Raw genomic sequence first — 54,105 nt, 5'->3', positions numbered from 1 at the left:
TCTTTCGCGATCTGGGCGAGGGTGACGCCCGCTTCGCGGGCGCGGGCCACGCGCACGACATCGTCACGGAACTCCTGGGGGTAGGGCTTGGGCACGGTGATCATCCTTCCAGGCCAACCGGTGCGGTCAGCCAGGTTTGGTGTCACCTATCCGTTCAGCAGTCCCATTTGATCTACGTGTCCGGTCAGTACAGCTGGTTGCGCACACACATGCGCGGGCTCGGGAAGTTCGTGGCGCATCTCGGAGACTCATGGCAAGGTCCGAGCATGACTCGAGAGAGCGTGCGGCCACCTGCCGTGGTCCGCCCGGCAAGCACCGACGACGCCGACGCGATCACCGCCGTATTCCTGGCCTCCCGCGCAGCGGCGATGCCGTACCTGACCCGCCTGCATGACGATGACGAAACCCGCTGGTGGCTCACCCACGTCGTCATGCCCGAGTGTCAGGTCTGGGTCGCTCAGGAACTCGACGCGCCGCAGCTTCTCGGGTTCGTCGCAGTCAAGGACGACGTTCTCGAGCACCTCTACCTGTCCCCGGAGCATCGCCGACGCGGAATCGGCAGCCAGTTGCCCGAGCAGGCCTACCGGGCGAGCCCGGACCGGCTGACCCTGCGGGTCTTCACGCGAAACACCGACGCGCGCGCCTTCTACGAGCGGCACGGCTTCCAGCCCCTGGACGAGAACGACGGCAGCCGCAACGAAGAGAACGAGCCGGACATGACCTACGGCTGGACGCGGTACCGCTAACGAGACAGACCGGCGGCCGCACCTGTCCAGCGCGATGGTGGATGGGGCACCAGAAGGGTTGGCGCGATAGGCGACCAAGTGCGCTAGGCACCGCGAGTGAAGGGGATCTGCTCAGCATCCTGTCGATCCCGCGGGAGGTGAACCAGCACGACGTCTCAGCTCGTGAAGCGGAGGGGTCAGGTACAGGGTTGGCCCACACACAGCAAACACTGGCCAGTAACCCATGCGCTGAGAACTGTTCTCACGGCCCCCCTGTGATCCCGCGCGATTCTGAATACCGACCGCGTCAAGACGCGCAGGGAGAACCGTTCTCAGTGACGAATTGATTCACTACGACGCTCGTATCGTGAGATCCAACGGTCCTAGAGGGCCGAACATTGCGCAAGTCGGTCATACGTGCAATGTTCGCTGCATCTCGACAAATATCCCCAGATGCGCGGTTCCGATCAGAAGTTCTGGCCGCCCATGTCCTTGAAGCGCGACAGGTGGCCCTGGAAGGCGACGGTGATGTCCTTCGTTGCGCCGGCACGGTGCTTGGCGACGATGATGTCGGCCTCGCCGGGGCGCTGCGAGTCCTTGTCGAAGTAGTCGTCTCGGTGGAGCAGGATGACCATGTCGGCGTCCTGCTCGATCGAACCCGATTCACGCAGGTCCGACATCTGTGGACGCTTGTCGGTGCGCTGCTCCGGGCCACGGTTCAGCTGCGAAATCGCGATGACCGGAACCTCGAGCTCCTTCGCGAGCAGCTTGAGCGCACGTGAGAACTCCGACACCTCCTGCTGACGCGACTCGACGCGCTTGCCCGAACTCATGAGCTGCAGGTAATCGATCGCCAAGATCTTCAGGTTGTGCCGCTGCTTGAGGCGGCGCGCCTTCGCCCGAATCTCCATGAGCGACATGTTCGGCGAATCGTCGATGAACAGCGGCGCCTCGTTGATGCGCCCCATCGTCGTGGCGATCTTGACCCACTCGTCGTCGGTCATCGTGCCCTTGCGCATGTTCTGCATCTGGATACCCGCCTCGGCGGCCAGGATGCGCATGGTGATCTCCGTGCGCCCCATTTCCAGGGAGAAGAAGGCCGCGCAGTGCCCGTGCTGGATGGCCGCGTTGCGGATGAAGTCCATGCCCAGCGTGGACTTACCCATCGCCGGTCGCGCCGCGATGACGATCATCTGGCCCGCGTGCAGACCGTTCGTCAGTTCGTCGAAGTCGGCGAAGCCCGTGAGGATGCCGGCCGCCTGCCCGCCACCCTGAATCTGCTCGATCTCGTCGACCGTCAGCTCCAGCACGTCACCGAGCTGGACGTAGTCCTCACCGCCACGCTTGTCGGCGACCGCATAAACTTCTGCCTGCGCCGCGTTGACGATGTCCTCGACATCCCCGCCGTCATCGCCGTAGCCCATCTGCACGATGCGCGTACCCGCGTCGACGAGGCGACGCAGCACCGCTCGCTCCGCGACGATCTGCGCGTAGTACCCGGCGTTCGCCGCGGTCGGCACGCTCGAGATGAGCTGGTGCAGGTACGCCTGCCCACCGATGCGCCCGAGTTCGCCGCGCTTCGTCAGCTCGTCGGCGACGGTGATGGCGTCCACCGGCTCGCCGCGCCCGTACAGGTCGGTGATGGCGTCGAAGACGACCTCGTGCGCCGGACGGTAGAAGTCGACGCCCTTGACCTCTGCAATGACGTCGGCGATGGCGTCCTTGCTCAGCATCATGCCGCCGATGACGCTCTGCTCGGCCTGCAGATCCTGCGGCGGCAGCTTGCCGGGCGGCATCGCGTCGCCGGGTGCGTCGAACTCCGGCGGCGCCTCGTACGGCTCCAACTCGGCCATGCCGCCACTCCTCATCCCGGCGCGAACTCGCCGCGTCGCACTGCCCGTCGGTGCCACCTCGAGCGGCACAGAAGGCACCATCTCACTCAGCACCGACAACCGTACGGAGCAACCCCGTCCGTTCACCAACCGGCCTGTGGACAACGTTGTGCACAACGTGTTGGAAACGCCGTCCACCCCTGTGGGAAACACGGGCACAAGCCTGTGGACGAAACGAACCGACCCTCACGAAAACCCCGTCATGACGGCGCATTCTTCGTCCCCAGTCTGGGGACGAAAATTTCTTCCGTCCTGTGCGACAAGAAATATTGCCGTCCACAGGCGTTGGGATCGTTCACCGTACGATCAACAGCCGTTCGGGCCCCGTCCGCCCGACCTGGCTGGGCGAAATCACGACGTGAAATCGGCCTACGGGACGCGAAGGCGACGTGGTGGCGCCCCGGCTCGCGATGGTGCTCGCCGACGAACCCCGGACGCCGACCCGCGAAGCGAGCCTGCGTCCTTCGGCGACGAGCGGTTGGGGGCTGACGAACCGAGACGCCACCCTCACCAAATCAAGAAACCGACCGTGCAGCACGCTTCGACACGCAACCACCCGGCACAGACCGAAATCCGAGGCGACGCCGCCGCGCTCGGAGCACCGGGTCGGAGCTGGCCACCGGTAAAGCCCCGGCGGCCTTCGTCACCCCTTGAAGGACTCCACCGGTGGAACCGCCCGCAGACGGAACCAGCGCTGCGCGGCTTGCCGGGACGAGTCCGTCAACACCGTCCACCCACCTGCGTCCACGCCGCGGTGACGTGCCAGCGCGTCCAGCCCGTCCCGCACGAGCCACACGACCACAGAATCCGCACCCCGCACGGCAACGGTGTCCTCCACCGCCTGCGGTTAAAGGTCAAGCCAGGCTGCCAGCGCCTGCTCGCTCACCCCGAGCACCTCGACGTGACGACGCAACTGCTCACCGGTGACTTCACGTTCACGACTGTTCAACGACACGCCCCGACCCCTACGCTCGCGAACGCCGCCGGGCGCCTCTCCCAGTCGGAAGAGGCGCCCGTCGGTGAGCACACGGCGGGTCAGCCGTTGCGCGACATCGCGAGTGTGCCGGGCACGTACGACGTACCGAGCTCCTTCGACTCCGCGATCTTGATGCTCACGAAGTTGCGTCCGTCCACGATGCCCCAGTGCAGGTGCGGGCCGGTGGAGTTGCCCGTGTTGCCCGAGCGAGCGATCTGCTGACCCTGGACGACACGCTGACCGGGAACGACGTTCATGGACGACAGGTGCGCGTACTCCATCGCGTGACCGGAGGCGTCGCGGATGAGGATGGTGTTGCCGCCGCCGGTGTTGTACTCCGCCATGATGACGACGCCGGAGGCCGACGCGACGACGGGCGTCCCTGCGGGCACCGCGAAGTCAACGTGGTGCTTGTCGTTCCACTTGTAGTGGCTGGCCGAGCCGTACGGACCCTGCGAGATCGGCGCCGCGTAACCGCTCGGGAACGGCAGTTCGTAGGGGGCGTTCGGGCTCACGAGCGTCGGACGAGCAGCCTTGCGGGCCACCTTCTTCGACGAGCTCTTGGGCGTGCTCTTCTTGGCGGAAGCAGCATCCGTCTTGGCGAGCGCGTAGGTCGTGCGGACGCCGACAATGCCGTCGACGGCGAGGCCCTTGTCGGTCTGGAACGCCTTGACGGCGGTGAGCGTCTTCGGGCCGAAGACACCGTCGGCCGTGATGCCGAGCTTCTTCTGCACCGCGCGCACGACGGCGCCCTCGTCGCCGATGTTGACGACCGAGTCCTTCGAACCCGGCTTCGAGGCGGGCTTCGTCGACGTGGCGTTGAGAACGGACCAGGTCTTCGATCCGACGACACCGTCGGCGGAAAGGTTGTTGGCGCGCTGGAAGTCCTTGACCGCGGCGGTCGTGATGGGGCCGTAGATGCCGTCACGCACGAGCGCAGGCGGGCCTGGACCTGCGTCACGTCACCACCGCGAGCGCCGAACGCCACCGTCTTGGGGGTGTTACCGGCAGCTGCCTCGGCGGCCTTGTCGCCTTCGACGGCGAGAGCGGGGGCCGCCATGAGGGCTGCCGCACCGGTCGGAAGGGCCGCACTCACACCGAGCGCGACGGCGGAACGACCACTGCGCGCAGCTGCGGCACCGACACGAGCCGAGTCGAGGTAGCCGGCATGCGAGGAGAGATGCTTGGGCACGTACTTCGTCATGGCTTCTGCACTCCGTGAGTTCGTGGAGCGCACGGGCGAAGCCGACAACGCGCTCACAGGGATCTGAGGCCACGCTGAATGCGTGACATGACCGAGGATGCCCCACCGAATGAGCGCTTCAAAGCACGGAAAAAATTACACGCGTGTCGTTCAGAGCCGCCGTGATCTGCCCGTGATGACGGGAAATTCGGGCGAGTTGTCCGAGTTTTCGGGCAGCATGAATCGAACATCCTTTCGCTCTTCGAAAAAATGTTCGACAGAAAATTTCTTCTTCAAATTTGTCCACGATGTGGGACGGCGCTCAGCTCGTCGACCGTGTCAGCTTCCCCACTGCCGGTACCGAACCGATCCGAGCGCCATCCCCGTCACACCGCGGAGGCTTTTGGTGATCCCTACTTGATGACGCGTGCGTACCCCGACGGCGATCCGTAGACCTTGCGCATCGCAACCGGAACGCCCGGCTGCGACGAGTCGATCATCATGCCGTTCCCCACGTAGATACCGATGTGGTACGCCGGGTAACCCCAGAAGACGAGGTCACCGGGCTGCGGGTTGGAGACACGCGGGAAGTACGCCTGCTGCTGGGCCGCGGTACGCGGCATGTAGTAGCCGAAGTTCTTGAACACGTAGCTCGTCAGGCCGGAGCAGTCGAAGCCGGCAGGCGACGAACCGCCCCACACGTACGGCGTTCCCGTGAACGTCTGGGCGAAGGCGATGACCTGCGCCGCGGTACCCGTGGCCGGAGTACTCGGCACGGACGGCGTCGACACCGGCGGCGTCGGCTGCGGAGCGTTCGGGCCGACGCATCCGAGCTTCGTCCACGTGCGCGGGCCGACGATGCCGTCCGCGTACAGACCGGTTGCGCGCTGGAAGGCGAGCACCTTGGCCTTCGTGTTGGCACCGAACCAACCGTCCGTGGGCAGGCCGAGACGGTCCTGCAGCACCTTGACGAGCTGGCCCGAGTTGCCCATGCGCAACGTCGTCGACGTCGGCGAGCAGGCGGGGGTCGTGGTCGTCGGCACCGTGGGCGTCGTCGCGCCCGTGGTGGGCGTCGTCGGGCGCGTCGGTGTCGTCGGACGCGTCGGCGTGACGGCCGAGCCGCCTACCTTGGCCCAGGTGCGCGCTCCCACGATGCCGTCCGGCACGAGGCCGTTGGCGCGCTGGAACGTCTTGACCGCGCTCAGCGTGGCCGGACCGAAGATGCCGTCGGCGGTGACACCGACGCGGGCCTGAACGATCTTGACGGCGGCGCCGCGCGAGCCGTACGAGAGCGTCGGGCGGGGGGTGGAGGCGGAGCCGTTGGTGGTGTCGTCACCGGGCGCGGCGAGCGCCGGCGCGGCCGCCATCAGCGTGCCACCCGTCGGAATGGCGAGCGCAACACCGGCGCCGACGGCTTGCTTGACCGTCAGGCGCGGCAGCGCGGAGGTAGCGCGTTGGCGCCGCCTCATGTGCAAGGGAGCGTGGGTACTCAAATGAGCAGCCTTCCTAGGTGAAGTCGTCACGACGTGCACACCCCCGACGTCTCGGACGTCGGGTGCGTGCGCACGTCACTGCCACACCCCTGCCAGCCCCCGCTCACAAAGGTGCTCGTTTACTGTGCCTGACCGGACCCTGTGAAGAAAGTGAAAGTTGCCGACACGCAGAGGTGGATGCTTGACTCGTCGAGCAGGATGCGCGTAAAAGCACCGCGCTGTGAATCACCTAATCGTGCGTGGTTCTGCAGAATTTCGGCCCGTATCAGATACAGGTCGAACGTCATGGAAGGCGCGCCGACACACCGCGAAAAAATGTGTGGTGCATCTCGCATCGTGAGACGTTAGGAGCCGTGTGACGCACCCCATCGCTCGACTCGCGGTGCCTGCGTTCTTCACCCTGATCGCAGAGCCCCTGTTTCTCCTCACCGATTCGGTCGTCGTGGGGCGCCTTGGAACGTCGGCGCTCGCCGCGCTCGGAGCCGCGAGCGCGATCCTCCTCACCGCCACCGGCATCTTCGTCTTCCTCGCCTATGCGACGACCGCCGTCGTGGCACGACACCTCGGCCGCGGCCACCAGGACGACGCCGTCCAGGCCGGCCTCGACGGTGTCTGGTTGGCCCTCGCTCTCGGCCTGCCGCTGTCCGCCGTCACCGCAGTCCTCGCCCGTCCCGCAGCACGCGCCATGAGTGGCTCGGGTGGGGCTGACGTGGTCGACCAAGCCACGACCTACCTCCAGATCAGCTCCGTCGGCATCCCGGCCATGCTCATCGCCCTCGCGGCACAGGGCCTTCTCCGGGGCCTCCAGGACACGAAGACGCCTCTGTGGGTGACCGGCATCGGTTTTGCGGTCAACGCCGCTCTCAACGCCTTTCTCGTCCTCGTGGTCGGCTGGGGGCTGGCCGGTGCCGCCGCGGGAACGGTGGTTGCACAGTGGCTCATGGCCCTGGCGCTACTCGTCTCCATCGTGCGCCGCACCCGCCACCTCGACCTGCGTCCCCATCCCGCCCGCGTCCTGACGGCTGCCCGCTTCGGCGCGCCGCTGCTCGTGCGCACGGTGGCGCTGCGCGCCGTCCTGCTGCTGACGACGGCGGCGGCCGGCGCGTTCGGTGCCACGACGCTGGCCGCGCACCAGGTCGCGATGACGATCTTCACCTTCCTCACCTTCGCCCTCGATGCCATTGCCATCGCCGCGCAGGCACTCATCGGGGAGTCGCTCGGGCGCGGCGACCACGACGAGACGCGCGAGCTCTCGGCCGTCATCACCCGCTGGGGCTGGTACAGCGGTGCCGCAGCGGGCCTGCTGACACTCGCCGCCGCGTGGCCCCTGCCCCACCTGTTCTCCGACGACCCCTCGGTGTTGCGCGCGACCACGGGCGCCCTGGTCGTCATCGCCCTCGTCCAACCGGTCGCGGGGGTCCTCTTCGTCCTCGACGGCGTCCTCATGGGGGCCGGAGACGGCCCATTCCTCGCCAAGGCACAGGTCGCCCTCCTGCTCGCCTACCTCCCGGTCCTGGGCGTGCTCATGCTCGCCGACGAGTGGCTGGAGGGGCTGGACGTCGCGGCGCCGCTGACCGCTCTGTGGGTCTGCTACTCGCTCTACCTGACGGCTCGCTGCGTCGTGCTGGATCGTCGCCGCCGCGTGGACGCGTGGATGGAACTGGCTGTTCCGTGACCGAATCGACATGCCGAAGTCGACAGAACGACGCTTGCCTGCACGTACCCTGAGAGCCACACCACAGAAGTTCGGGAGGCCAGATGGCTCGTGTCGGAAAGCATCATGAAACCCCCAAGGGGTGCACTCGACGAGGCGTCGTCCTGGGCGCCGGTGGCGCCGGCGCGGCTCTCGCGCTGCCGAGTCTCGTCGGCGCAGCTGAGGCCTCTGCCACCACCGTGGGCCTTCGCGACAAGATCTACGCCATCGATGCGGCGACGACCGGAACCCTGTCGGTCGCCGTCTACGATCGCCGCTCCGGCCGGTTCTGGCAGTACAGCGCGGGAGTGCGCAACGAATGCGCCAGCATCGTCAAGGTGCTCATCCTCGCCACGGTGTGTGACCGTGCTCAGCGCCTCGGGCGCGCCCTGACGGCGTGGGAGAAGTCGCAGGCGAGCATCATGATCCGCTACAGCGACAACAACGCTGCGACGAACCTGTGGAAGAGCGTCGGCGGCGCGCCGGCCGTTCAGGCCATGGCCACGAAGCTGCGCATGTACCAGACGGTGACGAACAAGGCCTGGGGCCTGACGACGACGTCCGCCTACGACCAGATGGTGCTCATGGACGAGATCTTCTGGTTCGGTCGGGTGCTCAACAGCACCAACCGCGGCTACATCAGCACGCTCATGGGTCAGGTGACCTCCGGCCAGCGCTGGGGTGTCGGCACGTACGGCACCTCCCAGGTCAAGAACGGGTGGCTGCCCTACAACGGTCAGTGGCGCATCAACAGCGTCGGCCACGTCGGTGGCTACGGACGCAACCACACGCTCGCCATCCTGCAGCGCACCCCCACGATGGCCATCGGTACGAGCGTGGCCAACCGCGTCGCGAAGACGATGTGGGATCACCTCGCGACGCCACTGTGACAGTCCTCGAAGTGTGACGGCGAAGGCCCCGTGGACATCCGAGGAGGATGTGCCGGAGCCTTCGCCATGCGTCCGCCAGATCGAACGTCGTCGAGGACAGTTCTGCCCACGACATGCAGAAGCTCCCACCCTCGCCAGGAGGGTGGGAGCTTCTGCGTGGTCTACGCGAACGCGTCAGGCGCGCGCGACGTTCAGCTTGACCGTCGCCTGAACCTCCGGGTGGAGGCGGACGAGGACGCTGTGGTCGCCGAGCGAGCGGATCGGGGTGGTGATCTCGATCTTGCGCTTGTCGACGGAGCCGGCGCCGGCTTCCTTGATGGCGTCGGCGATCTCGTGCGTGGTCACGGCGCCGAAGAGGCGACCGTTCTCACCGGAGCGCGCCTTCAGCGTCACCTTGGCGTTCTCGAGGTTGCCCTTGATGGACTGAGCCTCTTCGAGCGTCTTGACGGCGCGGGACTCGCGAGCCTTCTGGATGGAGTCGACCTGCTTCTGGCCGCCCTTCGTCCATTCGGTGGCGAGGTTGTTCGGCAGGAGGTAGTTGCGGGCGAAGCCGGGCTTGACGTCGACGACGTCACCGGCCGTGCCGAGCTTGGAAACCTCGTGCGTCAGGATGACCTTCATGATGGTGTTCCTTTCCGCCTGATCAGCGAGCCGAGCTCGAGTACGGCAGCAGGGCCATCTCGCGGGCGTTCTTGACGGCGTTGGCGATGAGGCGCTGCTCCTGGACGGAGACGCCCGTGACGCGACGCGCACGGATCTTGCCGCGGTCGGAGATGAACTTGCGCAGCAGGGCTGCGTCCTTGTAGTCGATGTTCTCGACCTTCGCCGCCTTCAGCGGGTTGGCCTTCTTCTTGGGCTTACGCACAACGGGCTTTGCCATCGTGGTGCTCTCCTTCTATGAGAGCCCGAGTGGGTGACTCGGGATAGCGAGTGTCTTGTTTCGCCTCGGCCGTCGGCCGGTGCGAGGTGGGTCGTGACGAATCACGACCGGTGTGAGGAGGAGCCGATCAGAACGGGGGCTCGTCGTAGGACGGGCCGGTGGACCAGCCACCATTGCCGTCCTGCTGACCGCCGGCGTTGCCCTGACCACCCTGCTGGCCGCCGGTGCTGCCACCGGTTGCCCACGGGTCGTCGTTGGGGCTGCCACCGAAGTTGCCGCCCTGCTGGCCGCCACCGAAACCACCACCGTTGCCGCCCTGCTGGCCGCCGAAGTTGCCCTGGGAGACGTTGCCGCCCCCCTGGCCTCCTCCGAAGCCGCCGCCGGGGCCGCCGGAGCGCTGGGTCTTGTTGACCTTCGCCGTGGCGTAACGCAGCGAGGGGCCGATCTCGTCGACCTCGAGCTCGGTCGTCGTGCGCTTCTCGCCTTCCTTCGTCTCGTACGAACGAGACTTCAGTCGGCCGGTGACGACGACGCGAGTGCCGCGCTGCAGGGACTCGGAGACGTTCTCCGCCGCTTCGCGCCAGATGGAGCAACGCATGAAGAGGGTCTCGCCGTCCTTCCACTCGTTCGACTGACGGTCGAACTGGCGGGGGGTCGAGGCCACGGTGAAGTTGGCGACCGCTGCCCCGTTCGGCGTGTACCGAAGCTCGGGGTCGGCGGTGAGGTTGCCGATCACGGTGATGTTGACGTCGCCTGCAGCCATGGGTGGTTCCTCCTACTTAAGTGTGGGGAGTTCTCAGGCGTCCTTGCGCAGGATCTTGGTGCGCAGGATGGACTCGTTGAGGCCCAGCTGGCGGTCAAGCTCTGCGGCGGTGGCCGGGGTGGACGTGAAGTCGACCACGACGTAGATGCCTTCGGACTTCTTCTTGATGTCGTACGCCATGCGACGACGGCCCCAGGTGTCGACGTTGTCGACGGTGCCACCGTCCTTCGTGACGACGGTGAGGAACTTCTCCAGCGAGGGCTGGACCGTACGCTCGTCGAGCTCGCCGTCGAGGATGATCATCATCTCGTAGTGACGCATGCGGTAACCCACCTCCTTTGGTCTAAAGCGGTCACGGTCTCTCCGTGACAGGAGGGTTGCAGCGTTGCTCGCCCTCACCGCCTCCTGGCCCGATCGTGCTCGTCGTGAGCGCTTTCGAAAAGAAAGTGGCGTCCACGGGTTGTGGACAAGAGGGCGTAAGCCTCTCAAGACTACCCGTTGCCGTCACGACGGACGAAATCTGTGGACGACTGCCCATGAGTCGGTGCGTCGGCTCGGGCGGCGATCACTTCGCCCGGCGGGCGGGGCCGGCCACGGAGTCGATGCAGGCTCGCACGAGGAAGAGAACGGCGATGAGCCGCACGGCGACGAAGACCGCGAACCACTCCTGCGGCAGCGCCTTGGCCGAGTTCGAGGAACGCGCGATGAAACCCCACACGACGACGAAGTAGGCGAACTCTGCTCCCGCCCACGCGAGGTGGTCGCGCCAACGAATCGCGCACAGGGCGACGAGCGGAAGCACCCACAGAGCAGCCTGCACCGGCAGCGCCCGCGAGGTGAGCATGACGACGACGAGCATGAGCAGCGCGACGGCCGCGGGCGTCATCGTCTCGTCGCGGCTCGCGAGAAGCCAGCCGAGACCGATGGCGAGGATCCAGCCGATGACAGCGAGCGCCGTCAGGGACGTGGGCGAGAGGGTGAAGCCGGCGAACGAGAAGATCTGCCACAACGAGCCGTACGACGCGCCCTGAGCCTTCCACGTCGTGAAGGACGCGAACGGGTTGGCCCCGGAGATCAGCATGAGACCCCCGACGACGGCGAACGTCACGGCTGCGCCGAGAGCGACGCCGGCCAGATCGCGGGTGCGCCGACGAGCCAGAGCCACGAGGATGACGGCGAGCAACACGGTGCCCAGCGCGGGCCTGGTGAGAAGCGCTGCGGCGAGCAACCCGCCACTCAGCGCCGCCCGGTTGCGGCTCCAGGCCCACAGCCCGGCCGCAACGAGCAGCACGGCGAACGCGTCGAACGAGATGAGAGCCGTCGTGATGAGGACGGGCGAGAGGGCAACGTGCGCAGCAGCCCACGGTCCCTTCGGCAGCGACGCCGCGGTGAAGCAGACGGCGAGGGCGATGAGCAGGGCGATGAGCGCTGCGCCCCAGGCGAACATGCCCTGCTGCTGACGCAGCTGCGAACCACCGGGCACGAGGATCCTCACAATCCAGGTGATGGCCGCGGTCAGCGGTGGCTGCCCCGCACTCCCCGGTGACGACCACGGCGTGCTGCCTGCGTCACCCGCAACGGCCACGGGGAGATCCGAGTAACAGGCGCGCCACAACGATCCGGGCGTGGCCCAGCCCGTCGAGACACAGTGGTTCTTCTGGAGCACGCCAAGCGCGACGAAGACCGAGCTGAGCGCAGACAGAACCGCCGCAGCGGGCCGCCATCCGCGCACCCCCGGCACGGCGTGACGCCCGAGCGGGCCTCCGATGACGTGCGAAGCCGCTGCGACGACGGAGTCGGTGCTCGAGGGCATCGCGGCGCGCCGCGGCACACGCTGAGGACGCATGCTCTGCCTCTGCGCACCTGAACCCATGGGCCCAACCCTAGAGCGTGGCCGCTAGGTCACGGAGCCGAGGTGAGGGAACCACTCGGTGTCGGCGTCGGGCTCGGCGGAGAACTCGACGTTGGCCGCGGCGTCGACGGCCTGGGACGCGACGTACTCGAGGAACTACTCGGGGACGAACTCGACGAACTGGGCAGCTTGCTGGAGCTGCTCGAGGACGACTCCGGGGAGTCGCTCGTCTCCGGCGAGGGCGACGACTTCGAGGACGTGCTGCGCTCCGGGTAGGGCGTCGGTGCCGTTGACGGGGGCACGTAGGTGCTGCTCGGCAGAGGATCCTGGGTCTGCGGCTTGTCCTGGTTGTAGTACGAGCGCTCCGGCAGCTTCGTGACCTCCTGGCCCTCGAGCGCGGCCTTCATGAAGTCGACCCACACCTTGCGCGGAAGGCCGGCACCGTAGACGTCTGCCGGCGGGATTCCGGGCAGGTTCTGCATGGGCTTCGCCGTGCGTCCGTCCTCGCTGTAGTACATGCCGACGGACGTGGTGAGCTGGCCCGGCGTGAAGCCGTTGAACCAGATGTACTTGTTGCCCGTCGCGGTACCCGTCTTCGCGGCCAACGGACGGTTCAGCTGGTACTGCGTGCCGGCGGCCGTTCCGTAGACGCCGGTCTTGCCCAGAGCCCACGTGACGTCGTCGGCGATGCCCTTGTCATAGGCCTGCTCGCCCTCGACCTTCACGTCGTAGCTGTAGCTCTCGTCGTACGTGCGCACCTTCGAGATGAGGTAGCGGTCGTAGCGCTTTCCGCCGGAGTTGAGCGTGTTGTAGCCCGTGGCCTGGTCGACGACGCGGCTGTCACCGGTACCGAGGACGTTGAGGATCTCCTTGGTGTCGTTCATGCCACCGAGGGTCTTGGGCATGCCCGAATCCTGTGCGGCCTTGAGGGTCTTCTCCGGGCCGATGTCCTGGTTGAGCCGCACGAACGCCGTGTTGATCGAGTACGCGAGCATGTTCGTGATCGGCTGGAAGCCGTACGACTTGTTGTGGTCGTTCTGCACGAACGAGTTCGGCCCGAGCCGCATGTAGTTGTTGCCGTTGTACCGCGTGTCGATGGTCTTGCCGTCGCGCAGCGCAGCGATGGCTGCGTAGAGCTTCATCGTCGAGGCACTCTGCAGCATCGAGCGGTCGGCGTCGGAGTAGGGCGCCTTGACGGGGTCGTAGTCGGCTCCGCCGTACATGGCGACGACGGCACCGTTGTTCGCCTTCTCCGCGACGAGACCCGTGTGCAACTTGCCCTGCAACACGACAGGCGTGTGGGCCTCGACGGCGCGGACGGCGGCGTCCTGGGTGCGCTTGTCGATCGTCGTCGTGATGCGCAGACCGCCACGGTCGATGTCGGTGGTCGAGAGCTTGAGCTTGCGCGACAGCTCCTGACGCACCGATGCGACGACGTACCCCTCGGGTCCGTCGGCGTACTTGACGGGCTCACGCTTGTAGAACGTGGGCATCGTCGCCTTGGAGCGTTCCGCCTCCGAGAGCCACCCCATGCTCACCATGCCGTTGAGCGTGTACGCCATACGCGCGTTGGCGCGCTTCTCGGAGTTGGGACCGACCGTCGGATCCATGTTCTCCGGGTTGTTGACCACCGACGCGAGGAAGGCGCCCTCGACCGGCGTCAGCTTCGAGACGTCCTTGTGGAAGTAGGACTTGGCCGCAGCCTGGACGCCGTACGCGCCACGTCCGAAGTAGACGTTGTTGAGGTAGGCCTCCAGGATCTGGTTCTTGCTCATCTCCTGGTCGACCTTGAGGCTGATGACGACCTCTTTGACCTTGCGGGTAATCGTCTTGTCCTGGGTGAGGAAGTAGTTCTTGACGTACTGCTGCGTCAGGGTCGAACCACCCTGACTGCCGCTTCCCTCACCCTTGAAGTTGTTGATGAACGCTCGGGCGATGCCCTTCGGTGAGATGCCTCGGTTCGAATAGAAGCTGCGGTCCTCCGCAGCGATGAAGGCGCGCTGGACGTGCTCGGGCACCTTCTCGATGGCAACGGGATCGCGGTTCGTCGTGGTGAAACGACCCATCTCCGTCTTGCCGTCGGCGTAGTAGACGACAGAGACGGACTGGGTGGCCTGCGCGTTGGCCTTGGGAATGTCGATGGCCATGTAGAGAACGACGAAAGCCAGGACGGCGAGCAGGAACAGGCTGGCGAAGCCGATGAGAGCACCGCGCAGGATGCGCACCGGCATCGAGCGCTTGGACGCCTTGGCGCGGCGGGAGGCGATCCACCCGGCCGCAGCGCTCTTCGAGGAACCCTTCGAAGGAGCCTGCGGCTTCCTGCCTCCGGCGGCGGGGCGACCACCCGCGTTACCGCGCCCCTGGCCCGACTCATTGACCACGTACTTGCCTCGCTTCGTGCGGCGCGAGCCTCGGAGCACGCGCGGATATTACCTTCCAGGGTACCGACTGTCTCCGACATCGCCTTCCCACCGATTCGAAACCCGCACCTCCCGACAGCCGTCGGTCGTTTCTGTTTGGATTCCCCCATGAGCCGCAAGTCACTGCAGCGAGCGAACGCGACGTACGCGTCCCGTCACCCTCGTACCGTGCGGCGCACCGACGAAACGGTGCGCCGCATCCGCGCGATCGTCGACGACGCCGGCATCAACTACCTGTCGGTGACGGGTCGCGCGAAATCTCCTGCGTCCTTCTCCGCCAAGGTGGTTCGCCGCGCGGAGCAGCTGGGTCACACCGATTTCGACCCGCTCGTCGAGATCACCGACCAGGTGGGCGTGCGCATCGTGACGTACACGCTCAGCGACATCGAGCCGGTCGCCCAGTTGCTCGGCGACCACTACACCGTCCTCGAGGATCGCGACATGGGACGCGAAACCGCGAGCGAGGGACGGTTCGGGTACGCGAGTCGTCACATGCTGATCTCGACCGACACCGACGCGACGGGGTACGAGGCGTCGAAGTGCGTCTCGGTGCAGTTGCGCACGGTGCTGCAGCACGCGTGGGCCGAGTTCGAGCACGACGCGCGGTACAAGGGTGAGGTGCCGAGCGAGCACGCTTCGGAGCTGGACCGCCGCTTCACACTGGCGGCAGGGCTCATCGAGTTGGCCGACCGGGAGTTCTCGGTCATCCGCGACACCTTGGCGTCGGGGGTGCGTGAGCGCGACTTCGACGATGCCGGTGGGCGCATCGACCCGCGCGAGCTCGCGTCGTTCCTCGCAGGCCGCTACGCCGATTCGCGCTTCTCCCGCGTCGATCACTACGTCGACACGGCCGACTTGCTGACGGAACTCGGCGTCGAGTCGATCCACGACCTGCGCGTGGAGTTGCAGGGTGTCTCGTCCGAGCGGGTGTCCCGTGCGATGGGCTACAGCTTCCCGCCCGGTGCGGTGCGCCGGCTCGAGGACGACCTGCTGGCTCGGTTCCGGGAGCGCTTCGTCGAGCTGCCGGGCAACGCCGAGCGTCAGGATTCGCTGCGCGGCCGCCTGCAGCGCCTCGGCAACCTGTCGTAGGGACGGTGTCAAGGCCCCCGACGCATCCGGTGCAGTTATCTCGATCTGGCGGCGATATATCGCGGCCAGATCGACACAAGTGCACCGGCTAGAGGCGCGCCACGCACCTCAGCCGACTACCGAGCAGCCCCCGGCCAGGTCACGAAGCCGAGACACTCCCCCTCAACAGCACCACGCTGAAAGCGGACTCCGCACCGACGACGAACCCCGTCAGACCTCCGAGCTTGCGAGGAGGCCTGACGGGGTTCGTCGGAGCGTGCGGCCCGAAGCCCTGTCGCACCGAGCTGGCTCACTGACGACGCGAGCCTGCGAGCGCCGTCAGTGAGCCAGCCGGAAGACGGGGCAAGGGAGAATCAAAACGTCTTGGCGTCGATCACGAACCGGTACTTCACGTCGGATCGGACGACGCGGTCGTAGGCCTCGTTGATGGTGTCGGCGTTGATGAGTTCGATTTCGGCGGTGACGTCGTGCTCGGCGCAGAAGTCGATCATCTCCTGCGTTTCGCGGATGCCGCCGATGTTGGAGCCGGTGACGGACTTGCGGCCGAGGATGACGTTGGCCGCGTTGAACTCGAGGTTGTCCATGGGCAGGCCGAGCATGACGAGGGCGCCGTGGGGGCGCAGCGCGGCGAGGTAGTGGCGCACGTTGATGGGTGCGGACACGGTGTTGAGGATGACATCGAATTCGCCGCGACGCTTCTTGACGGCGTCGGGGTCTTCGGCCGTCGCGATCCAGTCGGTGGCGCCGTAGCGGCGTCCGTCCTCTTCCTTGGAGCGGGTCTGGGAGATGACGGTGACGTCGGCGCCCATGGCCTTGGCGAGCTTGACGGCGACGTGGCCGAGCCCGCCCATCCCGACGACGGCGACCTTGGAGCCTTCCTTGACGCCCCAGGTGCGAAGCGGCGAGTAGGTGGTGATGCCGGCGCACAGCAGCGGGGTGGCGGCTGCGGCGTCGAGGCTTTCGGGGATGTGGATGGCGAAGGCTTCGGAGACGACGATCTGCGTCGAGTAGCCGCCGGCGGTGGGCGTGCCGTCGAAGCGGTCGATGCCGTTGTAGGTGCCGACGGAGTTCGGGCAGTTGTTCTCCTCGCCGGCGAGGCACCACTCGCACTCGCGGCAGGAGTCGACGAGGCAGCCGACGCCGGCGCGCTCGCCGACGGTGAACTTCGTGACGTCGGAGCCGACCTCGGTGACGCGACCGATGATCTCGTGGCCGGCCACCATCGGGAAGGTGATCTCCCCCCACTCCTCGCGCACGGTGTGGATGTCGGAGTGGCAGATTCCCGCGAACTCGATTTCGATGCGGACGTCGTCGGGACGCAGGTCTCGGCGCTCGACGGTGCCCTTCTCGAGGGGGGCGTCGGCGGCAACGGCCTGGTAGCAGGCAACGGTGTTCGTCATGCTTGCTACGCTACGCCGACCGGGGGTGAGAAGCATTCCCATCAGCGGTGCGTGTTCCTCGCGCGGTCAGGCGTGGGGTTCCGGCCGGAAGTCCCGACGTCGGGAGTTTTGCAGCCCCGTGGGAGGGGATCAGCGGCAGAACTCCCGACGTCGGGAGTTCTACTCGTTCAGAGGGGAACAGAGGCCTTGGAGGCGCTCGGCGATGTCGGCAAGCTCGCGCAGGTGCCCCTCGGCGACGTCGAGGATGAGTCGATACCTGTCGTCGTCGGTTCCTTGGAGATGCTGACCGTTGAAGGCAAGGAACAACCACACCGCACCGAGCGACGAACGCTTGTTTCCGTCGACCAGCGCGTGGTTCGTCACGAGGGAGTGCAAGAGCGCAGCGGCCTTCGAGAACAGGCCGGGGTAGACGTCTTCACCGAAGACAATGGCCCGCGGTCGATTCAACGCTGAGTCCACCAGCCCCCAGTCGCGGATCTGAGGCACGGCTTCGAGAGCTACCTCGCTGGCGGCGAGGAAGTCGTCCATCGAGAGGAAGCGAAAGCCGCTCACGAGTCGCGCAGACGGTCGAGCACGGCACGGTTCTCGCGGGAGAACTGCTCCAGCAAACGATCGCGCTGCTCGCGACGACGCAAGGAGTACTCCTCGACCGCCCGCACAGCGGCGGCCTGCATCGAGAGACCGTCCTGGTCCGCGGCAGCACGAAGAGCCTCGGTCTGTTCATCGGTCAACCGCAGTGTCATAGCCATGTCCTGATGGTATCGCCGTGATACCACGCTGAGAAGAGTGCGCCGCCATGGCCGCTTCAACGGAAGGATTCCGCTTGCACGCAAGCACGGGGCTTGGGCGCCGGAAGGGAGGATCTCACACCTTCTGGCGGTTGAGAGGGGTGGTCAGCGCTCGTGCCGCTTGCGGACCGTCAGCGCGGCCAGTGGTTCAGTCGATTCACAGCCATCTGCCATGCCCCCAAGCCCTGGGAAAGCAGGTCCGGTCGTCACCGGCTCGCCCTGGCCCCGGAACTCGCTTCCTGCGGGAGTGCTGCCGACCACGGATCCGGCAGCGCGAGTAGCCGCCGTACCTCATCCGCATGAACTCGGCGGCGCCCACTTCTGAAACGATCCCCGAGGGCACCTCCTCGTCGAAGCACTTTCCGCTGTCGGGGTCGACCGACTCACGTCACCGTTCGGCATAGCTCACGATGCAGAACTCGTTGCCCTCCGGGTCGCACATCGTGAGCACTGACCCTTCGTCATAGTCGTGACGCACGCCGGCCCAGGAACCGCCTAGCGCCTCGATCCGTCTACGGGCCTCTTCGACGTCACCGACGGAGACGTCGAGATGGATCCTCACCTTTCCCGCTCGAGCCTCCGGGACCGCCTGGAAGGTCAAGCGTGGCGCGGTATCGTGCCGAGAACCGACGCTGGCCCAGCCGGGCGCGTCCATCTCCGCCGTTCGGGGCCGACCCAGCAGGTCACTCCAGAATCGGGCCAGCCGCGCGGGGTCGACGCAATCGATGGTCACTCCGGTCCACGAGGCGTTCGTGCGTTCGTCACTCACCAGTCGATGATGCCCGACCCCAGGCGAGAGGACACCGTCGTCGTCGATGGGATGGTCGATCTGCTGTCGATTCGCGCACTCTGCGGCGCGAATCGGCAACAGAATCTCGCGTCAGCGCTCCTCCTTTTTTGGAGCGCTTCCTCAACGCTCACTACGGCAGGATCCTCGCTTCACTGCGGTCCTACCTCCGTTCGCGCACATGCGCCGCACCGAGCGCAGCGACTGAGCCTGCGAAGTCGCTACGCCGGAAGGCGCACCACACGATGCTTCGTCAGCGCTCCTCGGTGCCGGCGATGAAGGCCTCCAGCTTCGCGCGGCCCTCACCGTCCTCGCGCTGCTCGGGCGGGCTCTTCATGAGGTAGCTCGACGCCGACAGCAGCGGGCCGCCGACGCCGCGGTCCTTCGCGATCTTCGCGGCGCGGATGGCGTCGATGATGATGCCCGCCGAGTTCGGCGAATCCCACACCTCGAGCTTGTATTCGAGGTTCAGGGGCACGTCACCGAACGCGCGACCCTCGAGGCGCACGTACGCCCACTTGCGGTCGTCGAGCCACGCGACGTAGTCGCTCGGGCCGATGTGCACGTTCTTGTCGTCGATCTTGCCGGCGAGCGAACCCGACAGGTTCGACGTCACGGCCTGCGTCTTCGAGACCTTCTTCGACTCGAGGCGCTCGCGCTCGAGCATGTTCTTGAAGTCCATGTTGCCGCCGACGTTCAGCTGGTACGTGCGGTCGAGGGCGACGCCGCGGTCTTCGAACAGCTTCGCCATGACGCGGTGCGTGATCGTCGCGCCGACCTGGCTCTTGATGTCGTCACCGATGATCGGCACACCGGCGTCCTCGAACTTCTTCGCCCACTCCGGGTCGGAGGCGATGAAGACCGGCAGCGCGTTGACGAAGGCGACGCCCGCGTCGATCGCGCACTGCGCGTAGAACTTGTCGGCCGTCTCCGAGCCGACCGGCAGGTAGGAGACGAGGACGTCGACCTTCGCGTCCTTGAGCGCCTGGACGACGTCGACCGGCTCGGCGTCCGACTCGTCGATCGTCAGCGCGTAGTACTTGCCCACGCCGTCGAGGGTGTGACCGTGCTGCACCGTGACGCCCGTGGGCGGCACGTCGGCGATCTTGATCGTGTTGTTCTCCGAGTTGTTGATCGCCTCGGAAAGGTCGAAGCCGACCTTCTTCGCGTCGACGTCGAACGCAGCGACGAACTCGACGTCACCGACGTGGTAGTCACCGAACGTCACGTGCATGAGACCCGGCACGTGCGCGTCCGGGGAAGCGTTCTTGTAGTACTCGACGCCCTGAACCAGCGAACTGGCGCAGTTGCCGACGCCGACGATGGCGACGCGGATGGAACCCATTGAACTCACTCCTGATGGACGAGCCCCCAGAGGAAATGTGGTCAGACCTCGGAGGACAGCGGGCGCGGATCGGCAACGGCCTTCCGCTCGATCTCGATGAGTTCGTTCACCCAGCCCATCTCACGCTCCGTGGACTCCACGTCGTGGCGGAACAGCTCCGCGATGTAGGAGTCACGCGTACTGCGACTGTCACGCGCCTGTTCGCGGGAGCGTTCGAGACGCTCCTGCAGACGCAGGCGTCGCCCCTCCAGGATGCGCAGGCGCACCTCGGCGCTCGCGCGGGAGAAGAAGGCGAAATGCACGTCGAAGTTGTCGTCGTCCCAGGAAGCCGGGCCGGAGCGCGACAACTGATCGGCGAAGACGTCACGGCCCTCGTCCGTGATCTCGTACGTGATACGCGGGCGACGCCCCCCGGGCGCGAACGACGCGCTTTCGGTGATGAAGCCCTTGCGCGACAGCTTCGCGAGGCACGGGTACAGCGACCCGTAGCTCACGACACGGAAGGCACCGAGCACACCGGTGAGTCGCTTACGCAGCTCGTACCCGTGCAGCGGTGCTTCGTGCAGCAGCCCGAGAACAGCGAATTCGAGCACTGTGCCACGGCGTGACATGCGCTTCTCCTTCGTCTGGCCGGGTGGCGTGGCCATTCCCGCGTCCGATGCGAACGCTCATTCTTTCAAGAACGGCCACTGACGGGAAATGGCGAGCGGGTGAACGCTCGTCGACAGTTCTAGCAGATATATCGACTCGACATATCGAAAACGCGACGCCGAGTCCCTGGCCGTTCGCTGAGTCCCTCAATGTCGAACCTCATCGAGGTGGGTGAGCGCGGTCCGCCGCGATGAGTGAACTCGACGCGCGACGCAGGTGACCGCGAGTTGCCTCGTTGCGCTCAGGCGAGGCAGAGCGCGGCCAGGGCGCCGCCGATCATGAACGGCCCGAAGGGCATTCGCGCGCTCCGGCCTCGACCCCGGAGCATGAGGACAACACCCCACAGGCCACCGAGGAGGAAAGCGCCGAACGCGCCCGCCGCCCACGTCTCCCACCCGACCCAACCGAGCAGGCCACCGAGGGAGGGGGCCAGCTTCACGTCTCCCAGGCCCATGCCACGCCCACCACCGAGCAGCGCCAGCGCAAGGTAGAACAGCCCGAGCAAGGCTGCCCCGGCCAGCGCCCGCCGTGCTTCGAGCCAGCCGGCGGATGACGTCGCCAGCGTCGCGAGGGCGAGGCCGCAGGTCGTCACGACGACGCACGCCAGGGTGAGGCGGTTGGGCAGGCGGTGTTCGTCGAGATCGACGAGGGTGAGCGCGAGTAGGAGGGGCAGCACGAGGAGCAGGGCCGTGGCGAAACCCGGCGCCTCGTTCCACCAGCGCCCGACGATGCCCCCCGCGGCTACGAGCGCAGCGACCGCGAGCAGGGCCTCCCGGTCGCGTCGACGCTCGTACGCCGCTTCCGAACCGGGCATTGCGACCTCCGGGACGACATGACGCGTCATGAGCGCGAGGGCGCCCGCAAGGAACAACGCAGCACCCACCCAGCCCCAGAGCATGTCGTGAAGTGTGTCAGCGACCGTCGGCGCGTTGGCCGTTTGGCCACAAGCGATTTCACTGCAGAAACACCGGCGGCCGCACCCCCATGTGGGGTGCGGCCGTCGTTGACCAGCCTCGAGATCCGTCAGGCGTGGACGTGTTCGACCTCTCCACCCTCGGCGGCAATCCGCTTGTTGCGGCGTACCGACGCAAGGAAAGCGGCACCGATGAAACCGACGCCGATGAGGCCGGTGATGACCTCGGGAACCTCGTGCTTGATGCTGATGAACAGGATCGTCGCGAGCGCCCCGATGGCCCACATGGCGCCGTGCTCGAGGTAGGCGTAGTCGTCGAGCGTGCCCTGACGCACGAGGTAGACCGTGAGCGAACGGATCCACATGGCGCCGACGCCGAGGCCGACGGCGATGATGAAGATGTCCTGGCTGATGGCGAAGGCGCCGATGACGCCGTCGAACGAGAACGACGCGTCGAGCACCTCGAGGTACATGAAGAGGAAGAACGCGGCCTTGCCCGCGGCCTTGCCGACGCCGGGCAGTTCCTTCCCGTCCTTGCCGTTTTCGGCACTCTCCTTGCTGTCGGCCTCCGCCTCGTCGGCGTCGTCCGCGGCGTCGTGTTCGGCCAGGCCCTGCTGCTCGAACAGGTCGCCCAGACCACCGACGAGCAGGTACGTCATGACGCCGAGCACCCCGGAGAACAGGACGGTTCCTGCGTCCTCGGCGAGGAACTGCGAAGCGAGCACGAGCACGAGGAGCGCCACGACGACGGAGAGCTGGTCGAGCTTGCCGATCTTCGCGAGCGGACGCTCGATGGGCTTCAGCCACTTCACCTTGTGGTCCTCGAACACGAAGTTGAGGAACAGCATGAGCAGGAAGGAACCACCGAATGCCGCAATGCTCGGGTGAGCCTCGTGCAGCATGTAGGCGTACGTGCCGGGCGTCTCCTGGTCACCGCCCTTGATGGCGAGGTCGATGGCCTTCATCGGGCCGACGCCACCCGTCAGGCAGACGATGAGCAGCGGGAACATGAGGCGCATACCGAAGACGGCGATGAGGATGCCGACCGTGAGGAAGATCTTCTGCCAGAACGCGTTCATCCGCTTGAGGATCGTCGCGTTGACGACGGCGTTGTCGAAGCTGAGCGAGACCTCGAGCACGATGAGGATGGCGACGATGGCCAGGCCGGAGGCTCCGCCGAGGAAGAAACCGCCGACGAGGCCGGCGACCGTGATGGCCACCGACCATCCGAACGTCTTGAGAAGCATGGAGAACACTTTCCGGGGAGCGGGCACGAACCGGGCACACCCGACCCTGGGAAATGGGCGTGCGGAGGCTCTTGAACACCCAGCGTAGCGCCGACACGCCTGAGCCCCATCGTCCGACGATGTATGTGCGCTCCCACGCAGACGCGTCGAACCGGGACAACCGCTCCACCTGCGGGAACGCCCCGCGCCACAGGCTCGTTGTCGGGTGGGTGGACTAGGCTCGAAGACGAGCTCCTTCATTCGCCCTGAACCTTCGCAGGAGAGGCACGATGACGAACCCCGGACAGCAGCCGTACCAGGATCCGAATCAGCAGTACGGCGGGGCCCAGGCACAGCCTCAGCAGGCTCCCCAGGCCCAGCAGGCCCCCGAGCCCGAGACGATGCTGGCGCCGCCGAAGGCCGTCGACGTCGTCGAGCCGGAGAAGGCCGCGGCGATGGTGCCCATCGACGAGCAGGCCAAGCAGGTGGCCACCACCGAGGCCACGCAGACGGTCGCGCGCTTCGAGGAGATCGACCCGAACGACCCGCAGTTCCGTGCGCGGCTCAAGGAGATCACCAACATGGGCCGCGAGGAGTCCATGAAGGCGACGCAGGTGAGCAACTCGATCCTGCAGCGCCCCTCCCTCGCGGGTAAGGACTCGTCGCAGACGAAGGTGGGCAACACCCTCGTCGAACTGCGCCAGACGATCACCGACCTCGACCCGCACCGCGCCGACCTCAAGGGCGCGAAGAAGGTGCTCAAGTGGCTGCCGGGCGGCGACAAGGTCGACCGCTACTTCATGAAGTACCAGTCGAGCCAGACGCACCTGAACTCGATCATCGCCGCGCTGGAATCGGGTCAGGACGACCTGCGCAAGGACAACGCGGGCATCCAGCTCGAGCAGACGCGGCTGTGGGACGCGCTTCTGCGTCTGCGTGAACTCGACGAGAAGATGACGCAGCTCGACGGCGCGATCGAGCAGCGCGTGGCCGAACTGCAGGCGCGTGGCGACACGGAGAAGGCCGACGCCATGAAGTCGCAGGTGCTCTTCACGGTGCGCCAGCGTCGTCAGGACCTCGCGACGGAGATCGCCGTCGCGACGCAGGGCTACATGTCGCTCGGCCTCGTGCTGCAGAACAACGACCAGCTCATCCAGGCCGTCGACCGCGCGAAGTCGACCACGGTCGCCGCGCTGTACACGGCCGTCATCGTCTCCGAGGCGCTGGCTCGCCAGAAGCTCGTGCTCGACCAGATCAATGCACTGCGCTCGACCACGTCGAACATGATCGAGGCCACGAGCAAGCAGCTGCGCACGCAGGGTGCGGAGATCAACGCGAAGTCGACCGAGTCGCTCGTCGAGGTGGAGAAGTTGGAGAACGCGTTCACCAACGTCTTCGCCACGATGGACGCCATCGACTCCTACCGCGCCGCCGCCACCGACTCGATGGCGCAGACGATCTCGTCGCTGCAGACGCAGATCAAGCGCGCCGAGCCGTACATGGAGCGTGCGCGCAAGGAGCAGATCGAGAGCAACGAGTCGCGTAACAGCGGTCAGCTGCCGGGCCGTTCCTGAGGTGATCTGACGTGGGGTGGTTCTCGCGCGACGAACCGCAGCGCCCTAGCGGCCCGACGCCCGGCACCGTCGAAGCCGTCGGTGCTGCGCTCGTGCCGTACGTGCGGTGGTTGCGTTCGCTCGGCAGTCAGGTGCCCGGGCGGGCCATGGTGTTGTGCCGGCTCATCGGCGACCACCTGGAGGACGTCGTGGGCGACCCGTCGGCCAAGTTGCTCGACGTGCAGACGCTCGTCACGTTGGAGCGCACCGCGAGTGCCCACGTGCCCGACACGATCAACGCCTACCTGGCCGCGCGCGGCGTCAGCGGGGCGCAGGACATGCTCATCCGGCAACTGACGACGATCGAGGGCGTCGCGGCGTCGGCTGCGAAGCGTTCGATCGAGAGTGCCCGTGACGCCCTGGAGATCCAGGGCGCGTTCCTCGAGGAGAAGTTCGGACATGGCTGACACGACGAATCTGGCTCCCGGAGACGGCCTCCCGCTCGGGCCTGACGCGGGTGTGCGCGTGCTGTCGATCGACGTGCGCTGGAACACGGGTACCGAGACGGCGCTGTCGGAGCGCATCGGGCTGGCCGCCATGCCGCTCGTGCGCGACCGCGTCGAGAGCCGCGAGCACGTCGTCCACTCGAACCAGCCGGCCACGCCGGACGAGACGACGCGGCTCGGAGCGTCGAACGGCGTGGTCGAGGTCGACCTCGCCGCGGCGCCCGCGGACGTCGAGCGCGTCGTCGTGCTTGCGTTCGTCCACCCGCGAGCCAACGCGTCGAAGCGCACCCTCGACGAGGTCAGCGACCTGTCGATCACGTTCCGTGACGACGCGTCCGGCCGCGAGATCGCGCGCACGGACAACCTGGCGCGCGCCATCGGTCCGGTGACGGCGGCCGCCGTCGCCGAGGTCGTACGAGACGGTGACGGGTGGCGCGTCAACGTCTCGGCGCGTGGTTTCGAGGCCGGGCTCGACGGCGCGCTGCAGCAGGCGGGGAGCCGGCTGTGACGCTGCAGCCCCCTCCTGGCTACAACTCGGGCGACGCGGCGCGTCACGAGCCCTCACCCCAGCCCGCCCCGGTGCCGCCGCAGGCGCCGAGGCAGCCGCGCGTCCGAGCGACGTCCCCGACGCGCAGCTCGGCAACCCTGACGGCGCGTGGTTGCGCGTCATCAGCGCGGAGCCGAGCCCGGTGCATCTGTCCGACAGTCAGCAGGGCGAGCGCGTCGAGACGGGTGAGATCGAGGCGGAGGCACCGAGCGCGGCGCCCACGCAGAGCCTCGGTGGGTCGTGGGGCGGCAGCGAGCCGTCCCCTGCGTCGAGCAGTTCAGTGGCTGCGCCCCGGCACAACACTGGACGCAAGAGTGTCGATGTCGTGCCTGCGCGCCGTCGACCGTCGCGGCCGCCACAGGGCATCAGCCTCGTCGGTGGGCGCACCGTGAAGCTGCACCGCGTCGTGGCGCTCGACCGGTTGGCGTCGGGCATCGGCTACCTCACGGTCGAGTGGCGCGTGCGTCAGCGCGGGTTCGACCTGCTGGCGCTGCAGGACGGTTCAACCGTGGCGGCCCGCGCCAACACCCTGACGATCGACCTCACGCAGCCGATGAACCGCGTCCTCATCGCCACGGGCACGCAGGGCACGATGCCTGTGCCCGCCTCGGAACTGCGCGTGAGCAACGGCTCGACGCAGGTCATCATCCCCATCGACGGCGGCACGAGCCTCGGCGTCTGGCCGCGGCTGACCCTGACGCGGGTGGACGAGTTCGTCGTCATCCGCCACGAGCACGACCCGCTCTCGGGCATCCTCTCGGCCGTTGCGGGCGCGTACGGCTACGACGAGCGCAACTTCGTCCTCGCCCACTCGCACGTGCTGCGCTGACGCCGGCGGCCCGAACGCACGAGTGCCCCGGAATCGCCGAGCGATCCGGGGCGCTTCGGTGTGGGGCGTCAGTCGACGTCGAGGGGTGAGGTGCTCACCGTGACGTCGTCCTTGCGCAGTTCGTGCTCGAGGGCCTCGAGTTCGGAGACGCCGGCCATCTGGGCGGTCAGCTCGTCGAGGCTGACCTCGTCCTTCGACGCGTCGAGCGCCACACGGCCGAGCTTGAGCACGACGAAGTGGTTGCCCACGAGGTAGGCGTGGTGCGGGTTGTGCGTGATGAGGACGACGCCCAGGCCCGCGTCGCGGGCCGCCTGGATGTACTTGAGCACGACGCCGGACTGCTTGACGCCGAGCGCCGCCGTCGGCTCGTCGAGGATGATGACCTTCGCGCCGAAGTAGATGGCACGCGCAATGGCGATGCACTGCTTCTGACCACCCGAAAGCCCACCGACCGGACGGTCGAGGTCGGGGATGACGATGCCCATCTTCGTCAGCTCTTCGCCGCAGATGGCCTTCATCTTCTTGATGTCGAGCACGCCGAACGGGCCGCGCGTCAACTCGTTGCCGAGGAAGAAGTTGCGCCACACCGACTGCAGCGGAGCGAGCGCGAGATCCTGATACACCGTTGCGATACCCGACGCCAGCGACTGGCGCGGCGAGCTGAAGTGCCGCTCGTCGCCGGCCACGAGCATCGTGCCCGACGTGTAGTCGTGCAGGCCCGACATGATCTTGATGAGCGTCGACTTACCGGCCCCGTTGTCGCCGAGCACGCACGTCACTTCGCCCGGGCGGACGGTGAGGTCGACGCCGCGCAGTGCGTCGACGTTCCCGTACGCCTTGCCGACGTCGAGGAGCTGCAAGAGCGCGTCGGGATCGGCGACGTCGTCGCTCGTCGCCCGGCCAGCCGGCGTCGAGTCGATCAGCGCGTTCTCACGCTCCGCGGGCGTCTCGGCAGTTTCACGTGAAACGGCGTCGCGCTTCGTCGCGTCGGTGCCGTCGACCGGCAGACTTCCGGGTCGCTCGGCGGGCTCGCCGCCGGCACTACCCTTGCCGGGCTTCTCGGGCTGCCCCGTCTTGATGCGGATCATCGTGAGTCCGCCTTTCGCTTGACGAAGGTATTGAGCAGCGTGGCCGCGAGGAGCATGACGCCGAGGAACGCCTTGAACCAGTCGGGGTTCCAGCCCGCGTAGTTGATGCCGAGCTGCGTCATGCCGAACATGAGCGCACCGAGGCTGGCGCCCACCGCCGAGCCGTAGCCGCCCGTGAGCAGGCAGCCACCGACGACTGCGGCGATGATGAAGATGAACTCGTTGCCGATGCCCTCACCGGACTGGACGCGGTTGAACGCGAAGAGCAGGTGCATGCCCGACAGCCAGGCGCAGAAACCGATGAACATGTAGAGGCCGATGCGAACCTTCCACACCGGCACGCCGACCGCGCGAGCGGCCTTCTCGTCGTCACCGATGGCGAAGATCCAGTTGCCGATCTTGGTGCGCAGCAGGACGAACGCGGCGATCACGGTGAGGATGATCCAGAAGATGATCGGGATCTTGATGTTGACGGGGCCGATCGAGAACGACGCTCCGAAGATCGCCTTCGCCGAGTCGAAGCCGGCCATGTCGCTGATGTCGTTGCTCGCCACGCCGCCGGTGACGGCGCGCGTCAGACCGAGGTTGACGCCTTGGAGGACGAAGAACGTCGCCAGGGTGATGAGGAAGCTCGGCAACCCGCTGCGGTTGAGCATGAAACCGTTGATCGCGCCGATCGCGAGCGCGATGAGGAGGCTCAGCCCGACGGCGGCCCACACGTGGAAGTTGAAGTACCAGGCGAGCAACGACGCCGACATTCCGGCGGTCGTGACGGCGACACCTGCGGAGAGGTCGAACTCGCCGGCGACCATGAGCAGCGCGACGGGCACGGCCATGATGCCGATGGTTGCGGCCTGGTAGAGGATCGTGCCGGTGTTCGCCATGTGGCGGAACGGCTCGGCCACGATGAGGAAGAACAGGGCGATCGCGAGAACGCCGAAGAGCGAGCCGATCTCGGGGCGGGAGAGGTATCGCGCCAGAACGTGGCGGTTCCTCACCCGGTCGTCGGCAGCGCTCGACGAGTCGCTCGAAGTGGCAGGAGTCGACACGCGGAACTCCCTTTCGGATGTGCGGCATGGCGAAGGGGCGCCCTCGCCGTCCTTCATCGTAGGTCACGCGTGTATCGACTCGATACATTTCGTCGTCAGCGGGTCGGCCTCCCGGCCGGTGTCACTGCAGGACGACGAGCACTTCACCTTCCTGCACGACGTCACCGGGCTCCACGCGGATCTCGACGACCGTGCCGGGTTCCTCGGGCACGACCGGGATCTCCATCTTCATCGACTCGAGGAGCACGAGCTCCTCACCGGCCTCGACCTTCTGCCCGACGCGCACCGCGACGGAGTGAACGTTGGCGACGAGGTCGGAGGCGATGTGTTGGGCGGCCATGCTGGCATCGTCGCAGAGCCGATCGGTTACCCGCGCGTCCCACCGACGAGTAACTGTGGACGCGTCACACCCCAAGGCGCAGGCGAGACGTCGAACCCGTCGAGCCTCACCCACGACGATGCCCGCCGCCCTCGACGTGAGGTGCGGCGGGCATCGTCAGGCGTGATGCGTCCGGGTGAGGATCAGCGGCGACCGCTCTTGGCGTACTTCTCCACGTCGGCCACGTTGTTCTTGTCGATGAACGCGGGGCCGGTGAGCACCGGCTGGCCACCACCGACGATGTTGCCGTTGTTCTTGCGCAGCCACAGCGAGTCGACGGCGAGGTAACCCTGGAGGTACGGCTGCTGGTCAACAGCCCACTGCACGGAGCCGTTCTTTATCGCGCCGATGACCTCGCTCGAGGTGTCGAACGTGAACACCTTGGCCTTGGAACCGGATTCCTTGACCGACTTCGTCGCCGTCATCGCGTACGGACCACCGAGGGCGAGCACGGAGTCGATCGTCTTGTCCTGCTGCAGCTTGCTCGTGATGGCGCTCTGCACGCTCGGCATGTCCTTGCCGTTGACGTAGAAGTTCTCCGTCTGCGCGAACTTGCTCTTCACACCGGCGCAGCGGTCGGTGTGGCCGACGTTGCCCTGCTCGTGGATGACGCACAGAACCTTCTTCGCGCCACCGGACTTGAGCTTGTCGCCCGCGGCCTCACCGGCGATCTTCTCGTCCTGGCCGTAGTAGCTCTCGACGCCCATCTTCTTCCAGTCGTCGAGACCACCGTTGAGGGCGACGACCGGAATGCCGGCCGTGCGGGCGGCGTCGACGGCGCTCTTCATAGCGTCAGGCTTCGACAGGGTGACGGCGATGCCGTCGACCTTCTTGTCGATGGCCTGCTGCACGAGGTTCGCCTGCTTCGGGCCGTCGGGGTCGGCCGTGTACTCGAGCTTGACGTTGTCCTTGGCCGCCGCGTCCTCGGCGCCCTTGCGGACGATGTCCCAGAACGTGTCGCCCGGGCCGGAGTGCGTGATGAGCGCAACCGTCATGCGCGGCGTCGTGGCCTTGCCGGCGTCCATCGACGCCTGCTCCTCGGCCTTGCGGCCACCCGTCGCACTGCAGGCGGTGAGCGACGTGGTGAGGACGGCGACGGCCGCCATCGACAGGGACTTACGCATGGGCGTTCCTTCCAGAACAGGCCGAACACATGTGCGGCCAGAGGTATCGCCGTCCATTGTGCACCACGCAATGTCTCGGTTCGATACATCCGGAGTCCGCCGGGGAGTCCTCCTGTGCGCACGCTGCCGCGCTACGTTGAAGACATGACGCAGAGCCAGACCCACGGATTGCCCTCTTGGCCCACCGACGCGGCCGCGGAGTTCAACGCCGCGATGACGCTGGCCGACTCGGCCGCCGCCTACATTCGGGCCGCCTCCGGCGTCGAGTACGTCGACGCTCTCCTCATCCTGGGCACGGGATGGCGCGGAGCCTTGGACGCGCTGACGGGGACTTCCGCCGCAGACGAGAGCGACGCCGACGGTTTCACGGGAAACATCGACGCAGAGACGTCGGTCGAGGTGCTGTGGCGTGCCGACGCACCGTCCGTGCCGGGCTTCGTCGAGCCCGTGGCTGAGAACAACCGTGCCGAACTTCTCCTCGTGCGGATCGGTTCGGACGATACCGACGACGTGGCCGGCGATGTGCGCCACGTCCTCGTCCAGACCGGGCGAGCGCACCTCTACGACGGGTACGGGGTGCACGCCGTCGTCCACCCCATTCGGGTTGCGGCGGCACTCAACGCCGAGCGTGTCGTGTTCACGAGTGACTGCGGCTCGCTGCGCGACGACATCGCCCCCGGCACCGTGCTCATCATTCGTGACCACCTCAACCCAACGTTCGCGACGCCGCTCGTCGGCTCGGCGAAGTTCGCGGATCTGCGCGGCATGTGGTCGCAGAACCTTGCCGAACTCGCCCGTGAGCACGAGCCGTCGCTGCGTGACGCGTGCTTCGCGTTCGTGCCCGGGCCTCAGTACCAGACCCCGTCCGAGGTGAAGATGCTGCGCAACGCCGGGGCGGACTGCGTCGGGATGTCGACCGTGCTGGGTGCCCTTGCAGCCCGCGAGCGCGGCATGGAGATGGTCGGCCTGTCGGTCGTGTCGTCGGCGGAGACGAACAACGATCCGAACGATCCGCTCGCGGTGCTGCGTGAGGCCCGCCGCGCAACGGAGCGTCACGCGGGCCTGCTACTGCACCTCGTGACGGTCGACTGATCGGCGACCGCCCCGACACGTCGTCGCCCCAGCAGTTCTCGGCGCCCCCGCGCGTCGGCGAAGTACCCTGCGCAGCATGAACCTCTCGCTGTCCCGCCGCACCGTTGCCCTCGGCCTGCTCGCCGGTTCGCTCGCTCTCGCCGGATGCGGCAAGGACGACTCGTCGTCGGGCTCGTCGAGTTCGGGAGGCTCGGGCAGTGCGAGTGCGTCGACGCAGTGCCCGCCGGCCGACGGTTCCGCGCAGAAGAAGCAGAGCTTCGAGGACGCCCCGCCCATGTGCATCGACGCGAACAAGACCTACACCGCGACGATGACGACCGACGCCGGTGATGTCGTCATCACGCTGGATGCGAAGAAGGCACCGAAGACCGTCAACAACTTCGTCGTTCTCTCCCGCTACCACTTCTACGACGGCGTGAGCTTCCACCGCGTCATTCCGGGCTTCATGGCGCAGGGCGGCGACCCGAAGGGTGACGGCACGGGCGGGCCGGGCTACACGATCGAGGACGAGTTCCCGCAGCAGGGCGAGTACAAGGAGGGCTCGATCGCGATGGCGAACACGGGTCAGCCGAACTCGGGCGGCTCGCAGTTCTTCATCGTCACCGGCGATTCCGGCACGGCACTGCCGCCGCAGTACACGCTCTTCGGCCAGGTGAGCAAGGGCATGAACGTTGTGAAGAAGATCGAGGCCGACGGCAACCAGGACGGTTCGCAGGAAGGCACGCCCGTGAAGAAGCACACGATCACGAGCGTGAAGATCGAGGAGAAGTGAGCCGCGATCTGCCCGAGGAGCTCTACGACGAGGAATCCGACGGCGTCCGCCGCACGCTCGACGCCGGCGGACTGAGCACGAGAGACGTCGGCCGCACCAGCGGCCGGGCTTCAGACGTGGTCACGCTGCAACCGAGAGCGGGTCAGTCGACGTCGATGCGCGCCGCGAGTTCGGGGTAGGTGACGACGAGGCCGTGAGCGTCGACGGCGAGGTCGACGCTCACCTCACGCGTTGCCGAGCGGTAGTGCACGACGGAGACGACGCGATCGTCGAGGGCCGACGCGATGTCCGAAAGTCCCTCGGGGCCCGAGGAGTACACCTGCGCCGACGGGATGACGGCGAGGTCGGGCAACGACACCCACGCCGTCGTGATAGGACGCTCCCCGACGCCGGCCGCGTCCACGCCGAGCCGGCGGATCGGCATCGTGTTCGTCAGCGGGCACCCCGCGAGATCGACGTCGAGGGCCTCGACGAAGAGTTCCAGCGCGTCATCTGCGATGCCGATCGGGCCGAAATCGCCCGGTACATCACCGGATTCGCCGCTCTCGCACCGCCACACGGAGCGCGACCCTTCGTCACGACGCCACAGGTTGAGGTGGCGCTGCCACACCGGCTCGAGCGAGCCTCCGGACTCGTTCGGGTCGTCGAGTTCCTCGGCCGCTGACGACGGTTCGTAGCCCTCGACGTCGACGGTGAACAGGCGCGTGCGCCACGCCGAGTCGACGACGAGGTCCCACTGGGCGCGGTAGCACTCCGTCGACTGCCGCCCCGTGGCGACGAAGCCGCCGTCGGCGTCGAACTCAACGGACGCGACGTCGAGACGCGCCTCGTCGTCCAGCCCGCGCCAAGCCACCTCAACCGTCGTCATCGCGCCACTCCCTCTCGCATCAGCAGATGACACGTGCAGCCATCACGCTACGCACGCGACCTCGGCCGGCACCCGAAGAACACACGGTTTCAGCCCTGCGACTCAGGCTGCTCGGCCCACCACGTCCGTAGCCGGTCGGCCGCCGCCTCCTTGCCGATGACGCCCTCGTCGAGGCGCACCGACAACAGGTACTGGTAGGCCTTGCCGAGCACCGGGCCGGGCTTGATGCCTAGCACCTCGGCGATCTCGTTCCCGTTGAGTTCCGGACGAACGGCAGCAAGTTCCTCCTCGGCCTTCAACCGCTCGATGCGGGCCTCGAGGTCGTCGTAGGTGGCCTGCAGGCGAGCTGCCTTGCGCTTGTTTCTCGTCGTCGAATCGGCGCGCGTCAGCAGATGCAAGCGTGAGAGCAACGGTCCGGCGTCCGTGACGTAGCGGCGCACCGCCGAGTCCGTCCACTCCCCGTTGCCGTAGCCGTGGAAGCGCAGGTGCAGCTCGACGAGCCGGCACACGGCCTTGATCGTGTCCTTGTCGAAGCGCAGCTCCCGCAACCGCTTTCGTGCGAGCTTCGCACCGACGAGCTCGTGGTGGTGGAAGCTGACGCCGCCGCCCGATTCGAAGCGACGCGTGTCCGGCTTGCCGATGTCGTGCAGCAGCGCGGCCAGGCGCAGCACGAGGTCGGGCCCTTCGACGACCTCCGCCTCCTCGACCCCGGGAACGTCGCGCGGACCCTCGAGGTCCGTCGCCTGCTCGAGCACCGTGAGGGAGTGCTCGTACACGTCCTTGTGACGGTGGTGCTCGTCGATCTCCAACGCGAGCGCCGGCACCTCGGGCAGCACGTACTCGCAGATACCCGAGTCGACGAGCGCCGTCAGCCCGCGCCGCGGCGCCGGCGACATGAGGATCTTCACGAGCTCGTCACGCACCCGCTCGGCGGAGATCATGCGGATCGAGCCCGCCATCTCCGTCATCGCCGCGAAGGCCTCGGGAGCGATGTCGAACGACAGCTGCGAGCTGAACCGTGCCGCGCGCATCATGCGCAGCGGGTCGTCACCGAACGAGACCTCCGGCGACGTGGGTGTGCGCAGACTCCGCGCCGCCATGTCCGCGAGGCCGCCGTACGGGTCGACGAAGGTGAGGTCGGGCAGTCGCAGCGCCATCGCGTTGACGGTGAAGTCGCGACGCACGAGGTCGTCGTCGAGCGAGTCGCCGAACTCGACGACCGGCTTGCGCGTCTCGCGGTCGTAGGCGTCGGCGCGGTACGTCGTGATCTCGACCTGAAAATCGCCCTTACGGACGCCGATCGTCCCGAAAGCACGCCCGAGATCCCACACGGCGTCAGCCCATCCGGCGACGATGCGCTCGGTGTCCTCAGGGCGCGCCGACGTCGTGAAGTCGAGATCGGGCGACGTGCGCGCGAGGAAAGCATCACGCACCGGCCCACCGACGAGGGCGATCTCGTGGCCCGCCGACGTGAAGCGTTCACCCAGTTCGCGCAACATCGGCATGACCGGTTCGAGGTGCGAGACAGCCTCGGCCAGCATCGTCGCTCCGCTCGGTACCGACCCGTTCGGTCGGTTTTGCGCGGGCTGAACGGAGGCTGCTCGAGTAGGCGTCACCGGCCAAGGGTATCGAGGGGCCCGGCGGCACCAGAATTTCCCAGCCGCTCTCGTTAAGGTGGAGTAATGACCGTCTCCTCGTCGCGCATGCAGCGGGCTTCACGCCTGGGCTCGCTGGAGGAGATTTCTGCGGGCGGAGTCGTCGTCGACGTTCGTGACCAGCAGGCCTATCTCGCTCTCATCGCGCGGCACAACCGAGCCGGACGCGTCGAGTGGTGCCTGCCCAAGGGCCACATCGAAGAAGGCGAGACGCTCGTGCAGACGGCCGAGCGCGAGGTCGAGGAGGAGACCGGCATCAAGGGCCGCGCCCTCGTCACGCTCGGCGTCATCGACTACTGGTTCTCGATTCCGGGCTTCCGCATCCACAAAATGGTCCACCACTACCTGCTCGAAGCGGTCGGCGGAGAGATCAGCATCGAAGGTGACCCCGACCACGAGGCCATCGACGCGCGCTGGTTCCGCCTCGACCGCGCCCACGAACAGCTGACCTTCCCCAACGAGCGCCGCATCGCAGCCACCGCCTGGGCCCGGCTCACCGGACATTGATCGGTTCCGGCCCCCAGATGACACGCTCCGCGACGACCCACGCGCTCGTGGCGGCCCTCGTCTGCCTGCTCGCGCTCCTCGGCCTCGCTCCTGCTGTGAGCGCCGCACCACCGAGCCTCCGCTCGAACGTCAGCGCGCTCCCACGGCCCGGAATCGTCACCAACGGCGACGTCCGGATGTGGATGACGAGCGGCGCTCCGGCCACAGCGACGACGGGTTCCGGCACCACTGTGAGCGTCATCGTCGAGAACACCGGTGACACGCCCATCGACGGAGCCACTCTGCGTGCTCGTGTGGGTACTCGGCCTCTCGACTCCCTCGCCGCGCAGCAGCGGTGGGAGGAGGGAAAGCTACCGCTCGGAGCGTCGGCGTCCGCCGACGCCGATGTGCCGACGATCCCGCCCGGCACCTCCGAGACGGTGAAGCTGTCCCTCACCTCGAGCGAACTCGACCTCAGCTACACGATGGCGACGCTGCCGCTGCGTATCGAACTGCGCGGTGCCGGCCGACCCACGACGAGGCTCCACAGCTTTGTCTCGTGGGCTGCGAAGGACGCCACGTTCACGCGGATGTCAGCGTCCGTCGTCGTGCCCGTCACCCTGCCGAACGACCCGAAGCTCCTCACGGCCACCGGCGAGGAACGCCTCGAGGCGTGGCGCAAGGCGATCGGTCCGGGTTCGACGATCGAGCGGCTCATCACCTCCGACCCTGGCGTGCCCGTCACGTGGCTCATCGACCCTACGGTGCTCGACCCCGCTGCGGCTCAGGACGGCACTCTCCCCACGGCCGAGCAGGAAACGACGGAGGCGAGCCCGGCGTCACCGTCTGCCTCCCCCACGTCCGACGGCACGTCGAGCCCGTCCGAATCGGCGTCCGGCTCCGCATCGCCGTCGAGCGAAGGTTCGACGGAGTCGAACTCCTCGGGCACGTCGGAGCCTTCAGAGAGTTCGGAGTCGACGGATTCCGCCGACTCGGGATCCACGTCGCCCGGCACCCAGCCGAGTGAGGCCGCAGCGAGCGTCGACGAACTGGCGGCGAACCTGCGGGCCAAGCTCGCCGAGCGTCCCGGCAACCAGAGCATCGCCTTCACGCCCTACGGCGACCCCGACCTCTCCGCGCTGACGAGCGCCCGGCGCCCCGCCGGGTCGCAGAAGATCCTCGAACGCTCGCTCTCGCGCCCGCTCTCGAGTGAGCTGTCCGAACTGTCCGAGACGGTCGTCGCGGCACCTGTCGCGCCACTGGACGCCGGCTCCACCGCCCGGTTGACCGCCGCGTGGCAGAAGACGCGTGGCTCGCGGCCCGTGGTTCTCACCCCGAACGTCTCCCTCGACCGCACCGACGTCGCTGCCGTCACCTCGGCGACACGACGTACGACGAATCAGGTGACGATGGTCGGGTACAACGCACCGCTGAGCCGCACGCTCAACGACGCGTCCGTGTCCAACGCCGAGGCCGCTGCCTCGCTGCGCGCATCGAGTCTGGCGATCTACCAGCAGCAGCCCACCGCCGAGCGCTCGCTCGTCATCATGGGCGGGCGCGAGACCGTCCCCGTCGGTCGGCTGAAGGCGATCGCCTCGGCTCTCGAGCAGGCACCCTGGGTGCAGCCGGCAGCTCTCAGTACCGAGGAATCCACCTCGGCGCCCGTCGTCGATCTGACACCCCAGGCCCCGCCGTCCGAAACCGTGTGGCCGCGAGTCGCCGCACCCGCCTTCGACGCCGGCGACATCACGACTGCCGACAAGACCATCGCCACCCTGACGAAAATGGCCGAGATCGTCGTGGACGGCGATGACATCGTTCCCGCCTGGACTCGCAACCTCGACCAGGTGACGAGCACCCGCTGGCGCGGCGACCCGGCCGACGTCGACGGTCTCGTCGAGCACGCGTCGTCGACCGTCTCCGCCATCCCCCAACAGATCGCCGTCGTGCCGTCACGCGTCAACTTCTTCTCCGATTCCGGTCCCATCAGCGTCACCGTCAAGAACGGCCTGGCCCGCGCCGTCCACGGCATCGAGGTCAACCTCACGCCGCGGACCTACGCCGTGCGTTTCCGCAGCCAGCCGGACGCCGTCGACATCCCCGGCAAGGGACAGACGTCGGTGCGCGTCCCCACGGTTGCGCAGGCCGCCGGACGCGTGAGCGTCGACGCGAAGGTCACTGGCCCGGGGGACGTCCGCCTCGGCGAGAGCGACAAGCACGGGGCCGAGATCGAGATCAACGCGCGTCCCACGGGTACCTGGATCTTCTGGGTGCTCGGTATCGTGGCGTTGCTCGTCTTCTGCTATGGCCTCGTGCGCAACAGGCAGAAGGGCACCCGCCGACGCGATGAGCTCGCGCGGGACATCCAGTTGTAGGAGCACCCTGCCCATGTCGAACGACGGCCCCGGCTCTCTCGGCGCGCTGTACGAATCCAGCGCCCGACGGCACGTGCCGCAGATGCCCTCCGTCGCGGGCACGAGTATCGGCTCGGCCTACGACGCCTGGTTCGAGGCCGACCAAGAGGCTCAGTGGCTGCGCAACCTCGACGAGAGTCGAAGCCACGCGAGCAGCGACCACACGCAGGTCATCTCCCGCTCCGACGTCGACGCCTACCGCGAGCGTCGTGAGGCCGAGAAGACGTGGGACACCGACGCCGACGCCGCGCTCAACGTCTCGAGCCGTTCGCGCCGCGAGGCCGGCGTTTCACGTGAAACAGGGGGTGCGCCCGCAACCCAGGCGCTTCCACAGACCTCCCCCGGCGAGGTCGGTGGCAACGCAGCCGACCAGGCCGCCGACACGGGCGGGCGCGGCGGAATCCTGCGCAGTTCGGCCATCATGGCGGCCGGCACGCTCGTCTCGCGCGTTCTGGGCTTGCTGCGAACCTCGATGACGGTGGCCGCCATCGGTCTGAGCACCGGCGTGGCGAACACGTGGGACGTCGCGAACACGCTGCCCAACATCATCTACCTGCTGCTCGCCGGTGGTGTCATCAACGCCGTCCTCGTTCCACAGATCACCCGTGCGCTCGAGCATTCCGACGGCGGCAAGGCGTACACCGACCGCATTCTCACGCTGACATTCATGATCCTGGCGGGCGTCACCGTCGTCTTCATGGCAGCGGCGCCACTCGTCTATCGCCTCTTCGACAACAACAACATGACCGACGACAAGGCACACGTGGCCTTGATCTTCACCCTGTTGTGTCTGCCGCAGATCTTCTTCTACGGCCTCTACACAATCCTCGGTCAGGTGCTCAACGCCCGGGGTCGCTTCGGTGCCTTCATGTGGAGCCCGGCCCTCGCGAACGTCGTCATCATTGCGGGCCTCGCAGCCTACATCCTCATGTACCCGCACGGCGCCAACACGCCTGGCTTCAGTGGCATGACGACCCAAATGATGATCATGCTGGCTCTGCCCGCGACGTTGGGCATCTTCGCCCAGGCCGTCGTGCTCATCCCGCTCCTCAAGCGCGCGGGATACACCTACTCGCCGAACTTCCAGTTCCGCGGCGTCGGCCTGCGCAGCGCCTCGACGATGGCCGGATGGGCCTTCGCCGCCGTCATCGTCCAGCAGATCGGCCTCGTCGTCACGACGCAGCTGCTCTCCTCCCAGCCCGACGGCCAGCCGAACAAGGCAGCCCAGAGCAACGCCTTCCTCCTGTTCAGCCTGCCCCACTCGCTCATCACGCTTTCCCTCGTGACGGCGCTGTTCACGCGCATGTCGGTGGCGGCCGGTCGCGGCGAGACGCAGAAGGTCAAGGACGACATGACGACGGGTATCCGCCTGTCGGGTATCGCGTCCGTCATGCTGACGTTCGGCTGCTTCGTCCTCGTCTTCCCCCTCGTGGGCCTGTGGGTCGGGCCGGTCGAGTCGAGCCTGTGGGCCATCGGATCGATCGCCATCACGATGATGATCGGCCTCGTGCCGTTCAGCCTCTGCCTCATCATCCAGCGCGTGTTCTACGCCTACGGTGACGCCAAGACGCCCTTCTGGATGCAGATCCTGTGCACCGGCACCGCCATCGGGCTCACCCTCCCGTGGTTCAACTGGCACAACCTCACCGAGGAGATCTTCGGGCGTGCGCTGACCGACTGGACCGGGCTGCAGGGTGCCCACTTCTTCGGCCAGCCCGGCGTCCACTGGGTCGGCGTCGGCGTCGGCCTGGCGCAGACGTTGTCTAACCTCGTCCAGGCATCCGTCGGTTTCGTCCTGCTCAAGCGCAAGATTGGTCACGTGCCGATGTCCGAGACGGTACGCACGTACGTACGTCTCGCGATCGCCTCACTGCTCGCCACGGCTGTCGGCTTCCTCGCGCAGCTTCCGTTGCACGACGCGCTGCCGGTGTCGCGTTTCGGTTACTTCCTCGAGATCGCGGTCGTCGGCTCGATCTTCCTCGCGGTGTACCTGTTCGTCGCGAACCGCCTGCGGGTGGAGGAGATCAACAGCCTCACCGGACCCGTCGCGCGGCGCCTCAAGCGTTCCTGACCTCGAAGCCCGCCGGCCCTCCTCGGGGCGGCGGGCTTCGCGCTCGACGGGGCCCGGCGTTCGGCGCGCCGAACGCCCCGCGATACCGGCCGGTTGTCAGGCCCCTTGCTTAGGATGAGCCGAGCCTGCTGTCGCCCGCGCTCACCCGACGTCCAGCGTCGTACACGGACGGCAGCGACATCGATGGCGTCGACGACGAGGAGTTCGAGTGCAGGGCATCACCAAGGGCACAGTGCTGGGAAACCGGTACGAACTGACGTCCGAGATCTCGGACGCGCCCGGGCTCGCCCGCTGGCTCGCCCGTGACGAGAAGCTGGGCCGCGAGGTCGCCATCACGGTATTCGGCTCCAAGTCCTCCCATGCCGCGGCTGCGCTCGACAGCGCCCGCCGCGCCGCCGGCGTCGAGGACGACCGCCTCGTGCGCGTGCTCGACGCAGGGAGCGACGACGACCACTCCTTCGTCGTCGAGGAGGCCCACACGGGCGCGCACAGCCTCGCAGATCTCGTCCGCTTCGAAGCCATGCACCCGGAGGAGGCTCGCCGCATCGTCGGTGAGACTGCGAGCGCCCTCGAAGCCGCGCGTCAGCGGGGCCTGCACCACCTCACGCTCTCCCCCCGCCACGTGCTGCGCCTCGCAGACGGTTCCATCGCCGTCACACAGGTGGCCGTCGGAGGCGCCCTCGCCGGCCGTGACGACATCTCCTCCGCCGAGGCCACCAAGCGTGACGCGGCGGCGTGCGTCAAGCTGCTCTACACCGCGCTCACGGGCGAGTGGCCGGGCAAGGCCGAGGAGATCACCGGCCTCAAGGGCCTCACCGTGGCCGAGCGTCGCGCCGACGGACAGATCGCCACCCCGTCCGAGGTCGTCGACGGCATCCCGAGCGACCTCGACACGATGTGCCGCCAGTCGCTCAACTACGACGAGACACCGCGCACGCCAGGCGAGGTCGCCCGTCAGCTCGCCCCCTGGTCGGCACAGATGATCACGGCTCCCGGCAAGGGACGACGCTCGGACGACGCCGCGAGCGACGAGGACGAGAAGGACCAGAACTTCACCGTGCGTCGTGCCGCCGACCGCACCGAGGGTGAGGGCCGACGCGGCGTCGGTGCCGTCGGCGCGGCCGCCCTGGCCGCCGCAGGCACCGCGGGCGCCGCCAAGGGTGCTCGACGACTCAGCAACGCCGACGACGACACCGATCCGGGCGCCCGGGCAGAGGGCCCGGGCGCAGCCCTGCCGCGCAAGCCCGCGCCCCGTGCGGCGAATGAGCAGGATCCGGCGGACGCGACGATGATCGGCCGCCCGGTCCAGTTCGACGCCGACGAGACCACCCAGTTCTCCCTCGATGACGAGGACGCGGCCTACCACCGCACGACGTACGACCCCTCGTTCGAGGAGCTCGAGCCGCCGGTCCCCGGTTTCCACGGCGGCACCGACGACCCCGACGCGGGCAGCAGCAAGCTCGCGCTCGGTATCGTCGCGCTCTTCGTCATCGGTGCCCTCGTGCTCGCTGTCCTCGGCATCCGCGGCATCGGTGGTAATGCCGACACCCCTGCCGCGTCCAACTCCGCCTCCGCGTCCTCGGGCGCTGCGTCGTCCGGCGCGTCGCCCTCGGGCTCGGCCAGTCGGGCCGGCACTCCCGTGAAGGTCCAGAGCGCCTCCGTCGTCAATCAGCGCGGCATGCGCGTCAACGACTCCAGTTCCATGGCGCAGGCTGTCGACGGTGACACCAGCACAACATGGAAGAGCCTTCTGTATCGCAACCGCCCCTGGGGCGGTTACCCGGGTTACGGTGGCCTCGCACTCAACCTCGGCACCTCGACCGACGTGAAGAGCATCAAGATCACGCCGGGCGAGGGCCAGCCGCTCACCGCCGACGTCTACGTCGGTGACGCGCCCGGCACCGCGGGCAAGAAGGTGGGTTCGGTCTCGAATGCGACGAGCCAGCAGACGATCTCGTCCACTGCGAAGGGAAGCTACGTGACGATCTTCATCACGACGCAGAGTCTCGCGCCCGGCACGTCCTACTACCAGTCGGCCGTCTCCGAGGTCTCGGTAGAGAAGTGAACGGCTACGAACTTCGCGAGTTGAGCGACGTCGCTCTCGTCGACGCGTATCGCGAGGGCAACGCCGACGCTTTCGGAGTGCTGTTCGAGCGCTACAAGGACAAGATGTGGGCCGTGGCGTTGCGCACGACCCGCGACCAGGAGCTCGCCGCAGACGCGGTCCAGGAAGGCTTCATCGCTGCGTTCCGACGCATCGACTCCTTCCGCGGCGACGCCCAGTTCTCCACGTGGCTGCACCGCATCATCGTCAATTCCTCCCTCGATCGACTACGCCGGCTCAAGCCCACGCAGGAGTGGCCGGAGTACGACATCGCCGACAAACGCGACGAACACGCACAGACCGACGTCCGCCTCGACGTGCGCGAGGCCCTCGACAAGCTCCCCGAGGGCCAGCGCGTCTGCCTCGTGTTGCTCGAGATGGAGGGCCTGTCCGTCGCCGAGGTCGCCCAACAACTCGGCATCGCCGAAGGCACCGTCAAGTCCCGCTGCGCCCGTGGGCGCACCGCTTTGGCCGAGCTCCTCGGGGTCACCTGAACGCGCCTCGCCGGCTCCTCACGCAACGTTCCGAAAAATTCTCGAACCGTGATGGAACCGAAGCGCCGACCCTCGCGTCGGAGACCATGAAGCGAACGTATGCCCAGCAGAAAGGAGGCCCGAGATGACCCGGAACTTCCGTGACGAGTGGGAGGCGGCCAACAGCGGCCGCTCGAAGGACGAGCAGCCCGCCGACCTCGCACCCGAACACGTCCAGGACGAGATCTCGGCTCTGCTGCGCCGCAGCGCAGCCGAGGACGGGCCCGAACTCGCCATGCCCAGCGATGTCGAGGCGCGTATACGTGAGGCGTTCAAGGCTGAGTTCGGCGACCGCGCCTCCGGATTCGACGAGAGCAAGCGGGCCTCGTCCGGCAGCTCCACCGTCGTGCCGCTGCCGGCCCGTCCGCGCCGCACCGAATCCGCGCAGCGTGCCGAGTACGACCCCGACGCCACGCGCCCGGCGTCCGTGACGCCGTCGCGTCCCGCAGCGGAGACGTCCGCACGCGCCGACTCCGAGCGTGATCACTCCGTCGCCTCGCTCGACGCGCACCGTGCCCGCAAGAAGGGTGGCTTCGGCAAGGCCGCGCTCGCGCTCGGTGCTGCGGCCGCCGTCGCCATCGGTGCCGTCGGCGTCTCGAAGTCGCTCGGCGGCAACGACGACGCCCAGGTCGCTGACGGCCCGAGCCCGTCGTCGTCGGTGAGCAGCGGAGCGAACGACGGCACGCAGAACTACGCCTCGCGGGTGCGCGTCACCCAGACCGAGACGCAGTACACGTCGGACTCGCTCGCCACGCAGGCGGCTTCGCTGCCCACCTCGACGAGCACCCCGATCGAGCCCAAGCAGGCCGACGCCCAGTCGCTCGGCCCGCTGGCCACCGGCACCGGTGTACAGTCCTGCCTCGACGCCGTCGACGCCGGCCTCGCGCAGGCGCCGGACAAGGTGTACGCCGACTTCGGTTCCTACGACGGCCAGCCCGCCGTCATCGTCGTCACGGTCAAGGACGGCAAGAAGACGGCGTGGGTCGTCTCGCGCACGTGCAGCAAGGCCGATGACCTCAAGGCGGGGCCGACGCCCATCTCCACCTGATGCCGAGCGCGCGTGTGCGCCGGGGAATGACGCGCGGATAGAGTGCGTTGACCTACGCGAACCGCAACAAACCGACGAAGGAAGCTTTCGTGAGCGACCAGGCCGTGCGCAACCTCATCATCATCGGCTCCGGCCCCGCCGGGTACACCGCTGCCGTCTACGCGGCCCGCGCCAACCTCGAGCCCCTCGTGTTCGAGGGCTCCGTGACGGCCGGTGGCGCGCTCATGAACACCACCGAGGTGGAGAACTTCCCCGGTTTCTCCGACGGCATCATGGGCCCGGACCTCATGGAGAACATGCGCGCCCAGGCCGAGCGATTCGGCGCCGAGCTCGTGCGTGACGACGTCACCGCCGTCGACCTCACGGGCGATGTCAAGACCGTCACCGACGGTGAGGGCGTCGTTCACAAGGCGAACGCCGTCATCCTGGCCATGGGCTCGGCCTACCGCGAGCTGGGGCTGCCCGACGAGAAGCGCCTGTCGGGTCACGGCGTCTCGTGGTGCGCCACGTGTGACGGCGCGTTCTTCCGCAACCAGGACATCATGGTCGTCGGCGGCGGCGACTCCGCCGTCGAGGAGGCCACGTTCCTCACGCGCTTCGCGAACAGCGTCACCCTCGTGCACCGCCGCGACGAGCTGCGCGCCTCCAAGATCATGGCCGAGCGCGCCGAGAAGGATCCGAAGATCCGTTTCGCGTGGAACAGCGAGGTCGTCGCGATCCACGGCGACGCCAAGGTCTCGAGCGTCACGCTGCGCGACACCGTCACCGGCGAGGAGCGCGAGCAGGAGACCACGGGTCTGTTCATCGCCATCGGCCACCTGCCGCGCAACGAACTCGTCACCGGCCAGATCGACCTTGACGACGAGGGCTACGTCCTCGTCCAGGACCGCACGACGCGCACGAACGTCGACGGCGTCTTCGCCTGCGGCGACCTCGTCGACCACGTCTACCGTCAGGCCATCACGGCCGCCGGTTCCGGCTGTTCGGCCGCCCTCGACGCGGAGCGTTTCCTCGCCTCGCTCGACGCCGCCGGCGAGCCCAAGCCCGACGCGTCCCTCACCGCAGAGCCGCAGGGCACGGACGAGCCGCGCTGACGCGCGTCGTCCCCACCGTTTATCTTCACCAGCACTGACCGACGTCCCGGAAGGAATGCCCCATGGCAACCACCAAGCCCACCACCGACGCCACGTTCGAGGCTGACGTTCTCAAGAACGACAAGCCCGTCCTCGTCGACTTCTGGGCCGAATGGTGCGGCCCGTGCCGCGCCATCGCGCCGATCCTCGAGGAGATCGCCGCCGCGAACGGCGACAAGATCGAGGTCTTCAAGCTCAACACCGACGAGAACCCCGCGACGTCCGCCAAGTACGGCATCACGGGTATTCCGACGATGAACGTCTACCAGAACGGCGAGGTCGTCAAGACGATCGTCGGCGCTATGCCGAAGCCGAAGCTCCTGCGCGAGCTTGAGCCCTTCATCGGCTGATCATCGCTTTCAGCAAAGACTGCGGCCCCCGTCGAATCGACGGGGGCCGCAGTCTTTTGTGTCGAGCGCTGACGGAGGTCAGGCGCCGATCACTCGGGTGTTGCGCTGCGCGCCGGGGGCGCGTCCCAGAGCTGGACGTTCTTCGCCTGCGGGAGGCTCGAGCGTTCGAACACGGGATCCTTGCCGGCGGCACGCTGCGTGAGGAAGTCCTTGAGCAGCGCCACGGACAGCCCGCCGAGCGGGAGCAGGGCGAGCAGGTTGATCGTGGCCATGATGCCCATCGCGAGGTCCGCGAGGTTCCACACGAGGGCCACCGAACCGAGAGCACCGCCGACGACACACACGAGGACGCCGACACGGAACGCCGTGAGCAGGCCCTCGCCCGGCTTGGACTCGGTGAGGAAGCGGATGTTCGCCTCGCCGTAGTAGCTGTTGCCGAGGATCGACGACCAGGCGAGGAAGAAGATGACGATCGACAGGAACGGCCCGGCCCACGATCCGACCTGCGACTGGAGGGCGGTCTGCGTCAGTCCGATGCCCTCCGGGTCGCTCACGCCGTACTTGGGCTGCGTCAGCAGAATGATGAACGCCGTCGCCGAACACACGATGATCGTGTCGAAGTAGACGCCCAAGGCCTGCACGAGACCCTGCTTGACCGGGTGCGACACCTCTGCGGTTGCGGCGGCGTTCGGCACCGAACCCATACCGGCCTCGTTGGAGAACAGGCCACGACGCATGCCCTGCATGAGGGCCGCACCGAACGCAGCACCCGTGATCTGCTCGAAGCCGAGGGCGTGACCGACGATGTGGCCGATCATCGCCGGAACCTCGCCGATGTTCATCGCGACGACGACGAGCGCCACGCCGACGTAGGCGACGGCCATGACCGGCACGATGATCTCCGTGACGGCCGAGAGGCGACGCACGCCGCCGAAGATGACGGCTGCGGTCAGCGCGGCGACGATGAGCCCGATGATCCAGGCCAGGCCCTTGGCGTCGTCGAAGTTGGCCTGTACCGAGGCGCTGATCGAGTTGGCCTGCACGGCGTTGAAGACGAAGCCGTACGTCACGGTGATGACGACGGCGAACGTCGCGGCCATGCCCTTGCGGCCCAAGCCTTCGCGGATGTAGTACGCCGGACCACCGACGTAGCCGTCCTTGCCGCGCACCTTGTAGAGCTGCGCCAACGTGGACTCGATGAACGCGGTGGCACCACCGAGGATGGCGAGCATCCACATCCAGAACACGGCGCCGGGGCCACCGATGGCGATGGCTACCGCGACACCGGCGATGTTGCCCGTACCCACGCGGGACGCCGCGGAGATGGTGAAGGCGCGAAACGCCGAGATCCCGTCGTTCTCGCCGGCACCGGAGGGCTTCTCCTTGATGGCTCGGAACATCTCCGGCAGCAGCCGCACCTGGACCACCAGGGTGCGCGCCGAATACCAGAGGCCCGCAGCCACGAGCAGGGCGATGACGAGATACCAGAACTTGTCGTTGATCGTCGCAATGAAGTCGGCTGCTGCTTCCATGCCCCGTACCCTACGGTGCGCAGAGAGCCGATGGCGGAATGAAACTGGTTGAAGTCGCCGGTGTTTCGTCAGATGTTCCGTGTGTCTGTGCGGGTGTGCACAGCGGCCCCACGCCCGATGTCGGACGTGGGGCCGGTGCGCTCGCCCGCTCGAGCGGGCATGGTTCGGTCAGTCGCGGGGACGCCCACCCCGCAGCTCACGGGTGATTGCGACCGCACAGATGCCCAGCACTGCCGCGCCGAGGACGGCTTTCAGCCACTCGCCGTTGATGAGGTCGCTGACGAAGAAGTACCCGAATACGACGGCCAGGATCGCGAGGACGATGAGCTGGATCGAGGGACGACCGGTGCGCCGATCGATCGCCCGGTCGCTCAACGGGTCCGTGCCCTGCTGGAACGGGGAGTTCGCGACGTCGTCGCGGGTGAAGCGTCCGTCCTGTGTCGAGTCGAGGGCACTGCTGCCGTCGGGGTTCAGGTGCTCCCCCTGAGCGCCCTTGGCTTCGGGGTTCTCGGGCAGATCGCCGTCCGGCGTGGGGTTCTTGCGCTCAGCCACGATCGATCCCGAGGGCGTCCATGATGCGGTTGAGGTCGTCGACGGAGGCGAACTCGACGGTGAGCTTGCCCTTGTTCTTGCCCATCGTGATGCCGACGCGCGTATCGAGCTTGTCCGACAGGTTCGACGCGAGGTCGTCGAGCGCCGGGTTGGGCTCCCGCGGCGTGGCGGTGCGGCGGGGCTTCTTGTCCTCACCGATCGCGACGATCTCCTCGGTGGCACGCACCGAGAGGCCCTCGGCGACGATGCGCTGGGCGAGACGCTCCATGGCGGCCGGGTCGCTCATGCCGAGCAGGGCCCGGGCGTGGCCGGCCGACAGCACGCCTGCTGCGACACGACGCTGGACGACCGGGGGCAGCTTGAGCAGACGGATCGTATTGGAGATCTGCGGGCGGCTGCGACCGATCTTCGAGGCGAGTTCGTCGTGCGTACAGCCGAAGTCCTCGAGCAGCTGCGCGTACGCGGCGGCCTCTTCGAGCGGGTTGAGCTGGCTGCGGTGGAGGTTCTCGAGCAGCGCGTCGCGCAGCAGGTCCTCGTCCGTGGTCGAACGGACGATGGCCGGTACGGCCTCGAGGCCGGCTTCCTGCGAGGCGCGCCAACGGCGCTCACCCATGATGAGCTCGTACGGTGTCGTCGCGTGCTCGGGGTCTTCCGCCGGCACGGGACGCACGACGATGGGCTGGAGAACGCCGATCTCGCCGATCGAGTGGACCAGCTCGGCCATGTGTTCCTCGTCGAACACCGACCGCGGCTGCTTCGGGTTCGGGCGAATGAGCGCAGGTGCAATCTCGGCGAACTCGGCACCGGGCACGGGAGCGAGCTCCGGCTGTTCCTTTTCGGTCGGCGTCTCGCTCGCCGTGGCGTTCTCGAGCTTCTCGATCTCCGTTTCACGTGAAACGGTGGGCGCCTTGCCGGCGGGCTGCGTCACCGCGGCCGCCGCGGCCGCGAGGTCATCACGTCGGTGCGTGGCCGAGCGCGGCGCCGTGCGGGGCTCGGTCTCGCGCGGCTGGTTGTACGAAGGGCGGGGCGTGAGGGCCTCGCTGAAGCGCGACTCACGGGCTGCGGGGGCCGCAGCGGCCTCCTGAGCAGCCTGCTCGCGCTTGCTCTCGGTGAAGAAGACGTCGGTGGGTCGCGTCACCCGTGTCGGCTCGGTCGCGTTGGGGATGAGGGCACCGAGACCTCGCCCGAGGCCGCGTCGCTTGTCGTTCATCGCAGTCCACTTCCTACTGAGTCGATCGAACCGCTCACGGCTCGTGATCCGAACATGCCGGTCGAGCCGGCGGGGTGGTGTGTGGGCGTCATCGGCCGATACGTCCGGAGGGTTCCGGAACCTCTGTGCCGCGCCGCGCGATCTCCCTCGCAGCGTCGCGGTAGCTGAGAGCGCCGGTACTCGACGGGTCGTACGTCATGACCGTCTCGCCGTGGCTCGGTGCCTCCGAGATTCGCACCGAACGCGGCACCAGGGCGCCGAGCACCTGGTCCGGGAAGTGCGTGCGCACCTCTTCGGCCACCTGCGCGGACAGGTTGGTGCGTCCGTCGTACATCGTGAGCAGGATCGTCGAGACGTGGAGGCCCGGGTTGAGGTGCATCTTGATCATCTCGATGTTCTTGAGGAGCTGGCTCAGCCCCTCGAGCGCGTAGTACTCGCACTGGATCGGGATGAAGACCTCGTCCGCCGCAACGAAGGCGTTGACCGTGAGCAGACCGAGGCTCGGCGGGCAGTCGATGAAGACGTAGTCGTAGCGGTCTTCGTCACTCGCCGCCGCAAGTTGCGCGTTGATCGCTCGGTGCAGGCGCGATTCGCGCGCGACGAGCGAGACGAGTTCGATCTCCGCGCCGGCCAGGTCGATGGTGGCAGGAGCGCACCACAGGCCCGGGATCTCCGGGCACTCCTGGACGACGTCGGCCAGGGGCGTGCCCTCGACGATGACGTCGTAGACACTCGCCACGTCCGAGTGGTGCTCGATGCCCAGTGCCGTCGACGCATTGCCCTGGGGGTCGATGTCGATGACGAGGACCTGGAGGCCGGCCTGGGCGAGGGCGGCGGCCACGTTGACCGTGGTCGTCGTCTTGCCGACGCCACCCTTCTGGTTGGCCACAGTCAGCACCCGCGGGTGGGCCGGACGCGGAAGTCGTTCCACACCCGTGAGGGCGGCGCGGGCCGCGCGGGCCCGGACCTCCTGCTCCCCGTCGGAGCTCTGCGCGAGCGGCGTTTCCATGGGTTCCTCGCTCGTCGTCGTGTCCTGGCCGGAGGTCTCGTGCGTGACGGTCGACCCGAGAGGGGCATAAACGGGAACCGCCGGCTCGTCCTCGTCCAGTTCCTGTTCACGCCAGGCATCGTCCGTGACGCGGTCGAAACTCGGCACCCGCGGACGTCCGGCTCGGCGAGCCTTGCGGGAGGGCAGAGCCTGAGCGGCCAAGGCGGTGTCGGCCGGGATCTGCGCAGCATCGTCGTCAGTGGAAGCAGGTGCGCTGGGGGCGCCGGCCGCGGTGGCCGACTCGGTCGACACCGGTGCCGTTGCACCCTCCGAAGAGGCCGAAATGTCGGCCCCCGACGCGTGATGCCGAGGAACGTAGGCGGGCCCGCTCGCCTCGGCCGGATCTGCCGCCGGTACCTCGGTGACGGTCGTTGCCGCGTCACCCACCGCGGCCTCGTCCTCGACGGCGACTTCCTCAAGCCCGTGCATCGAAGCGGCGTCCTGCTGTGTCATCGCAGGCTGATCCACTTGCGGTGTTTCACGGGAAACATCGTGGCCCCCGAGGAGAATGTCGTAGCCCTTCGCCTCGGAGGGCGCGACGCCTGAAGCATCGGCCGCCGGAACATCACGTCGGGCATCTGGATCGTTCTCTGGAGCAGGGGTCTCGGCGATCGGCTCGAGCGCCTCCGCCTGCACCGGCTTCTGCGGGTCGAGCACTACTGTCTCTGCGCCTTCCGAGTTCGTCATCCTCGTTTCACGTGAATCACGAGGGGCGCCGTCAAGGTCGATAGCGGTCTCGACGACGACTTTCTCCACGACCGACGTCGGCAACCCCTGCCATCCCACCGGTGTCGGTGAAGAGGCAGATTCAGCGGCGCCCGGCGTGATCGCCGGCCAGCCCACGGGTGCGGTCGTTGTCACCGTTTCTCCTTGAAGTCGCGTTGACGAGCCCGCCCATTGTGTCACCTTCGCGAACGGCCCCGAACGCAGTTGTCCCCAGGCTCCGGCTAGCCGGCACACCTGAGGACAACGTCAAGAAAACTGGGCTCAGTCGCGACGACCCTGTCTGCGCGCCGCCTTCTTCTTCGCCGTTGACGGGCCGGTTCCAGCCTGCTTCCGGGTGAGCTGCGGTGCCACGCCCTCGACACTCAGGCGCAGGGTGACGGTCTCCGGGTCGACAATTCCGGCGCCCCACGTCTCGACGTCCGCCTCGACAACCTTGAGCTTGCGCAGGATCGAGGCGTCCTCGTCCCGTTCGAGAGCCGCGCTCGAACCCTTGAGCACGAACATCTCGCCACCCCGCTGAACGAGGGGCAACGACCATCGGGCGAGTTCGCCTATCCGGGCCACGGCACGGGAGGTGACGACGTCGAACGAACGCTTGCCCCACAATTCGTCAGCCCGAGCCCGCACCACCTCGACGTTGCCGAGCTCGAGGTCGTCGATGACGCGCTCGAGCCAGACGGTGCGGCGCAGCAACGGCTCGACGAGCGTCAAGCGCAGGTCCGGCCGTGCGATGGCGAGCACCAAGCCGGGCAGTCCGGCCCCGGCGCCGATATCGGCGACGGCGCTCTCGTCCGCAATGCCGGGATGGACGACGGCGCAGTTGAGCACGTGTCGTTCCCACATGCGCGGAACCTCACGTGGCCCGACGAGGCCGTGCGTCACCCCTGTGTCACACAGGTGCGCGACGTAGCGCTCCATGACCTCGACACGCGCACCGAGGAACTCTCGCGCGGCATCCGGAGTGGGCGGCGGTGGAGCCGCTTCACCGATCGTCGGCTGCTCCTCCGGGGTGTTCACGTCCGGTCGTTCCACGTGAAACGTCAGTTCGGAAGAACGACGACGTAGCGGTTCGGCTCGGTGCCCTCGGACTCGGAGGTGAGACCGGCGGCCAGCACGACGTCGTGGACGACCTTGCGCTCGAACGCGCTCATCGGCTCCATCTCGACCTTCTCGCCGGATTCCTTGACGCGCGCGACGGCCTCGGCGCCCTTGGTCTCCAGCGTCGAGCGTCGCTCGGCGCGGTGGCCGGCGATGTCGAGCATCGCGCGGCTGCGCTCACCCGTCTCGGCCTGGACGGCGAGGCGCATGAGTTCCTGCAGCGCATCGAGGGTCTTGCCGTTCGAACCGACGAGCGAGCGGGGCACCTGCCCCTCCTCGGAGTCGACGATGGAGACGGACGCGCGGTCACCGTCGACCTCGACGTCGATGTCACCGTCGAGGTCGGCGATGTCGAGCAGCTTCTCGAGGAAGTCGGCAGCGATCTCGCCCTCGCGCTCGAGGTTCGTCACGTCGGAACGCGCGGAGGTGTTCTCGGACATCCTTGCTACCTCTGCTTTCAGTTCTTCTTGCGCTTCGCGCGCGGGGTGTTCTTCTTGGGCTGGTTACGCGGGCCGGTCTGCTGGGCCTTGGCCGGACGGACGTTCTCCTTGACCGGGCTGGAAACCTCAGTGGAGGTGTCCGAGGTCTTCACCGACTTGTCCTTCTTCGCGGACGCCGGCGTGGCACCGCTCTTCGCGGCCTGCTGCGCCTTGGCCTGCTCCTGAGCGCGGTCCATCGCCTGCTGGAAACGCGTCTTCGGCTTGCCCTCGTTCTCCTTGCGCAGGTCGTCCATCGTCACGGTCTTGTGCTCACGGCCCTTGGAACGGTTGCGCTCCTCGAGCTTCTTCTCGGCGTCCGAACCAGGGGTCGGCATGCGACGGATGACGTACCACTGTTGGAACATCGTCCACAGGTTCGTGACGAACCAGTAGATGAGAACACCGATCGGGAAGTTCACACCGGAGATCGCGAAGAACAGCGGCATGAGGTAGATGATGATCTGCTGCTGCTTGGCCATCGGGCCCTCGAGCGCGGCCTTCGGCATGTTGCGGCGCATGAGCTGGTGCTGCGTGATGAACGACGTCGCCGACATGAGGATGATGAGCAGGACGGCGACCCACTTGGCTGCACCCCAACCCGACGTTCCCATGAAGGTGGACGAGAGCTTCGCTCCGAGAAGAGTCGAGCTCTCGGCCTGGCTCGCGAGCTCCTTCGTGAGGAAGCCGATGGGCCCACGGTCACCGCGGGCGATGTCGTCGAGGTTGTTGAGCACGCGGAAGAGCGCGAAGAAGAACGGTGCCTGCAGCAGGATCGGCATGCAGGAACCCATGGGGTTGGTACCGGTGGTCCGGTACAACTCCATCATTTCTTCTTGCTGCTTCTGGCGGGACTCCGGGTCCTTCTTGCCCTTGTACTTCTTCTGGATCTTCTGCATCTCGGGCTGCACGAGCTGCATGCGGCGCGAGGCGTGGATCTGCTTGACGAAGAGCGGGATGAGCAGGATACGTAGGACGATCACGAGTCCGGCGATCGAGAGGGCCCAGGTCCAGCCCGACGCTTCAGGCAGCCCGACGAGGGTGAAGAGCTTGTGCCAGCCGACCATGATGGCGGCGACGAACCACTCGAGCGGATAGAGCAGGGTGTCAAGCATCAATCATCCTTCGCTTTGACGGGTGCAGGTGCGGCGTCGGACGGTCCGTGCTCCCCGTGGGCCGAGTGGCCCTTCGGTGGAACGTGGTCGACCCCGCCGGGGTTCCAGGGGTGACAGCGCGCAAGACGCTTCAGGGTGAGCCAGGTGCCCTTGATCGGCCCGAACCGGGTGAGCGCCGTGAGGCCGTAGGACGAGCACGTCGGGTAGAACCGGCAGGTGGCAGGTAGCGCGGGCGAGATCCAGCGGCGATAGAAGCGCACGATGACGAGCAGGGGCCAGACGGCAACATGTCGCCAACCCGTCACATCGTCGGCCGTGGACGCCGTCATCGCTTCGCTCCGGCACTCGCCGTTTCACGTGGAACGCCGTCGTCGGTCCGAATCCGCTTGTGCGCCTTCGTGAGCATGCGCTGCAGTTCGGCACGGACGGCGTCCGTGCCGGCGCCGGCGATGGCCGGGTTGGCGCGCACGACGATGTCGAGACTCGGATCGAGGCGAGGCAACTCGTCACGCACGAGATGACGCAGCACCCGCTTCGTGCGCGAGCGAACCACGGCGTTTCCCACGGCCTTGGATACGACAAAACCGACGCGCGGCCCCACCCTTTCCGGGTGCGCGAGGCCGGACGCGTCGGCGTCGATCATCTGGACCACGAGCAGCGAACCGCCGGCTCGACCGGAGCGGCGATTCCGCAGAACGGCGCGGTACTGCCCGGCGTCACGCAGACGGTGAGGCGCTGGCAGCACGGCCGTTGCCGCCGAGGCTCAGGCGGAGAGCTTGCTGCGGCCCTTGGCGCGGCGGTTGGCCAGGATGGCGCGGCCGGCGCGGGTACGCATACGCAGACGGAAGCCGTGCGTCTTGGCGCGGCGACGGTTGTTGGGCTGGAAGGTGCGCTTGCTCACGTCGATCTCCGATGAAATGGGCGAGCGCTGACGCGTCGCCGTCGTACTGGTGGTCTAGTTGTCGCGCCGCCGATTTCTCGGTTGTTTCGGGCAATGTCGCGATGTGCGCGTCTCGACCCGAGCCCCATTTGGGGCGCAGACAATCGCCGTCAACTGTACGGGCCGTGACCAAGCCGGTCAAAACGACACACGCGCGACTCGATGTTCAACGGCGCACACGCGCAAATAACACATGTGTGATTCATACGGGCGAGGTGAAATCCAGTCGACACGCCGTTAACGTGTCCGGAAAGCAAACCCGTTGTCCTCTCAAGCGCCCCGAAGCCGCGACACTCCGGTACACAGGCTGTGGATAACGTTGTGGAAACCACCCTTAGTATGGGCGTTCCACAGACGAGCACCGCACCAGGAGGAGCCTTCGTGACCACCGACGAACCCGTCGACTACGAACGCACGTGGCACGCCGCCCTGGCGGAAATGAGCAAGCACGGCATCGGTTCTCGTGACCGAGCCTTCCTCAACCTCACGCGCTTCGTCGGCCTCATCGGTGAGAACGTCCTGCTGTCCGTTCCCTTCGAGCAGACCAAGCGCATGCTCGAAGGTCCGCTGCGCGACCAGGTCGCCGAGGCACTCTCGAACCAGCTCGGACAGCAGGTTCGCGTCGCCATCTCCGTCGACGAGAGCCTTCAGGCCGCAGTCCAGGAACTCGACGGCGCGGGCGCCGATGCGCACGGTGCTGCACAGACTGGCACAGACGCGGATCCCGACACGAACGCCCAGGAGCCCGACCACTCCGACGGCACACTCGGTTTCTCGCTGCCGGGCGGCTCCCAGATCGCGGCCGAGCAGGTTCCGCGTCCTCGCTCGGCGCACCCCGACG

At 67.3% G+C, this 54,105-nt stretch carries 52 protein-coding genes (1 of these 52 cut by a window edge); 19 read left to right on the top strand and 33 right to left on the bottom strand.

All coding sequences use genetic code 11. The features are described from left to right. The first annotated feature begins 266 nt into the window (after window positions 1-266). Window positions 267-746, top strand: a complete 480-nt coding sequence (locus D1832_RS10940) for a GNAT family N-acetyltransferase (RefSeq protein WP_118914022.1) — start codon at window positions 267-269, stop codon at window positions 744-746. Between the two features lie 446 nt (window positions 747-1,192). Here the strand turns inward: D1832_RS10940 and dnaB are convergent, their stop codons facing one another. The 3 genes from dnaB to D1832_RS10915 form a co-directional block, all read right to left on the bottom strand. Next, entirely contained in the window at window positions 1,193-2,578 is a 1,386-nt protein-coding gene (gene dnaB / locus D1832_RS10935; RefSeq protein WP_082128679.1) for a replicative DNA helicase, read from the bottom strand. Window positions 2,579-3,652: 1,074 nt separating this feature from the next. After that, entirely contained in the window at window positions 3,653-4,525 is an 873-nt protein-coding gene (locus D1832_RS10920) for a peptidoglycan DD-metalloendopeptidase family protein (protein ID WP_118913989.1), read from the bottom strand. Window positions 4,526-5,189: 664 nt separating this feature from the next. Then, window positions 5,190-6,269, bottom strand: a complete 1,080-nt coding sequence (locus tag D1832_RS10915; RefSeq protein ID WP_182434760.1) for a C40 family peptidase — start codon at window positions 6,267-6,269, stop codon at window positions 5,190-5,192. Between the two features lie 355 nt (window positions 6,270-6,624). On the opposite strand from D1832_RS10915, the gene D1832_RS10910 reads away from it, so the two are divergent. Continuing rightward, window positions 6,625-7,944, top strand: a complete 1,320-nt coding sequence (locus tag D1832_RS10910) for an MATE family efflux transporter (protein WP_118913985.1) — start codon at window positions 6,625-6,627, stop codon at window positions 7,942-7,944. A gap of 83 nt (window positions 7,945-8,027) precedes the next feature. After that, window positions 8,028-8,852, top strand: a complete 825-nt coding sequence (locus D1832_RS10905) for a serine hydrolase (RefSeq protein WP_118913983.1) — start codon at window positions 8,028-8,030, stop codon at window positions 8,850-8,852. A gap of 174 nt (window positions 8,853-9,026) precedes the next feature. Here the strand turns inward: D1832_RS10905 and rplI are convergent, their stop codons facing one another. From rplI to D1832_RS10875, 6 genes are all read right to left on the bottom strand, one after another. Beyond that, window positions 9,027-9,473: a 50S ribosomal protein L9 gene (rplI, locus tag D1832_RS10900; RefSeq protein WP_047310889.1), complete on the bottom strand. Its 447-nt coding sequence runs from the start codon at window positions 9,471-9,473 to the stop codon at window positions 9,027-9,029. Window positions 9,474-9,495: 22 nt separating this feature from the next. Beyond that, entirely contained in the window at window positions 9,496-9,732 is a 237-nt protein-coding gene (rpsR, locus tag D1832_RS10895; protein ID WP_006944621.1) for a 30S ribosomal protein S18, read from the bottom strand. A 127-nt stretch (window positions 9,733-9,859) separates the two neighbouring features. Next, window positions 9,860-10,495 carry a single-stranded DNA-binding protein gene (locus D1832_RS10890; protein ID WP_118913981.1) on the bottom strand — a complete coding sequence of 212 codons (636 nt, stop codon included), beginning with the start codon at window positions 10,493-10,495 and terminating at the stop codon, window positions 9,860-9,862. A 33-nt stretch (window positions 10,496-10,528) separates the two neighbouring features. Continuing rightward, window positions 10,529-10,816, bottom strand: coding sequence for a 30S ribosomal protein S6 (gene rpsF / locus D1832_RS10885; protein WP_047311233.1), 288 nt, complete (start codon window positions 10,814-10,816; stop codon window positions 10,529-10,531). Window positions 10,817-11,060: 244 nt separating this feature from the next. Continuing rightward, entirely contained in the window at window positions 11,061-12,341 is a 1,281-nt protein-coding gene (locus D1832_RS10880) for a hypothetical protein (RefSeq protein ID WP_147362684.1), read from the bottom strand. Window positions 12,342-12,397: 56 nt separating this feature from the next. Further along, on the bottom strand, window positions 12,398-14,767 hold the full coding sequence (locus D1832_RS10875; RefSeq protein ID WP_118913977.1) for a transglycosylase domain-containing protein: 2,370 nt from the start codon (window positions 14,765-14,767) through the stop codon (window positions 12,398-12,400). A 108-nt stretch (window positions 14,768-14,875) separates the two neighbouring features. Between D1832_RS10875 and D1832_RS10870 the strand changes: the two genes are divergently transcribed. Next, window positions 14,876-15,856 (top strand): GTP pyrophosphokinase, encoded by a 981-nt coding sequence (locus D1832_RS10870; RefSeq protein ID WP_118913975.1) that lies wholly within the window; start codon window positions 14,876-14,878, stop codon window positions 15,854-15,856. Window positions 15,857-16,209: 353 nt separating this feature from the next. Here the strand turns inward: D1832_RS10870 and D1832_RS10865 are convergent, their stop codons facing one another. From D1832_RS10865 to D1832_RS10830, 8 genes are all read right to left on the bottom strand, one after another. Next, the gene (locus D1832_RS10865) at window positions 16,210-17,256 is read right to left on the bottom strand and encodes an NAD(P)-dependent alcohol dehydrogenase (protein WP_118913973.1); all 1,047 of its coding nucleotides are present in this window, start codon (window positions 17,254-17,256) and stop codon (window positions 16,210-16,212) included. A 159-nt stretch (window positions 17,257-17,415) separates the two neighbouring features. After that, complete coding sequence (locus D1832_RS10860) at window positions 17,416-17,808, bottom strand: type II toxin-antitoxin system death-on-curing family toxin (RefSeq protein WP_241510981.1); 393 nt, start codon at window positions 17,806-17,808, stop codon at window positions 17,416-17,418. Then, entirely contained in the window at window positions 17,805-18,005 is a 201-nt protein-coding gene (locus D1832_RS10855) for a hypothetical protein (protein ID WP_047310884.1), read from the bottom strand. The genes D1832_RS10860 and D1832_RS10855 overlap by 4 nt, the downstream gene beginning before the upstream one ends. A gap of 427 nt (window positions 18,006-18,432) precedes the next feature. Beyond that, window positions 18,433-18,813: a VOC family protein gene (locus tag D1832_RS10850; protein ID WP_082128678.1), complete on the bottom strand. Its 381-nt coding sequence runs from the start codon at window positions 18,811-18,813 to the stop codon at window positions 18,433-18,435. Window positions 18,814-19,084: 271 nt separating this feature from the next. After that, window positions 19,085-20,176: an inositol-3-phosphate synthase gene (locus D1832_RS10845; RefSeq protein WP_118913971.1), complete on the bottom strand. Its 1,092-nt coding sequence runs from the start codon at window positions 20,174-20,176 to the stop codon at window positions 19,085-19,087. 41 nt (window positions 20,177-20,217) lie between these two features. Further along, entirely contained in the window at window positions 20,218-20,823 is a 606-nt protein-coding gene (locus D1832_RS10840) for a PadR family transcriptional regulator (protein ID WP_241510980.1), read from the bottom strand. Window positions 20,824-21,068: 245 nt separating this feature from the next. Then, on the bottom strand, window positions 21,069-21,725 hold the full coding sequence (locus D1832_RS10835) for a prepilin peptidase (protein WP_052946852.1): 657 nt from the start codon (window positions 21,723-21,725) through the stop codon (window positions 21,069-21,071). Window positions 21,726-21,850: 125 nt separating this feature from the next. Then, window positions 21,851-22,987, bottom strand: a complete 1,137-nt coding sequence (locus tag D1832_RS10830) for a DUF475 domain-containing protein (protein ID WP_118914017.1) — start codon at window positions 22,985-22,987, stop codon at window positions 21,851-21,853. A 269-nt stretch (window positions 22,988-23,256) separates the two neighbouring features. Between D1832_RS10830 and D1832_RS10825 the strand changes: the two genes are divergently transcribed. Genes D1832_RS10825 through D1832_RS10810 form a run of 4 tightly spaced genes read left to right on the top strand, consistent with a single transcriptional unit; the run spans window position 23,257 to window position 26,401 of the window. Next, window positions 23,257-24,540 carry a toxic anion resistance protein gene (locus D1832_RS10825; RefSeq protein WP_241510979.1) on the top strand — a complete coding sequence of 428 codons (1,284 nt, stop codon included), beginning with the start codon at window positions 23,257-23,259 and terminating at the stop codon, window positions 24,538-24,540. An 11-nt stretch (window positions 24,541-24,551) separates the two neighbouring features. After that, window positions 24,552-24,986, top strand: coding sequence for a hypothetical protein (locus tag D1832_RS10820; RefSeq protein ID WP_118913969.1), 435 nt, complete (start codon window positions 24,552-24,554; stop codon window positions 24,984-24,986). Then, window positions 24,979-25,533 carry a TerD family protein gene (locus D1832_RS10815; RefSeq protein ID WP_118913967.1) on the top strand — a complete coding sequence of 185 codons (555 nt, stop codon included), beginning with the start codon at window positions 24,979-24,981 and terminating at the stop codon, window positions 25,531-25,533. The genes D1832_RS10820 and D1832_RS10815 overlap by 8 nt, the downstream gene beginning before the upstream one ends. Next, window positions 25,478-26,401 (top strand): hypothetical protein, encoded by a 924-nt coding sequence (locus D1832_RS10810; protein ID WP_147362683.1) that lies wholly within the window; start codon window positions 25,478-25,480, stop codon window positions 26,399-26,401. The genes D1832_RS10815 and D1832_RS10810 overlap by 56 nt, the downstream gene beginning before the upstream one ends. Before the next feature lie 68 nt (window positions 26,402-26,469). Here the strand turns inward: D1832_RS10810 and D1832_RS10805 are convergent, their stop codons facing one another. The 4 genes from D1832_RS10805 to D1832_RS10790 all read right to left on the bottom strand — a co-directional run bounded on the left by D1832_RS10805 (window position 26,470) and on the right by D1832_RS10790 (window position 30,041). Further along, window positions 26,470-27,489: an ATP-binding cassette domain-containing protein gene (locus tag D1832_RS10805; RefSeq protein WP_118913963.1), complete on the bottom strand. Its 1,020-nt coding sequence runs from the start codon at window positions 27,487-27,489 to the stop codon at window positions 26,470-26,472. Next, entirely contained in the window at window positions 27,486-28,538 is a 1,053-nt protein-coding gene (locus tag D1832_RS10800) for an ABC transporter permease (protein ID WP_047310877.1), read from the bottom strand. The genes D1832_RS10805 and D1832_RS10800 overlap by 4 nt, the downstream gene beginning before the upstream one ends. Before the next feature lie 121 nt (window positions 28,539-28,659). Next, window positions 28,660-28,878 carry a biotin/lipoyl-binding carrier protein gene (locus tag D1832_RS10795; protein ID WP_118913962.1) on the bottom strand — a complete coding sequence of 73 codons (219 nt, stop codon included), beginning with the start codon at window positions 28,876-28,878 and terminating at the stop codon, window positions 28,660-28,662. Between the two features lie 182 nt (window positions 28,879-29,060). Next, window positions 29,061-30,041, bottom strand: a complete 981-nt coding sequence (locus D1832_RS10790) for a sugar ABC transporter substrate-binding protein (protein WP_118913960.1) — start codon at window positions 30,039-30,041, stop codon at window positions 29,061-29,063. 144 nt (window positions 30,042-30,185) lie between these two features. On the opposite strand from D1832_RS10790, the gene D1832_RS10785 reads away from it, so the two are divergent. Both D1832_RS10785 and D1832_RS10780 read left to right on the top strand, forming a co-directional pair. Next, a complete protein-coding gene (locus D1832_RS10785; RefSeq protein WP_147362682.1) occupies window positions 30,186-31,133 on the top strand; it encodes a phosphorylase family protein in 948 nt (315 codons plus the stop codon). A 76-nt stretch (window positions 31,134-31,209) separates the two neighbouring features. Then, window positions 31,210-31,905: a peptidylprolyl isomerase gene (locus tag D1832_RS10780; protein WP_118913957.1), complete on the top strand. Its 696-nt coding sequence runs from the start codon at window positions 31,210-31,212 to the stop codon at window positions 31,903-31,905. A 142-nt stretch (window positions 31,906-32,047) separates the two neighbouring features. On the opposite strand, the gene D1832_RS10770 is transcribed toward D1832_RS10780, so the two are convergent. Further along, window positions 32,048-32,773, bottom strand: a complete 726-nt coding sequence (locus tag D1832_RS10770) for a putative glycolipid-binding domain-containing protein (RefSeq protein WP_118913955.1) — start codon at window positions 32,771-32,773, stop codon at window positions 32,048-32,050. An 89-nt stretch (window positions 32,774-32,862) separates the two neighbouring features. Further along, window positions 32,863-34,314 carry a CCA tRNA nucleotidyltransferase gene (locus D1832_RS10765; RefSeq protein WP_118913953.1) on the bottom strand — a complete coding sequence of 484 codons (1,452 nt, stop codon included), beginning with the start codon at window positions 34,312-34,314 and terminating at the stop codon, window positions 32,863-32,865. A 141-nt stretch (window positions 34,315-34,455) separates the two neighbouring features. On the opposite strand from D1832_RS10765, the gene D1832_RS10760 reads away from it, so the two are divergent. The 8 genes from D1832_RS10760 (at window position 34,456) to trxA (ending at window position 44,567) form a co-directional block, all read left to right on the top strand. Continuing rightward, window positions 34,456-34,935, top strand: coding sequence for an NUDIX hydrolase (locus D1832_RS10760; RefSeq protein WP_047310871.1), 480 nt, complete (start codon window positions 34,456-34,458; stop codon window positions 34,933-34,935). A 17-nt stretch (window positions 34,936-34,952) separates the two neighbouring features. Continuing rightward, entirely contained in the window at window positions 34,953-37,289 is a 2,337-nt protein-coding gene (locus D1832_RS10755; RefSeq protein ID WP_118913951.1) for a DUF6049 family protein, read from the top strand. A gap of 13 nt (window positions 37,290-37,302) precedes the next feature. Next, on the top strand, window positions 37,303-39,399 hold the full coding sequence (murJ, locus tag D1832_RS10750) for a murein biosynthesis integral membrane protein MurJ (protein WP_182434759.1): 2,097 nt from the start codon (window positions 37,303-37,305) through the stop codon (window positions 39,397-39,399). A gap of 208 nt (window positions 39,400-39,607) precedes the next feature. Further along, window positions 39,608-41,464 (top strand): protein kinase family protein, encoded by a 1,857-nt coding sequence (locus tag D1832_RS10745; RefSeq protein ID WP_118913947.1) that lies wholly within the window; start codon window positions 39,608-39,610, stop codon window positions 41,462-41,464. Next, the gene (sigM, locus tag D1832_RS10740; RefSeq protein WP_118913946.1) at window positions 41,461-41,997 is read left to right on the top strand and encodes an RNA polymerase sigma factor SigM; all 537 of its coding nucleotides are present in this window, start codon (window positions 41,461-41,463) and stop codon (window positions 41,995-41,997) included. The genes D1832_RS10745 and sigM overlap by 4 nt, the downstream gene beginning before the upstream one ends. 124 nt (window positions 41,998-42,121) lie before the next feature. Beyond that, on the top strand, window positions 42,122-43,084 hold the full coding sequence (locus D1832_RS10735; RefSeq protein ID WP_118913944.1) for a hypothetical protein: 963 nt from the start codon (window positions 42,122-42,124) through the stop codon (window positions 43,082-43,084). A gap of 89 nt (window positions 43,085-43,173) precedes the next feature. Beyond that, window positions 43,174-44,178 (top strand): thioredoxin-disulfide reductase, encoded by a 1,005-nt coding sequence (gene trxB, locus D1832_RS10730; protein WP_118914013.1) that lies wholly within the window; start codon window positions 43,174-43,176, stop codon window positions 44,176-44,178. A 62-nt stretch (window positions 44,179-44,240) separates the two neighbouring features. Next, entirely contained in the window at window positions 44,241-44,567 is a 327-nt protein-coding gene (gene trxA / locus D1832_RS10725) for a thioredoxin (protein WP_047310866.1), read from the top strand. 89 nt (window positions 44,568-44,656) lie between these two features. Here the strand turns inward: trxA and D1832_RS10720 are convergent, their stop codons facing one another. The 10 genes from D1832_RS10720 to rpmH all read right to left on the bottom strand — a co-directional run bounded on the left by D1832_RS10720 (window position 44,657) and on the right by rpmH (window position 53,225). After that, window positions 44,657-46,099 carry an alanine/glycine:cation symporter family protein gene (locus D1832_RS10720; protein ID WP_118913942.1) on the bottom strand — a complete coding sequence of 481 codons (1,443 nt, stop codon included), beginning with the start codon at window positions 46,097-46,099 and terminating at the stop codon, window positions 44,657-44,659. Between the two features lie 168 nt (window positions 46,100-46,267). Beyond that, window positions 46,268-46,651: a sulfite exporter TauE/SafE family protein gene (locus tag D1832_RS10715; RefSeq protein ID WP_118913940.1), complete on the bottom strand. Its 384-nt coding sequence runs from the start codon at window positions 46,649-46,651 to the stop codon at window positions 46,268-46,270. After that, on the bottom strand, window positions 46,644-47,861 hold the full coding sequence (locus D1832_RS10710) for a ParB/RepB/Spo0J family partition protein (RefSeq protein ID WP_118913938.1): 1,218 nt from the start codon (window positions 47,859-47,861) through the stop codon (window positions 46,644-46,646). The genes D1832_RS10715 and D1832_RS10710 overlap by 8 nt, the downstream gene beginning before the upstream one ends. Window positions 47,862-47,949: 88 nt before the next feature. After that, window positions 47,950-49,194, bottom strand: coding sequence for a ParA family protein (locus tag D1832_RS10705; protein WP_415557238.1), 1,245 nt, complete (start codon window positions 49,192-49,194; stop codon window positions 47,950-47,952). A 702-nt stretch (window positions 49,195-49,896) separates the two neighbouring features. Continuing rightward, window positions 49,897-50,652, bottom strand: coding sequence for a 16S rRNA (guanine(527)-N(7))-methyltransferase RsmG (rsmG, locus tag D1832_RS10700; protein WP_241510978.1), 756 nt, complete (start codon window positions 50,650-50,652; stop codon window positions 49,897-49,899). Window positions 50,653-50,675: 23 nt separating this feature from the next. Next, on the bottom strand, window positions 50,676-51,173 hold the full coding sequence (locus tag D1832_RS10695) for a Jag family protein (protein WP_047310862.1): 498 nt from the start codon (window positions 51,171-51,173) through the stop codon (window positions 50,676-50,678). 17 nt (window positions 51,174-51,190) lie between these two features. Then, window positions 51,191-52,324 carry a membrane protein insertase YidC gene (yidC, locus tag D1832_RS10690; RefSeq protein ID WP_118913936.1) on the bottom strand — a complete coding sequence of 378 codons (1,134 nt, stop codon included), beginning with the start codon at window positions 52,322-52,324 and terminating at the stop codon, window positions 51,191-51,193. Beyond that, complete coding sequence (gene yidD, locus D1832_RS10685; protein WP_118913934.1) at window positions 52,324-52,653, bottom strand: membrane protein insertion efficiency factor YidD; 330 nt, start codon at window positions 52,651-52,653, stop codon at window positions 52,324-52,326. Before yidD ends, yidC begins: the two co-directional genes overlap by 1 nt. Further along, window positions 52,650-53,069 (bottom strand): ribonuclease P protein component, encoded by a 420-nt coding sequence (gene rnpA / locus D1832_RS10680; RefSeq protein WP_118913932.1) that lies wholly within the window; start codon window positions 53,067-53,069, stop codon window positions 52,650-52,652. Before rnpA ends, yidD begins: the two co-directional genes overlap by 4 nt. Window positions 53,070-53,087: 18 nt before the next feature. After that, window positions 53,088-53,225 (bottom strand): 50S ribosomal protein L34, encoded by a 138-nt coding sequence (gene rpmH / locus D1832_RS10675; RefSeq protein WP_047310858.1) that lies wholly within the window; start codon window positions 53,223-53,225, stop codon window positions 53,088-53,090. A gap of 477 nt (window positions 53,226-53,702) precedes the next feature. Here rpmH and dnaA point away from each other — a divergent pair, with 477 nt between their 5' ends. Further along, a protein-coding gene (gene dnaA / locus D1832_RS10670; protein WP_415557239.1) for a chromosomal replication initiator protein DnaA crosses the window boundary here: on the top strand, window positions 53,703-54,105 show its beginning. 1,097 nt of this gene lie beyond the right edge of the window; only the first 403 of its 1,500 coding nucleotides appear in the window; its start codon is at window positions 53,703-53,705; the stop codon falls past the right edge of the window.

The sequence above is a fragment of the Dermacoccus abyssi genome (assembly GCF_003515945.1).
In the GTDB taxonomy this organism is placed as follows: domain Bacteria; phylum Actinomycetota; class Actinomycetes; order Actinomycetales; family Dermatophilaceae; genus Dermacoccus; species Dermacoccus abyssi.
The sequence above is the reverse complement of the archived record's forward strand: the minus strand, read 5'-3'. Positions and strand labels throughout refer to the sequence as shown.

Bases quoted from the DNA above. Each gene is read 5' to 3' on its own strand.
- D1832_RS10710 (WP_118913938.1), bottom strand. From the start codon at position 47,861: ATGAACGACAAGCGACGCGGCCTCGGGCGAGGTCTCGGTGCCCTCATC.
- D1832_RS10890 (WP_118913981.1), bottom strand. From the start codon at position 10,495: ATGGCTGCAGGCGACGTCAACATCACCGTGATCGGCAACCTCACCGCC.
- D1832_RS10735 (WP_118913944.1), top strand. From the start codon at position 42,122: ATGACCCGGAACTTCCGTGACGAGTGGGAGGCGGCCAACAGCGGCCGC.
- D1832_RS10830 (WP_118914017.1), bottom strand. From the start codon at position 22,987: ATGCTTCTCAAGACGTTCGGATGGTCGGTGGCCATCACGGTCGCCGGC.
- D1832_RS10845 (WP_118913971.1), bottom strand. From the start codon at position 20,176: ATGGGTTCCATCCGCGTCGCCATCGTCGGCGTCGGCAACTGCGCCAGT.
- yidD (WP_118913934.1), bottom strand. From the start codon at position 52,653: ATGACGGCGTCCACGGCCGACGATGTGACGGGTTGGCGACATGTTGCC.
- D1832_RS10880 (WP_147362684.1), bottom strand. From the start codon at position 12,341: ATGCGTCCTCAGCGTGTGCCGCGGCGCGCCGCGATGCCCTCGAGCACC.
- D1832_RS10795 (WP_118913962.1), bottom strand. From the start codon at position 28,878: ATGGCCGCCCAACACATCGCCTCCGACCTCGTCGCCAACGTTCACTCC.
- rplI (WP_047310889.1), bottom strand. From the start codon at position 9,473: ATGAAGGTCATCCTGACGCACGAGGTTTCCAAGCTCGGCACGGCCGGT.
- D1832_RS10755 (WP_118913951.1), top strand. From the start codon at position 34,953: ATGACACGCTCCGCGACGACCCACGCGCTCGTGGCGGCCCTCGTCTGC.
- D1832_RS10865 (WP_118913973.1), bottom strand. From the start codon at position 17,256: ATGACGAACACCGTTGCCTGCTACCAGGCCGTTGCCGCCGACGCCCCC.
- D1832_RS10770 (WP_118913955.1), bottom strand. From the start codon at position 32,773: ATGACGACGGTTGAGGTGGCTTGGCGCGGGCTGGACGACGAGGCGCGT.
- D1832_RS10840 (WP_241510980.1), bottom strand. From the start codon at position 20,823: ATGGCCACGCCACCCGGCCAGACGAAGGAGAAGCGCATGTCACGCCGT.
- D1832_RS10905 (WP_118913983.1), top strand. From the start codon at position 8,028: ATGGCTCGTGTCGGAAAGCATCATGAAACCCCCAAGGGGTGCACTCGA.
- murJ (WP_182434759.1), top strand. From the start codon at position 37,303: ATGTCGAACGACGGCCCCGGCTCTCTCGGCGCGCTGTACGAATCCAGC.
- D1832_RS10940 (WP_118914022.1), top strand. From the start codon at position 267: ATGACTCGAGAGAGCGTGCGGCCACCTGCCGTGGTCCGCCCGGCAAGC.
- D1832_RS10785 (WP_147362682.1), top strand. From the start codon at position 30,186: ATGACGCAGAGCCAGACCCACGGATTGCCCTCTTGGCCCACCGACGCG.
- rpsF (WP_047311233.1), bottom strand. From the start codon at position 10,816: ATGCGTCACTACGAGATGATGATCATCCTCGACGGCGAGCTCGACGAG.
- rpsR (WP_006944621.1), bottom strand. From the start codon at position 9,732: ATGGCAAAGCCCGTTGTGCGTAAGCCCAAGAAGAAGGCCAACCCGCTG.
- D1832_RS10780 (WP_118913957.1), top strand. From the start codon at position 31,210: ATGAACCTCTCGCTGTCCCGCCGCACCGTTGCCCTCGGCCTGCTCGCC.
- D1832_RS10695 (WP_047310862.1), bottom strand. From the start codon at position 51,173: ATGTCCGAGAACACCTCCGCGCGTTCCGACGTGACGAACCTCGAGCGC.
- D1832_RS10870 (WP_118913975.1), top strand. From the start codon at position 14,876: ATGAGCCGCAAGTCACTGCAGCGAGCGAACGCGACGTACGCGTCCCGT.
- D1832_RS10790 (WP_118913960.1), bottom strand. From the start codon at position 30,041: ATGCGTAAGTCCCTGTCGATGGCGGCCGTCGCCGTCCTCACCACGTCG.
- D1832_RS10835 (WP_052946852.1), bottom strand. From the start codon at position 21,725: ATGCTCTGGGGCTGGGTGGGTGCTGCGTTGTTCCTTGCGGGCGCCCTC.
- dnaB (WP_082128679.1), bottom strand. From the start codon at position 2,578: ATGGCCGAGTTGGAGCCGTACGAGGCGCCGCCGGAGTTCGACGCACCC.
- D1832_RS10720 (WP_118913942.1), bottom strand. From the start codon at position 46,099: ATGGAAGCAGCAGCCGACTTCATTGCGACGATCAACGACAAGTTCTGG.
- D1832_RS10825 (WP_241510979.1), top strand. From the start codon at position 23,257: ATGACGAACCCCGGACAGCAGCCGTACCAGGATCCGAATCAGCAGTAC.
- D1832_RS10765 (WP_118913953.1), bottom strand. From the start codon at position 34,314: ATGCTGGCCGAGGCTGTCTCGCACCTCGAACCGGTCATGCCGATGTTG.
- D1832_RS10760 (WP_047310871.1), top strand. From the start codon at position 34,456: ATGACCGTCTCCTCGTCGCGCATGCAGCGGGCTTCACGCCTGGGCTCG.
- trxA (WP_047310866.1), top strand. From the start codon at position 44,241: ATGGCAACCACCAAGCCCACCACCGACGCCACGTTCGAGGCTGACGTT.
- D1832_RS10815 (WP_118913967.1), top strand. From the start codon at position 24,979: ATGGCTGACACGACGAATCTGGCTCCCGGAGACGGCCTCCCGCTCGGG.
- yidC (WP_118913936.1), bottom strand. From the start codon at position 52,324: ATGCTTGACACCCTGCTCTATCCGCTCGAGTGGTTCGTCGCCGCCATC.
- D1832_RS10805 (WP_118913963.1), bottom strand. From the start codon at position 27,489: ATGATCCGCATCAAGACGGGGCAGCCCGAGAAGCCCGGCAAGGGTAGT.
- D1832_RS10855 (WP_047310884.1), bottom strand. From the start codon at position 18,005: ATGGCTATGACACTGCGGTTGACCGATGAACAGACCGAGGCTCTTCGT.